Annotated in this window: 39 protein-coding genes, 1 pseudogene and 1 other annotated feature (1 of these 41 running past the window's edge); of the genes and pseudogenes, 37 read left to right on the forward strand and 3 right to left on the reverse strand. The window is 31.4% G+C overall.

Annotated elements, in window-relative coordinates; all coding sequences use genetic code 11:
- The 9 genes from O3801_RS01925 to rplT form a co-directional block, all read left to right on the forward strand.
- On the forward strand, positions 1-733 hold the 3' portion of the coding sequence (locus tag O3801_RS01925; RefSeq protein ID WP_371453887.1) for a MerR family transcriptional regulator. 5 nt of this gene lie to the left of the window's left edge; only the last 733 of its 738 coding nucleotides appear in the window; the start codon falls outside the window, past its left edge; its stop codon occupies positions 731-733.
- 89 nt (positions 734-822) lie between these two features.
- Positions 823-955, forward strand: a sequence feature (ribosomal protein L10 leader region).
- Positions 956-987: 32 nt separating this feature from the next.
- Positions 988-1488, forward strand: coding sequence for a 50S ribosomal protein L10 (rplJ, locus tag O3801_RS01930; protein WP_003146331.1), 501 nt, complete (start codon positions 988-990; stop codon positions 1486-1488).
- 52 nt (positions 1489-1540) lie between these two features.
- Positions 1541-1903, forward strand: coding sequence for a 50S ribosomal protein L7/L12 (rplL, locus tag O3801_RS01935; RefSeq protein ID WP_003146330.1), 363 nt, complete (start codon positions 1541-1543; stop codon positions 1901-1903).
- A 153-nt stretch (positions 1904-2056) separates the two neighbouring features.
- A complete protein-coding gene (locus O3801_RS01940) occupies positions 2057-2653 on the forward strand; it encodes a class I SAM-dependent methyltransferase (RefSeq protein WP_371453889.1) in 597 nt (198 codons plus the stop codon).
- Between the two features lie 150 nt (positions 2654-2803).
- Positions 2804-6610: a DNA-directed RNA polymerase subunit beta gene (gene rpoB / locus O3801_RS01945; protein WP_371453890.1), complete on the forward strand. Its 3807-nt coding sequence runs from the start codon at positions 2804-2806 to the stop codon at positions 6608-6610.
- Positions 6611-6681: 71 nt separating this feature from the next.
- A complete protein-coding gene (gene rpoC, locus O3801_RS01950; protein ID WP_294682174.1) occupies positions 6682-10362 on the forward strand; it encodes a DNA-directed RNA polymerase subunit beta' in 3681 nt (1226 codons plus the stop codon).
- 235 nt (positions 10363-10597) lie between these two features.
- The gene (infC, locus tag O3801_RS01955; protein WP_003145601.1) at positions 10598-11125 is read left to right on the forward strand and encodes a translation initiation factor IF-3; all 528 of its coding nucleotides are present in this window, start codon (positions 10598-10600) and stop codon (positions 11123-11125) included.
- 26 nt (positions 11126-11151) lie between these two features.
- Positions 11152-11346 carry a 50S ribosomal protein L35 gene (gene rpmI / locus O3801_RS01960; protein WP_003145690.1) on the forward strand — a complete coding sequence of 65 codons (195 nt, stop codon included), beginning with the start codon at positions 11152-11154 and terminating at the stop codon, positions 11344-11346.
- Between the two features lie 63 nt (positions 11347-11409).
- Entirely contained in the window at positions 11410-11769 is a 360-nt protein-coding gene (gene rplT / locus O3801_RS01965; RefSeq protein WP_003144917.1) for a 50S ribosomal protein L20, read from the forward strand.
- Positions 11770-11873: 104 nt separating this feature from the next.
- Here the strand turns inward: rplT and O3801_RS01970 are convergent, their stop codons facing one another.
- Positions 11874-12692, reverse strand: coding sequence for a phosphotransferase (locus O3801_RS01970; protein ID WP_371453892.1), 819 nt, complete (start codon positions 12690-12692; stop codon positions 11874-11876).
- 376 nt (positions 12693-13068) lie between these two features.
- On the opposite strand from O3801_RS01970, the gene yaaA reads away from it, so the two are divergent.
- The 5 genes from yaaA (at position 13069) to ppc (ending at position 21907) form a co-directional block, all read left to right on the forward strand.
- Positions 13069-13284, forward strand: coding sequence for a S4 domain-containing protein YaaA (gene yaaA, locus O3801_RS01975; protein ID WP_003144994.1), 216 nt, complete (start codon positions 13069-13071; stop codon positions 13282-13284).
- Positions 13274-14410 (forward strand): DNA replication/repair protein RecF, encoded by a 1137-nt coding sequence (recF, locus tag O3801_RS01980; protein ID WP_371453894.1) that lies wholly within the window; start codon positions 13274-13276, stop codon positions 14408-14410. The genes yaaA and recF overlap by 11 nt, the downstream gene beginning before the upstream one ends.
- A gap of 40 nt (positions 14411-14450) precedes the next feature.
- Complete coding sequence (gene gyrB / locus O3801_RS01985) at positions 14451-16367, forward strand: DNA topoisomerase (ATP-hydrolyzing) subunit B (RefSeq protein WP_294681793.1); 1917 nt, start codon at positions 14451-14453, stop codon at positions 16365-16367.
- A 16-nt stretch (positions 16368-16383) separates the two neighbouring features.
- Positions 16384-18831: a DNA gyrase subunit A gene (gene gyrA / locus O3801_RS01990; protein WP_294681792.1), complete on the forward strand. Its 2448-nt coding sequence runs from the start codon at positions 16384-16386 to the stop codon at positions 18829-18831.
- A 385-nt stretch (positions 18832-19216) separates the two neighbouring features.
- Positions 19217-21907, forward strand: coding sequence for a phosphoenolpyruvate carboxylase (ppc, locus tag O3801_RS01995; protein WP_371453895.1), 2691 nt, complete (start codon positions 19217-19219; stop codon positions 21905-21907).
- 134 nt (positions 21908-22041) lie between these two features.
- On the opposite strand, the gene O3801_RS02000 is transcribed toward ppc, so the two are convergent.
- Positions 22042-23892 (reverse strand): glycoside hydrolase family 13 protein, encoded by a 1851-nt coding sequence (locus O3801_RS02000; RefSeq protein ID WP_371453897.1) that lies wholly within the window; start codon positions 23890-23892, stop codon positions 22042-22044.
- Between the two features lie 340 nt (positions 23893-24232).
- Here O3801_RS02000 and glgB point away from each other — a divergent pair, with 340 nt between their 5' ends.
- The 17 genes from glgB (at position 24233) to O3801_RS02085 (ending at position 45298) form a co-directional block, all read left to right on the forward strand.
- The gene (gene glgB / locus O3801_RS02005; protein WP_371453898.1) at positions 24233-26086 is read left to right on the forward strand and encodes a 1,4-alpha-glucan branching protein GlgB; all 1854 of its coding nucleotides are present in this window, start codon (positions 24233-24235) and stop codon (positions 26084-26086) included.
- Between the two features lie 28 nt (positions 26087-26114).
- On the forward strand, positions 26115-27287 hold the full coding sequence (locus tag O3801_RS02010) for a glucose-1-phosphate adenylyltransferase (protein WP_371452755.1): 1173 nt from the start codon (positions 26115-26117) through the stop codon (positions 27285-27287).
- Position 27288: 1 nt separating this feature from the next.
- Positions 27289-28404, forward strand: coding sequence for a glucose-1-phosphate adenylyltransferase subunit GlgD (gene glgD / locus O3801_RS02015; protein ID WP_371453900.1), 1116 nt, complete (start codon positions 27289-27291; stop codon positions 28402-28404).
- A gap of 142 nt (positions 28405-28546) precedes the next feature.
- Positions 28547-29965 (forward strand): glycogen synthase GlgA, encoded by a 1419-nt coding sequence (gene glgA / locus O3801_RS02020; protein WP_371453902.1) that lies wholly within the window; start codon positions 28547-28549, stop codon positions 29963-29965.
- A 24-nt stretch (positions 29966-29989) separates the two neighbouring features.
- Entirely contained in the window at positions 29990-32383 is a 2394-nt protein-coding gene (locus O3801_RS02025; protein WP_371453903.1) for a glycogen/starch/alpha-glucan phosphorylase, read from the forward strand.
- A 228-nt stretch (positions 32384-32611) separates the two neighbouring features.
- Entirely contained in the window at positions 32612-33421 is an 810-nt protein-coding gene (locus O3801_RS02030) for a TlyA family RNA methyltransferase (RefSeq protein WP_371451458.1), read from the forward strand.
- Positions 33422-33432: 11 nt separating this feature from the next.
- Positions 33433-35133, forward strand: coding sequence for a DNA repair protein RecN (gene recN / locus O3801_RS02035; protein WP_371453905.1), 1701 nt, complete (start codon positions 33433-33435; stop codon positions 35131-35133).
- Positions 35134-35166: 33 nt separating this feature from the next.
- On the forward strand, positions 35167-36048 hold the full coding sequence (rsgA, locus tag O3801_RS02040; RefSeq protein ID WP_371453907.1) for a ribosome small subunit-dependent GTPase A: 882 nt from the start codon (positions 35167-35169) through the stop codon (positions 36046-36048).
- A gap of 1 nt (position 36049) precedes the next feature.
- Positions 36050-36694 (forward strand): ribulose-phosphate 3-epimerase, encoded by a 645-nt coding sequence (gene rpe, locus O3801_RS02045; protein ID WP_003145062.1) that lies wholly within the window; start codon positions 36050-36052, stop codon positions 36692-36694.
- On the forward strand, positions 36694-37326 hold the full coding sequence (locus O3801_RS02050; protein ID WP_003145729.1) for a thiamine diphosphokinase: 633 nt from the start codon (positions 36694-36696) through the stop codon (positions 37324-37326). The genes rpe and O3801_RS02050 overlap by 1 nt, the downstream gene beginning before the upstream one ends.
- An 11-nt stretch (positions 37327-37337) precedes the next feature.
- The gene (locus O3801_RS02055) at positions 37338-38186 is read left to right on the forward strand and encodes a sulfite exporter TauE/SafE family protein (RefSeq protein WP_060914524.1); all 849 of its coding nucleotides are present in this window, start codon (positions 37338-37340) and stop codon (positions 38184-38186) included.
- Between the two features lies 1 nt (position 38187).
- The gene (locus O3801_RS02060; protein ID WP_371453910.1) at positions 38188-38541 is read left to right on the forward strand and encodes a DUF1634 domain-containing protein; all 354 of its coding nucleotides are present in this window, start codon (positions 38188-38190) and stop codon (positions 38539-38541) included.
- Positions 38542-38754: 213 nt separating this feature from the next.
- Positions 38755-40137 (forward strand): cytochrome ubiquinol oxidase subunit I, encoded by a 1383-nt coding sequence (locus tag O3801_RS02065; protein WP_371453912.1) that lies wholly within the window; start codon positions 38755-38757, stop codon positions 40135-40137.
- A 1-nt stretch (position 40138) separates the two neighbouring features.
- The gene (gene cydB, locus O3801_RS02070) at positions 40139-41167 is read left to right on the forward strand and encodes a cytochrome d ubiquinol oxidase subunit II (RefSeq protein ID WP_274459055.1); all 1029 of its coding nucleotides are present in this window, start codon (positions 40139-40141) and stop codon (positions 41165-41167) included.
- A 3-nt stretch (positions 41168-41170) separates the two neighbouring features.
- Positions 41171-42883, forward strand: coding sequence for a thiol reductant ABC exporter subunit CydD (gene cydD, locus O3801_RS02075; protein ID WP_371453914.1), 1713 nt, complete (start codon positions 41171-41173; stop codon positions 42881-42883).
- Positions 42876-44609 carry a thiol reductant ABC exporter subunit CydC gene (cydC, locus tag O3801_RS02080; protein WP_371453915.1) on the forward strand — a complete coding sequence of 578 codons (1734 nt, stop codon included), beginning with the start codon at positions 42876-42878 and terminating at the stop codon, positions 44607-44609. The genes cydD and cydC overlap by 8 nt, the downstream gene beginning before the upstream one ends.
- 155 nt (positions 44610-44764) lie before the next feature.
- Positions 44765-45298: a DUF1697 domain-containing protein gene (locus O3801_RS02085; RefSeq protein WP_314397697.1), complete on the forward strand. Its 534-nt coding sequence runs from the start codon at positions 44765-44767 to the stop codon at positions 45296-45298.
- A 509-nt stretch (positions 45299-45807) separates the two neighbouring features.
- On the opposite strand, the gene O3801_RS02090 is transcribed toward O3801_RS02085, so the two are convergent.
- Positions 45808-46062 (reverse strand): transposase, encoded by a 255-nt coding sequence (locus O3801_RS02090; RefSeq protein ID WP_156438975.1) that lies wholly within the window; start codon positions 46060-46062, stop codon positions 45808-45810.
- Between O3801_RS02090 and O3801_RS02095 the strand changes: the two genes are divergently transcribed.
- From O3801_RS02095 to O3801_RS02120, 6 genes and pseudogenes are all read left to right on the forward strand, one after another.
- A complete protein-coding gene (locus O3801_RS02095; protein WP_224207482.1) occupies positions 46031-46201 on the forward strand; it encodes a helix-turn-helix domain-containing protein in 171 nt (56 codons plus the stop codon). The genes O3801_RS02090 and O3801_RS02095 overlap by 32 nt on opposite strands.
- A gap of 255 nt (positions 46202-46456) precedes the next feature.
- Entirely contained in the window at positions 46457-46918 is a 462-nt protein-coding gene (locus O3801_RS02100) for a DNA-methyltransferase (RefSeq protein WP_371453916.1), read from the forward strand.
- Positions 46899-47333: a DNA cytosine methyltransferase gene (locus O3801_RS02105; RefSeq protein WP_314091004.1), complete on the forward strand. Its 435-nt coding sequence runs from the start codon at positions 46899-46901 to the stop codon at positions 47331-47333. Before O3801_RS02100 ends, O3801_RS02105 begins: the two co-directional genes overlap by 20 nt.
- A 264-nt stretch (positions 47334-47597) precedes the next feature.
- Positions 47598-47729, forward strand: a complete 132-nt coding sequence (locus tag O3801_RS02110; protein WP_428829628.1) for a DUF1413 domain-containing protein — start codon at positions 47598-47600, stop codon at positions 47727-47729.
- Between the two features lie 132 nt (positions 47730-47861).
- Complete coding sequence (locus O3801_RS02115; protein WP_314091001.1) at positions 47862-48230, forward strand: ArsR/SmtB family transcription factor; 369 nt, start codon at positions 47862-47864, stop codon at positions 48228-48230.
- Positions 48231-48375: 145 nt separating this feature from the next.
- Positions 48376-50457: pseudogene (locus O3801_RS02120) on the forward strand (heavy metal translocating P-type ATPase).
- Positions 50458-50592: the final 135 nt, after the last annotated feature.

Below are 50592 nucleotides of genomic sequence, written 5' to 3' on the forward strand. Positions count from 1 at the left end.
GATAAATGAGGTTGTGAAGCTCACAGGTGTGAGTGCAAGAACACTACAATATTATGATGAGATTGGATTATTAATTCCAAAGAAACTAGATAATGGTTATAGAGATTATACTAATGAAAATCTAGAAAAACTTCAAAAAATACTATTTTATAGATGTTTAAAGTTTAAGTTAAATGATATTAAAGAACTGTTAGATGGAGAAACTGAAAATTTAAAAATACTTGAACAACAACGGGAGTTAATTTTAAAAGAGAAAGAAAAGTTTGAAATAATCTTACATAATATAGAAAAAACAATAAAAACATATAAAGGAGAAGAAACAATGACTATAGAAGAAAAATTTAATGGATTTAAAAAAGAAGACTTAAATAAGTATGAAGACCAAGCTATAGAAAAGTATGGTAAAGAAACAATAGAAGAATCTAAGAAAAGACAGAGTGGTAAGGAGGATATAGTAACAGAGAAATTTAACAGTGTTTTCCGTTCTATGGCAGAATTTAAAAAAAATGGAATTAGTGTAGAAGAAAAAGAAGTTCAATCTAGAGTAGAAGATCTTTATAATTATATGAATGACTATGCTTTTGATTGTAGTATAGAAGTTTTTTCATATATAGGAAAAGGTTATGTACATAATCCTGAATTCAAAAGCAATATAGATAAATTTGGAGAAGGTGTGGCTGAATATACATCTAAGGCTATAGATGTATTTTGTAACAGTAGATTAAATAAGTAATTTTATAGTAGGAATAATAAATTTATAATTCATTTTAAATTTTTTTAAAAAAACTATTGACAAATAAAAATTAATATATTAGAATAAATAAGTCAGTTGAAAATGTACCGTAGACAGTAGGGGGAGAAATCCTTAATTAACCTACCGAGGACAAAATTCGAAAAGAAACTTATGTGCCTTTTTGTATGTTCTCGCATGCAAGAAGGTTTTTTTAATGGTACTGAAATTGATAAATCTACTTAGGAGGAAGTTCAATGTCAAAAGCTATTGAGAGAAAACAAGAGTTAGTAAATCAAATCGCAGAAGAAATTAAAGCAAGTTCTTCAGTTGTTATCGCTGACTACCGTGGATTAAACGTTGCGGAAGTAACAGAATTACGTAACAACATGCGTAACGAAGGTTTAACTTTTAAAGTTTATAAAAACTCATTAGTTCGTCGTGCGATGGAGCAAGCAGGAATTGAAGGATTAGACGAAGTTCTAACTGGACCAAATGCTTTTGCTTTCTCAACAGACGATGCTGTAGCTCCTGCTAGAGTTTTAAACGATTTCGCTAAAGAACACGAAAACTTAGAACTAAAAGCTGGTGTTATAGAAGGAAAAGTTGCAGATCAAGCTGAAATTAAAGCTATCGCTACATTACCAAGTCGCGAAGGATTACTTTCAATGTTACTATCTGTATTAACAGCGCCAATGCGCAATACTGCTTTAGCTGTTAAAGCTGTTGCAGACCAAAAAGCTGAACAAGAAGCTTAATAAATAAAAAAATATTAAAAACATATAATTTAAAAATCGGAGGAAATTTATAATGACTAAAGAACAAATTTTAGACGCTATCAAAGAAATGTCAGTTTTAGAATTAAACGACTTAGTAAAAGCAATTGAAGAAGAATTCGGAGTAACTGCTGCTGCACCTGTAGCTGTAGTTGGTGGAGCTGCTGCTGGAGCTGCTGAAGAAAAAACTGAATTTGACGTAGTTTTAGCTAACGCTGGAGACTCAAAAATTAAAGTAATCAAAGTTGTTCGTGAAATCACTGGAGACGGACTAAAAGAAGCTAAAGAAAAAGTTGATGGTGCGCCAGCAACACTTAAAGAAGGAGTTTCTAAAGAAGAAGCTGAAGAAATTAAAGCTAAATTAGAAGAAGTTGGAGCAACTGTAGAAGTTAAATAATTTCTATTCTAAGTAGATAAAAAGATAGATGTAAATAAACAATAATATTCTATTTGAGAATATTTGATACGATGATAATAACAAAAATAGTATATCTCAAGTGTCTAGCTATGGGATATACTATTTTCTTTCATTTTAAGAGGTGTCTTTATTATGGAACATTATTATACAAATAATCCGACGACAGAAAGTCGAGAAAAAATTATCAACTCAACAATAGCAAATGAGAATTTGAAATTTTATACAGATAATGGAGTATTTTCTAAAGAGAGTGTAGATTTTGGAACTAAAACAATGTTAGAAAGTTTCACTACAGATAAAGAAAATGCTAAAGTTGCGGATATTGGATGCGGTTATGGGGTTATATCTATATTCCTCGCTAAAAAATATCCAACATACAAGTTTACTATGGTAGATGTAAACAATAGAGTATTAGAATTATCTAAAAAAAATATTGAACTTAATAATATAGAAAATGAAGTAGAAGTACTAGAAAGTAGTTCCTTTGATAATGTTGAAGGAAACTTTGATATAGTTTTAACAAACCCACCGATAAGAGCTGGGAAAAAAATTGTACATAAAATAATGATAGACAGTTATGAACATCTAAATGCTCAAGGTGAGCTTTGGGTAGTTATACAAAAAAAACAAGGAATGGCTAGTTGTAAAAAATTATTAGAAGATACTTTTTCAATAGTAGAAGTAGTTTCGAAAAATAAGGGTTACTATATCCTAAAAGCCGTAAAATAATTGACAACTTGCTATGACTATGATAAAATGATATATTGCAAGTAATTCTATTTTCTTTTAGATAGAATTGCCAAAATTATATAAGTAAGTAAGAGAAAATGTATATATTTTCTTTTTAGTTTTTAAGAGAAAAGCTGAGAGGTGACACAGTTGCAAAAAGTTAAATTTGGTAAGCACAGAGAAAGACGTAGCTATGCTAGAATATCAGAGGTAATTGATTTACCGGACTTAATTGAAATTCAAACCTTATCTTATGATAAATTTTTAGAAACTGGTCTAAAAGATGTTTTTAAAGATGTATCACCAATAGAAGGTAATAATGATAAATTAAGTTTAGAATTTATCGACTATAAATTAGGAACTCCTAAATATGATGTTGATGAGTCTAAAGAACGTGACGCTACATATTCAGCACCTTTAAGAGTGCGCGTACGTTTAATTAATAAAGAACGTGACGAAATTAAAGAACAAGAAGTATTTATGGGTGAATTACCGTTGATGACTGAAACTGGAACGTTTATCATCAATGGTGCAGAACGTGTAATTGTATCTCAATTAGTACGTTCGCCTTCTGTATATTTTACAGAAGATGACAAACTTAAAGTTAAAAATATTCCAAATGCCTATAAAACAACTGTTATTCCTAACAGAGGAGCTTGGTTGGAATTTGAAAAAGATATTAAAGGATTAGTTTATGCTCGTATTGACAGAACTAGAAAAATTCCTTTAACAACGCTTATTAGAGCGTTAGGTTTTGAATCTGATGAATCAATTATTAAATTATTCGGAGAAGATACAGAACTATTAAACACATTAGAAAAAGATGAAAACCTAGACACAGGAACTGCGTTAAAAGTAATTTATGATAAATTACGTCCTGGAGAGCCAGCTAACGTAGAAACTGCAAAAGCAACTTTACATGGTAGATTCTTCGATCCAAGAAGATATGACCTTGCTAAAGTGGGACGTTATAAATTAAATAACAAACTTCACGTTGGTGAACGTCTAGAAAACCAAATTCTAGTTGAACCAATTGTTGATACAGAGACAGGAGAAATCTTAGTAGAAAAAGGTACTAAGTTAACACGTGAAATCATTGATGGAATTTATGAAGAATTAGGAACTACAGCTAACGTAGTAGAATTCGACATGAATGAAAGTCTTGATGGAAGCGACAGTCTTAAATTACAATTATTCAAGATTGTAAACCAAGTAAAAGTAGGTAATGACTTCGATATCGATGAATTAACTGATGATCAAGTATTACATGTAATTGGTAATGGAGCACCTAATAAAGATGTTCTAACATTAACAATTGCTGATATCGTGGCAAGTATTAACTACTACCTATTATTAATCAGAACTCGTAGAAATAACGATGGATTTGAATTTGAATTAATCGGACGTGTAGATGATATCGACCACCTTGGTAACCGTCGTCTACGTTGTATCGGAGAACTATTACAAAACCAAATTCGTGTAGGTATTTCACGTATGGAACGTGTTGTGCGTGAACGTATGAGTATTCAAGATACAAATGAAATCACTCCACAACAACTAATTAACGTAAGACCAGTTACAGCAATTATTAAAGAGTTCTTTGGAAGTTCTCAACTTTCACAATTCATGGACCAAGTAAACCCACTAAGTGAGCTTACTCACAAACGTCGTTTATCTGCACTTGGACCTGGTGGTTTAACAAGGGAACGTGCAGGGATGGAAGTTCGTGACGTTCACTACTCACACTATGGTCGTATGTGTCCGATTGAAACACCAGAGGGACCAAACATCGGTCTTATAAACTCACTTTCATCATTTGCTCGTATAAATGAATTTGGATTCATTATGACTCCATATAGAAAAGTTGAATTTGATGGAGAAGGTCGTCCATACGTAACTGAAAACGTACAATATTTAACAGCTGATCAAGAAGATAAATACGTTGTAGCACAATCAACTGCTAATGTTGATGAAAAAGGTTACTTCGTAGATGAAGAAGTAGTATGTCGTTTCAGAGGGGATAACACAGTTAAACCTCGTGAAATGATGAACTTCATGGACGTATCACCTAAACAGGTAGTTTCTGCTGCCACAGCATGTATTCCGTTCTTAGAGAATGACGACTCTAACCGTGCCCTAATGGGAGCGAACATGCAACGTCAAGCAGTACCTCTAATGATTACAGAAGCACCATTCGTTGGTACAGGTATGGAGCACCTTGCAGCACGTGACTCAGGAGCGGCTGTTATCGCTAAATACCCTGGTATCGTTGAATATGTTGATGGAGCGAAAATTAAAGTACGTCGTATTGAAACTCTAGAAGGTAAAGAAATTAAAGGTGATTTAGATACATACGTAATTCACAAATTCGTACGTTCTAACCACTCTACAGCTTACAACCAAAAACCAATCGTTAAAGTTGGTGATAGAGTAGAACCTAAAGATATCCTTGCAGATGGACCATCTATGGATAAAGGAGAATTAGCTTTAGGTAAAAACCTTGTAGTAGCATTCGTAAACTGGGATGGATATAACTATGAGGATGCTGTTATCATGAGCGAACGTCTTGTAAAAGATGATGTTTATACTTCTATCCACGTAGAAGAATATGAAACAGATGCTCGTGACACTAAACTTGGGCCAGAAGAAATTACTCGTGAAATTCCAAACGTAGGTGAAAATGCACTTAGAAACCTAGATGCACGTGGAATTATCCGTATTGGGGCTGAAGTTAAAGATGGAGATATCTTAGTAGGTAAAGTTACACCGAAAGGATTAACTGAACAAACTCCAGAAGAAAAATTATTATATGCTATCTTTGGAGCTAAATCTAAAGAAGTACGTGATACTTCATTACGTGTACCTCACGGTGCTGATGGAGTAGTTGCTGATGTTAAAATCTTTAAACGTGAAGATGGCGCTGAATTACCTAACGGTGTAAATGAACTTGTACGTGTATTCATCGTTCAAAAACGTAAAATCCGCGTAGGGGATAAAATGGCCGGTCGTCACGGTAACAAAGGGGTTATCTCAAATATCTTACCAGAAGAAGATATGCCTTACCTACCAGACGGTACACCAGTTGACGTAATGTTAAACCCACTAGGGGTTCCATCTCGTATGAACATTGGACAAGTATTAGAGCTACACTTAGGTATGGCTGCTAAACAATTAGGAATCCACGTAGCGACACCAGTATTCGATGGTGCTACTGATGAAGATGTTTGGTCTACAGTTGCTGAAGCTGGAATGGCTAAAGATGCTAAGACAGTTCTTTATGATGGACGTACAGGTGAACCATTCGACAGCCGTGTATCTGTAGGGGTAATGTACATGATTAAACTTGCACACATGGTTGATGATAAACTTCACGCTCGTTCAATTGGACCATACTCATTAGTAACACAACAACCACTTGGAGGTAAAGCTCAATTTGGTGGACAAAGATTTGGTGAGATGGAGGTATGGGCACTTGAAGCTTATGGTGCTGCATATACTCTTCAAGAAATCTTAACGTACAAATCAGATGATACTAATGGTCGTGTTAAAACATACGAAGCTATCGTTAAAGGTGAAAACATTCCACGTCCAGGAGTTCCTGAATCATTCCGAGTACTTATGAAAGAACTTCAAGCACTAGGTATGGACTTCAGAGTAATGGATAATGAAGATAACGAAGTAGACATGGGTGATATTGATCTAGGAGATACAATTGATTTCCACGAATCACACCATCACAACCACAATGAAGAAGAAGCTAAAGAAACAGAAAAAGCTTCAAAAGAAAATACTGAAAATGGATATCAAAGTTTAGCTAACTTAATTCTATCTGATTCAGAAGAAGAAGTTGAAGAAGAATCAAGTGAAGAAACTTCAGGATATCAAGCATTAGCTAATCTTTTAATGTCAGATACAGATGAGTATGAAGACGTTGAAGATGATACTGATGAAGAATAATATAAATTTTACAATTAATCACAAAGAACTATTCAAGGCATTTATACAAAAAAATAAAGGAGGTATGCTCCTTGATAGACGTAAATAATTTTGCATATATGAAAATTAGTTTAGCTTCTCCAGAAAAAATCAGAAGTTGGTCTTACGGAGAGGTTAAAAAACCTGAAACAATTAACTATAGAACTTTAAAACCAGAAAACGATGGGCTATTCTGTGAAAGAATTTTTGGTCCAACAAAAGACTGGGAATGTGCTTGTGGAAAGTACAAAAGAGTTAGATATAAAAACATTAAATGTGATAAATGTGGAGTTGACGTAACTTTAGCTAAAGTTCGTCGTGAAAGAATGGGGCACTTAGAATTAGCTGCCCCAGTCAGCCACATTTGGTATTTCAAAGGTATTCCAAGTAGAATGGGTCTTCTACTTGACCTTAGCCCAAGACAATTGGAAGAAGTAATTTACTTTGCTTCTTACATTGTTATTGATCCAGGTGAAACTGACTTCATGAAGAAACAAATTGTTTCTGAGCGTGAAGTGCGTGAAGCACGTAGCACATTTGGAGCAAACTCTTTCGTAGCTAAAATGGGAGCTGAAGCAATTCGCGATCTATTAGCTGAGTTAGATATCGAAAAAGAACTTAAAGACCTTAAAAATGAACTTAAAGAATTAAGTGAAAGCAACTATAAATCTGGTCAAAAAGTTGTAAAAATCATCAAACGTGTTGAAGTATTCGAAGCGTTTAAACACTCTGGAAATAAACCAGAATGGATGATTATGACTGTATTACCAGTTATTCCACCTGAATTAAGACCTATGGTTCAATTAGACGGTGGACGTTTCGCAACAAGTGACTTAAACGATTTATATAGACGTGTAATTAACCGTAACAATCGTCTGAAAAAACTTATCGAACTTAAGGCACCAGGGCTAATTGTACAAAACGAAAAACGTATGTTACAAGAAGCAGTAGATGCATTAATCGATAACGGACGTCGTGGTCGTCCTGTAACAGGTCCTGGTAACAGAACATTAAAATCATTATCTAATATGCTAAAAGGTAAACACGGTCGTTTCCGTCAAAACTTATTAGGTAAACGTGTTGACTACTCTGGACGTTCAGTAATCGTAGTTGGTCCAAACCTAAAAATGTACCAATGTGGATTACCTAAAGAAATGGCACTTGAATTATTCAAACCATTTGTAATGCGTGAATTAGTTAAACGTGAGTTAGCTAATAACATTAAAAATGCTAAAAACCAAATCGAAAGAATGGAAGATCATGTATGGGATATCTTAGAAGATATTATTCGTGAGCACCCAGTATTACTTAACCGTGCCCCGACTCTTCACAGACTAGGTATCCAAGCATTCGAACCAATCTTAGTAGAAGGACGTGCAATTCGTCTTCACCCTCTTGTTACAACAGCGTTTAACGCCGACTTCGATGGTGACCAAATGGCCGTTCACGTACCTTTATCAAAAGAAGCACAAGCAGAAGCACGTATGCTAATGCTAGCTGCTCAAAACATCCTTAACCCTAAAGATGGTAAACCAGTAGTTACACCATCTCAGGATATGGTATTAGGTAACTACTACCTAACACTTGAAAGACCTGGAGCAGTAGGGGAAGGTATGATTTTCAAAGATGCCGATGAAGCAAGAATAGCATATCAAAATGGATATATTCACCTTCACACACGTGTTGGTATCGCGGCTAAATCATTTGAAAACCCAACGTTCACAGAAGAACAAAACAAAAAATTACTTGTTACTACAATCGGTAAAGTAATCTTTAACGATATATTACCAGAAGGATTCCCTTATCTAAATGAACCTACAAAAGATAATTTAGAATCAGCGACTCCTGACAAATATTTCGTTTCACCATCTGATCTTGCAGAAGGTGGATTAAAAGCATATATTGCTGAACAAGAAGCTGTAACACCATTCAAAAAAGGTTTCTTATCAAAAATCATTTCTGAAATCTTTAACAGATTCCACATTACTGAAACATCTATGATGTTAGACAGAATGAAAGATTTAGGATTCAAATACTCTTCAAGAGCTGGTATTACAGTAGGGGTAAGTGACGTATTCGTCTTACCTAATAAATACGAAATTTTAGCAGACTCACAAGCTAATGTTGATAAAATCACAACATTATACAGACGTGGTCTATTAACTGAAGAAGAAAGATATCAAAACGTTATTGCTCAATGGGCAAAAGCAAAAGATATCATCCAAGATCAACTTATGGACTCTCTTCCAGCTACTAACCCAATCTATATGATGAGTGACTCTGGAGCCCGTGGTAACGCGTCTAACTTTACTCAGTTAGCCGGAATGCGTGGTCTGATGGCATCTCCATCAGGACGTATCATGGAAATGCCTGTACGTTCATCATTTAAAGAAGGATTAACAGTATTAGAGTTCTTCATCTCTTCTCACGGTGCGCGTAAAGGTCTTGCCGATACAGCGCTTAAGACAGCCGACTCAGGTTACTTAACTCGTCGTCTTGTAGACGTTGCACAAGATGTTATTGTTCGTGAAAACGACTGTGGTACATCTCGTGGATTAAGAGTTGCTGCACTTAAAAATGGAACAGATGAAATCGAAAGCTTACAAGAACGTCTTGAAGGTAGATACAGTAAAGAAACTGTTGTTCACCCGGAGACAGGAAAAGTTATCGTTGAAGATGGTCAATTAATCACTCTAGATACAGCTAAAGAAATTGAAGCAGCTGGAATCGAAAGTGTTGTTATCAGATCAGCATTTACATGTAACTCTCGTCATGGAGTTTGTGAGAAATGTTATGGTAAAAACTTAGCTACAGGTGAAAAAGTAGAAGTTGGGGAAGCAGTTGGTACAATTGCCGCTCAATCTATCGGAGAACCTGGTACACAGCTTACAATGCGTACGTTCCACACAGGTGGGGTTGCCGGTGCCGATATCACTCAAGGTTTACCTCGTATTCAAGAGTTATTTGAAGCGCGTAATCCAAAAGGTAAGGCATTAATCTCAGAAGTAGATGGAACAGTTACAAAAGTTGAAATCGATAATAATCACGTACGTAGAATTTACGTATTAAGTGAAATCGGTGAAGAAAGAGAATACCAAGACTATGGTGCAAGCCGTATGTTAGTTAAAGAAGATGACAAAGTTAAACGTGGTCAAGCTTTAACTGAAGGTTCTATTGAACCAAAAGAATTACTATCAATTGCTGGTTTAGAAGCAGTACAAAGTTACTTATTAACTGAGGTACAAAAAGTTTACCGTATGCAAGGGGTAGAAATCAGTGATAAACACGTTGAGGTTATGGTACGTCAAATGTTAAGAAAAGTACGTGTAATCAATGCTGGAGACACTGACTTACTTCCAGGTTCATTAGTTGATATTCACAAATTCACAGATGAAAACAAAAAAATCCTTGCGGTACGTGGAAACATGGCTACAGCTAAGCCTGTAATTCTAGGTATCACTAAAGCTTCATTAGAGACTGAAAGTTTCTTATCTGCAGCTTCATTCCAAGAAACTACTCGTGTTCTTACAGACGCAGCAGTTAAAGGAAAAGTTGATAGACTTATGGGACTTAAAGAGAACGTTATTATTGGTAAGCTAATTCCAGCAGGAACAGGAATGCCAAGATACAATGACGTAGATATCAAAGTTGAAAATGAACTTGAATTAGAAATGGATAACGAATTAAGTAGACCAATTGAAGAAGAATTACACGAAGAATTAGGATCTATTTAATTTAGAACATAGAAAAGTTAATAGGAATATAAAAAAATCTTATATTCCTATTGACAAATCTATAAAAAGTATGTAAAATAGATAATGTTGAATACAAAAGTAGAAGCACCCGTTTCTCACCTGCCAATATTGATTGTTCAGGTTTATGTAGATGAAATGTAGAATTTTATGCTGGGTGTTTTGCACTCAGTTTTTTTTAATGCTTTTAGTATTTAATGAAATTTATAAATAGGAGGTGCTGATCATTAGTAAAGATACTGCACAAGTAAATGAAGGTATTAAAGCGAAAGAGTTTCTTTTAATTAGTCAAAATGGAGAACAATTAGGAGTTAAAACTAAGGCAGAAGCAATGCAAATTGCAGAGCGTATGAACTTAGATGTTGTTCTAGTAGCTCCAAATGCTAAAACACCAGTTGCTAAAATTATGAACTACGGTAAGTTCAAATTTGAACAACAAAAGAAAGAAAAAGAAGCACGTAAGAAACAAAAAATCGTAACAACAAAAGAGATAAGATTATCTCCAACAATTGAAAAACACGATTTCGAAACTAAGTTGAAAAATGCACGTAAATTCTTAGCAAAAGAAGACAAAGTTAAAGTTTCTATTCGTTTTAAAGGGAGAGCAATCACCCACAAAGAAATTGGACAGAAAGTTTTAGAAAACTTTTCTAACGAAGCTAGCGATATAGCTACTGTCGAACAAAAACCTAAAATGGAAGGTCGCAGTATGTTCTTAGTTCTAGCACCAAAAAAAGAGAAATAAAGGTTTAATATAGGAGGAATTTGATAATGCCAAAAATGAAATCTCACCGTGGTTTAGCAAAACGTGTGAAAAAAACAGCTAGCGGTAAATTAAAACGTAGCCGTGCTTATACTTCTCACTGGTTTTCAAGAAAAACTACTAAACAAAAACGTCACTTACGTAAAGCTTCATTAGTATCTCGTGGTGATTACAAACGTATTAGAACTTTATTAGTTAAATAATATTAAAGAAGATTAATTATAGCGTAAATACTTATTTAAGTTATACATAAGGAGGAATTAGATATGCCACGTGTTAAAGGTGGAACTGTGACTCGTCGTCGCCGTAAAAAAGTTTTAAAACTAGCTAAAGGATATTTTGGTTCAAAACATACATTATTCAAAGTTGCTAAGCAACAAGTAATGAAATCAGGAATGTATGCTTTCAGAGACCGTCGTCAAACAAAACGTAACTTCAGAAGATTATGGATCGTTCGTATTAATGCAGCTGCAAGATTAAATGGATTATCTTACAGCCGTCTAATGAACGGACTTAAAGTTGCTGGAATCGATATTAACAGAAAAATGTTATCAGAAATCGCTATCCACGACGCAGCAGCATTCACAAGCATTTGTGAACAAGCTAAAGCAGCTTTAGCTAAATAATTAAAGAAAATTTAAAGAATACTTGCATAATTTTGTAAGTATTCTTTTTTTATAATTAAACACCTTAGAGAGTCATTTTTCGGCTCTTTAAGGTGTTTTATTCATTAATAGACTATTTTTCTAGGGTTATTTAATCTATGGAGTTTTGCTTGAGCAATTTCATTGTACACTTCTTCATTTCTTTTTTCGTATAATAAAATAGCCCATGTGTACCATAATAAATCACAAAACTGTAAGAATACATCTAATTTATCATAACGGCACTCTTTATCGCTAAAATAGGCTTTCAAGAAGGTGATTGTTTCTTCATAGTTTAAATCATTTTCAGATATAAAACTCGCAATATCGAAGTAATAATCATTGTATCCTGCGTACTCAAAATCTATTAAGTATAATTTATCTTTTGTAAATAAGAAATTACCTTCAACTAAGTCATTGTGACATAGTCTGTCAGGCTCATAGAACTCTTTAAAATTAGCTATGATGTACAAATATTGTTCAAGAATATTCTGTTTTTCATCAATTTGGTTATAATAATTATAAAATTGCTTAACAGGATCAAACATATGCTCAGCTTGAAATTTTTTCGAATGAAAGCTATTGAGAAGTTTTCCTATTCTTATAATACTTGATAATTTTCTTTGTGAAATAAATGTTTTTGGATTAGGTTGAAATTCTGTAATTAGGTTATCATTATTGAAGAATATTGGTTTAAGAAAGTAATCTTCATCGGCAAGAAGACTAATAGCTTCTTTTTCGTTATTTTTATTTACAATACTTGTAGAATCTTTAGATGTTCTATAGAAATATTTATTATTATCCGTTGTAATAATATAATTTTTATTAGTAATTCCATAACTTGTTTCTTCTAGTGAGATTACTTTTTCATTTAAGATTTTTTCTAATTTATCTAAATTGTACATATCAATATCCTCCTTAATTTCTGAAATATAAAATCCTTTTTCACTATAATTATATAATAAACTAACTAAAGTTAAAAGAAAAACGATTACATTGTTTATAAATTTAATTTTTAAATTTTTATTAAAATACTATTTTTTTTCATAATATATTTCCATTAGTTTTGAAATAAATTAATAAATATACACTATATTATTTATGTGAACTTAAATTGATACTAATCTTTAAAAATACCTGGTATATATAGATATTTTAAATTAAAAATTTATAAAAAAATGGTCGTTGTTGAAAAAAAACAAGAAATTTGATATAATTATAATGTATAAAATATATTTATATACACAGAGTTTCATTTTTAAATATCATAGGAGGTGTGAAATGAAAGAAGTTTTTATTAATAGTGAGTATATTACATTAGCTCAATTCTTAAAATTAGAAGGGTTTATTGGTTCAGGTGGAGAAGCTAAATACTTTTTACAAGAAGTAGAAGTCGAGCTTAATGGAGAGCTAGAAAACAGACGAGGGAAAAAATTATATTCAAATGATGTAATAAAATTAGAAGGAAACGAATTTATAATAATTAATGAAAATTAAAAGTTTAAAATTACTGTACTTTCGAAATTATTTATCTACGAATATAGATGCACATCCCTCGCTTAATGTTTTAGTAGGAAACAATGCGAATGGAAAAACTAATATTATAGAGTCTATTTTTTGTTTGGCGCTTGGGAAAAGCTACAGAACAAAGAGTGATAGCGAGTGTATTATGTTTGGAGAAACAGCAACAGCTATGTCTTGTATCGTGAATAAGAATGATAAAGATCTAGACATAATGTTAGGAATTAATAATAAAGGGAAAAGTGCAAAGATTGCTGGAATAAAGAAAACTAAGCTAACTGATTTTGTCGGTGAACTTAATGTTGTTCTTTTCTCTCCAGAAGATTTGCAGATTGTTAAAGGTTCTCCATCATTACGTAGAGAATTTATGAATCGTGAATTCTATCAATTTTCACGTATTTATCACAAATACTACTTAATGTATCAACATCTTTTAAAACAACGCAATTCATATTTAAAAGATATGAGAAAGAATCCGAAGGATGAGATGTCTCTAGCGTATTTAGAAACTCTTACATCTCAACTCGCGAAAGTAGCACTATACATTACAAAAGAGAGAGTGTCATTTGTTCAAGATATTTCTAAGTTAACATATAAAAATATGTTAAATATATCGAATGGACAAGAAACTTTAAAAATTAAATATAAAAGTTCAGTATTAGATGCATTGAATATTTCAGAAATAAACGATGAGTCCTTTACTGAAGAGAACTTGACTAAAGTTATGATGAATAAATCTTTTGATGATATTATGCGAGGAAGTACAAAAATTGGACCACAGCATGATGATTTAGAATTTTATATAAATGATCTTGATGCGAAAATGTATGCATCCCAAGGTCAACAGAGAAGTATAGTATTATCACTTAAACTCGCTGAAATAAACTATCTAAAAGAAAAAACAGGAACATATCCTGTATTACTATTGGATGATGTACTAAGCGAGCTGGATAAAAATAGACAATTGAAATTATTAGATGCAATTAATGAAAATGTGCAAACATTCATTACGACACCTTCAATATCAGATATTAAAGAAGATTTATTAAGAAAAGCTAAAGTTTTCAAAATAGAAAATGGAAACATTAGTGAAATAGTCTAGAAAATTTATTTATGAATTTACTAAAATGAAAGGAAAAATCATGGTAGAAAATAAAAAAACACAAGAATATAATGCCGATCAGATTCAGGTCCTTGAAGGATTAGAAGCTGTTAGGGTAAGACCAGGTATGTATATCGGTTCTACATCTAGTAAAGGTCTACACCACCTTGTTTGGGAAATAGTAGATAACTCAATAGATGAAGCCTTAGCTGGATATTGTAATACGATAACAGTAGCAATTGAAGAAGGAAATTGGATAAGAGTAGAGGATAATGGTCGTGGGATTCCTGTAGATATTCAAGAACAAACAGGTAAACCTGCACTTGAAGTAATCCTTACAGTACTACATGCCGGTGGTAAATTCGGAGGCGGCGGATATAAAGTATCTGGTGGTCTTCACGGGGTTGGTGCCAGTGTAGTTAATGCTTTGTCAACTAACTTAGAAGCCTCTGTTCATCGTGATGGAAAAATTCACAGTATGAAATTTGAGCGAGGAGATGTAGTTCAAGGTATTACTGTAGTTGGAGATACTGATAGAACTGGAACAACTATTCGTTTTAAAGCAGATCCAGAAATCTTCCAAGAAACGACAGTATATGAATACGATATTTTAAGAACACGTATTAGAGAACTTGCTTTCTTAAACAAAGGAATAACAATTATTCTTAAAGATGAAAGAGCAGGACAAGAAAAAGAGGAAACTTTCTGTTATGAAGGTGGACTATTAGAATATGTAGAGATGTTAAATGAGAATAAAGATGCTTTACATGAAGCTATCTATGTTCACGGTGAGATGGATGGTAAAGAAGTAGAAATCTCAATGCAATATAACACTGGATATTCAAATAATGTCTTAAGTTATGCGAATAACATTAATACACATGAGGGTGGTACTCATGAAAGTGGATTTAAAACGGCACTTACAAGAATAATTAACTCTTATGGTAAAAAGAATAAACTTATTAAAGATAAGGAATCTTTAACAGGTGACGACGTTCGTGAAGGACTTGTTGCGATTATCTCTATTAAACACCCAAATCCACAGTTCGAAGGACAAACAAAAACTAAATTAGGTAACTCAGAAATGAGTACTATTACTAACAAACTATTCTCTGAAGAATTAGATAGATTCTTATTAGAAAATCCAAAAACAGCGAAAATAATCGTTGAAAAAGGACTTCAAGCATCTCGCGCGAGAATCGCAGCGAAGAAAGCTCGTGAATCTACACGTCGTAAAAATGCTTTAGAGTTTACTAATCTACCAGGGAAACTTGCTGACTGTTCAAGTAAAGATGCAGCTGAATGTGAATTATTCCTAGTCGAAGGGGACTCTGCGGGAGGAAGTGCAAAACTTGGACGTAATAGTAAATTCCAAGCTATTTTACCGCTTAAAGGTAAAATTCTGAACGTAGAGAAAGTTAGAATTGATAAGGTATTAGCTAACGATGAAGTTCGTTCATTAATTACAGCTATTGGTATGGGTATTGGTGAAACATTAAACATCGATAAACTTCGTTATCACAAAATCGTTATTATGACCGATGCCGATGTCGATGGAAGTCACATTAGAACATTATTATTAACATTCTTCTTCAGATATATGAGAGAATTAATCGACGCAGGATATGTATATATCGCTAGACCACCTCTATATGGATTAAAAGTAGGTAAGAAAGAATTTTACTGCCACACAGAAGAAGAACTGAAACAAAATATTGAAGAACATGCTGGAGATAAAAAGTACACTGTTCAACGATACAAAGGTCTTGGAGAGATGAATGCAGAAGAACTATGGGATACTACAATGGATCCAGAACACCGTTTAATGTACCAAGTAAGTGTTGATGATGCTCAAAGAGCAGATGCTGCTTTTGATACACTAATGGGTGAAAAAGTAGAACCAAGACGTAAATTTATCGAAGATAATGCGCTAAATGTTATAAACTTAGACATTTAGAAAGAAAGGATAGAACATGGAAGATAATAAAAATAATATTACCTTAAGAAACATAACAACTGAAATTGAAAATTCATTCTTAGATTATTCAATGAGTGTTATTGTATCGCGTGCATTACCAGATGTTCGTGACGGGTTAAAACCAGTTCATAGAAGAATACTTTATGCTTTTAATGATTTAGGGTTAACATATGATAAACCTTACAAAAAAAGTGCCTTCGTTGTAGGGGAAGTAATGGCGAAGTATCACCCTCATGGTGACTTTGCAACATATGGAACAATTGTACGTTTAGCACAAGATTTCAATAGTAGATATCCTTTAGTAGATGGTCAAGGGAACTTCGGTTCTATTGATGGAGACGGTGCTGCTGCGATGCGTTATACTGAAGCTAGAATGAGTAAAATAGCTTCTGAATTACTACGTGATATTAACAAAGATACTGTTGATATGCAAGATAACTACGATGGAACAAAACAAGAACCAAAAGTATTACCAGCAAGAATTCCAAACTTATTAGTTAACGGAAGTAGCGGTATTGCCGTAGGTATGGCGACTAATATTCCACCTCATAACTTAGGTGAGGTTATCGATGGGGTAATCGCATTAGCTGATAACTCTGAAATAACAATTGCTGAATTAATGTCTAAAATTAAAGGACCTGACTTCCCAACAGGATCATTCTTATTAGGACGTAGTGGGATAGTTAAGGCATATACAACAGGACGTGGTTCTGTAATTATGCGTGGTAAAACTGAAATTGAGCAAATGAAAAATGGTAAGGAAAGAATTGTTATTACAGAAATTCCTTATCAAGTAAATAAAGCGAAATTAGTTGAAAAAATTGCTGAACTAGCTCGTGATAAGAAAATTGAAGGTGTTACAGACCTTCGTGATGAAAGTAACTTAAAAGGTATTAGAATTGTAATTGAATTACGCCGAGATGTTAATAGTAACGTAATTTTAAACAATTTATACAAATTAACACCATTACAAAGTTCATTCGGTGTTAACATGATTGCTCTTGTAAATGGAGTACCTAAGTTATTAAATCTTAAAGAAGTACTTTACTACTACTTAGAGCACCAAAAAGAAGTAGTAGTTAGAAGAACTAAATTCGATCTTAAAAAAGCACAAGCACGTGCTCACATATTAGAAGGGTTACGAATTGCTCTAGATAATATCGATAGAATTATTAGTTTAATTCGTGGATCTCAAACTGCAGAAGAAGCAAAAGCAGGATTAATTGATCAATTTGGATTAACTGAAATTCAAGCCCAAGCTATACTAGATATGCGTCTTCAAAGACTTACAGGTTTAGAACGTGATAAGATTGAAGAAGAGTATAGTAAACTTATGGAACTTATCGCTGACTTAGAAGACATTCTAGCTAAACCAGAACGTGTAATTCAAATCGTTAAAGATGAGTTATTAGAAGTTAAGGAAAAATTTGGAGACAAACGTCGTAGTGTAATTATTGAAGGACAAGTAGATCAAATTGAGAACGAAGATTTAATTGAAAAAGAACAAATCATTATTACTCTATCTCATAACCAATATATTAAACGTCTTGCTGCAAGTACATATAAATCACAAGGACGTGGTGGACGTGGAGTAAACGGTATGACTACAAATGATGAGGATAACGTAGCTTATATGCTAAGTTGTTCAACTCACGATCATATCCTATTCTTCACAGATAAAGGTAAAGTTTATACTCTTAAAGGTTATGAAATTAACCAAATGAGTAGACAATCTAAAGGAATACCAATTATTAACCTATTAGAGATTGAAAAAGAAGAAAAAGTAAACTCTATTATTGCAATTTCTGATTTACAAGAAGAAGATACAAACTTAATCTTCTCAACTAAATATGGTATCATTAAGAAATCTAAATTAGGAGATTACGCAAGTATTCTTAAGAAAGGTAAGATCGCCCTTAAACTTGATGAAGATGATGCATTAATCGATGTTCAAAGAATTACAGATGATCAAGATATTATGATCGTTACAGCAAATGGACAAGCAATTAGAATTAATGCTGAAAAAGTTCGTACAATGGGACGTGTAAGTCGTGGAGTTAAAGGTATTACACTTTCTCCAGATGACTACGTTGTAGGTATGGAAGTAGTCGATGAATCTAAGAAAATTTTAACAGTAACAGAAAATGGTATTGGAAAAATTTCTAAATCTACGGAATTCAATGTAATTAACCGTGGAGGAAAAGGTGTTAAAGTAGCAAAAGTTACGAAGAAAACAGGTAAGATTGTAGCGGTTAAATCTATCGCAGGAAATGAAGACCTAATGATAATGACTGATCAAGGAATTATTATTAGAATAGATGTTTCTACAATCAGTACATTAGGAAGAACAGCGACTGGAGTTAAAGTTATTAACCTAGTTGATGATCAAAAAGTAGCGACTGTGACTTTAGCAGCTAAAGAAGAAAGCTACGAAGACGAATAGGAATATTTAGATAAAAAATAAGGATAACTTTATAAGTAGTACTTCACTATTTATAAAGTTACCTTTTTTTATTATGAAAATAAAGTATTAAATAGGGAGTGACTCAAAGTTGTGATTTCGAAGAAATCGATTTTGTCGAGTTAGTCCCCTGATGTAAAAATTATAATATAATAAAGGTTTGTAAGTGGTTTAAAATAAATAATTAAACATAGTGAAATAAGAACAATAAAAAGAGATTTCTAAAAAAAGTTAGTAAAATAATTAAGAATATAAAAAAAATAGCCAAAATTCATTGTTTTATTAGAAAAAAAGTTTTATAATGGAATATGTAGTTAAAACTGATAAATATACTTTATTAGTAAAAAACTTATCAAGGAGTAACTAAATGCAAAACACAAGATTAGAAAGCAATGTGAATGAGAATATTATACAAGAAGAGATTCAAATTCTTACAGAAATGCTGTTAAAAGCAACACAAAAATTGATTTCTGAAGATACATTTGAAAAAATTGTAGAATTAAAAGCATTAGCAGATGAAAAAAATTACGAAAAATTAAATCTTATTATTAAAGATTTAACTCAAGAAGAAATGGAAATTGTTGCAAATTTCTTTTCAATTTTACCATTATTAATTAATATAGCTGAAGATGTCGATTTAGCATATGAAGTTAACTATAAAAATAATATAGGTGAATCATATGTTGGGAAATTATCTGAGTCTATTAAAAATATTAAAGATAAAAATATCTTAGAAAATATTAATGTAGTACCAGTATTAACAGCTCACCCAACACAAGTTCAACGTAAAACAGTTCTTGATTTAACAGAAAAACTTCACAGGTTATTAAGAAAACATCGTGATGTAAAAAATGGTTTAATCAATGAAAGAAAATGGAAAAATGCAATCCAAAAACATATAGAAATATTAACACAAAGTGATATTATTCGTGAGAAAAAATTAAAAGTTGCTAACGAAATCACAAACGTATTAGAGTATTATAACTTATCATTTATTAAAGCAATTGCAAAATTAATGACTGAGTATAAATTATTATTAGAAGAAAATAATATAGAATTAAAAAATGAAACTCCGATAACAATGGGAATGTGGATCGGTGGAGACCGTGATGGAAATCCATTTGTAACAGCTGAAACATTAAATTTATCAGCTATGAAGCAATGTGAGCTTATTACAACGTATTATATTGAAAAGTTAAATAGTTTATATAGAACATTCTCAATGTCATCGCATGTTACTAAAGGAAGTAAAGAACTAGAAGAATTAGCGAATCTTTCAAGTGATACTTCTGAGTATAGAGAAAAAGAATCATACAGAAGAGCAATATCACATATTAAAGAAAAACTTGAAAACACTAGAGAATATTTATTACAAGATAAAGAAGTTGAAGATAAATATCTTACAGCTGATGAGTTTATCGCTGATTTAACAATAATTGAAAAATCACTGTTAGAAAACAAGGGTGAAATCCTAGTGACTGGTGAATTTGAAGAATTACTTAATGTTGTTAAAATCTTTGGATTCTATTTAGCAAGTATTGATATGCGTCAAGATTCAAGTGTCTATGAAGCGTCAGTTGCTGAATTATTAAGTAGTGCTAATATCGAAAAAGATTATAGTTCACTTAGTGAAGAAGAAAAATGTGAACTTCTATTAAAACAATTAAAAGAAGATCCACGACCACTAAGTATAAATGATGAAAACAAACAATCAGAAGAATTACGAAAAGAACTAGCAATATTTAGAACAGCTAGAAAATTAAAAGATAAACTAGGTGATAATGTTATTAAACAAAACATTATTTCACACACAACAAGTGTTTCTGACTTATTAGAACTTGCCATTATGCTAAAAGAAGTTGGTTTAGTGGGAAGTGACTTTGCAAGATTACAACTTGTACCATTATTTGAAACAATCGAAGACTTAGAAAATTCATATGAAGTAATGGATAAATACTTAAGTCTAGATATCGTGAAAAAATGGGTAAGTGATAATAGAAGTTATCAAGAGATTATGTTAGGATACTCTGATAGTAATAAAGATGGTGGATACCTATCATCTGGATGGTCGCTTTATAAAGCACAACAAGAGCTATCATCACTAGGAGAAAAACATAATATTAAAGTTACATTCTTCCACGGTCGAGGTGGTACTGTTGGTCGTGGTGGTGGACCAAGTTATGATGCGATTATCTCTCAACCTTTAGGAAGTGTACAAGATAGAATTCGTCTAACAGAACAAGGTGAAATTATCGCAGCCAAATATGGGAACAGTGACGCGGCATACTACAACTTAGAAGCCTTATTCTCTGCCGTTATTCAAAGAATGAATGCTGATAAAGTTAATACAGATATCAGAGATATACCTGAAATCCAAGTTATTATGGATGAAATAGTAGAAGATAGTTATAACAAATATCGAGAACTAGTATTTGAAAATCCTAACTTTTATAATTACTTCTTCGAAGCAACACCAATTAAAGAAATTTCAAGTCTAAACATTGGTTCACGTCCAGCATCACGTAAGAAGATCACTGATATTGGTGGCTTAAGAGCAATTCCATGGGTATTTTCATGGTCGCAAAGTAGAATTATGCTTCCTGGTTGGTACGGAGTAGGAACAGCATTTTCAAACTTTATAAATAAAGATAAAGGAAATATTGAAAAACTTCGCAAAATGTATAAAGAATGGCCATTCTTTACATCATTACTTTCAAATGTAGATATGGTTATGTCAAAATCTGACATGGATATTGCAAAAGAGTACGCAAATCTATGTAAAGAAGAGGAAACTAAAAAGGTATATGAAGAAATCTTAAGAGAATGGAATTTAACAAAACAAGTAGTTTTAGAAATTTCAGAACATAAAGAATTCTTAGAAGATAATACTTATTTAACTCGAAGTTTAGAAAATAGGTTACAGTACTTTAATACGCTGAACCTAATTCAATTAGAGTTAATTAAACGTTCAAGAGAAGGTAAATTACCTGAATCACAAATTAATACTATTCACATAACTATTAACGGAGTTGCTACAGGACTTAGAAACTCAGGATAATAAAAACGAGAGGATTCACCATGAGTCCTCTATTTTTTTAGGAATTTAATACCGAATTACTTGATATTTAGATATAAATTTTATTTAGATAAATAAACACACAATCCTTATTTTTAAGAATTGTGTGTTTTTAATTATTTAATTTTTATAGCTATGTAGCTCATAGGTGGAACAACAGTTCCGAAAGGTGTTGAATATACTTCGTTGTTTCCAAATAGTTTTTCACCAGAGTAATTTTCTACAAAATGTGCTTTAGAATCAAGATTTATAATACAAAGAACATTATTTCGTCTATATGCAACACAATTATTATTTGTATATACAAATTCAAAGTTTGTAATAAAATCATCTTTATTTTCATTTCTAAAGTTTGATAATCCAATATAGTGATTTAATAAATCTTCATCCTTATCATTATGTGTAAATCCTAAACGATTATAAGGATCTCTAAAACCATACATTCCAATTTCATCACCGTAGTAAATACATGGGACACCAGGTAGAGTAAATTGAATAAAACTAGCATATTTAAGGAGTTCTTTCGCTTTAGAATATTGTTCATTTGACATTTTATATGTTGGTCTTTCATGAACAGGAATATCCTCGGGATTATCAAAGGCAAGCATGGTTAATACTCGCTCTGTGTCATGACTTCCAAGTAAATTCATAACAACATCAAGAGCTGGGCGAGGATAATTTTCTACTAGTTTTAAGATTTCAAGTGTAAAGTCTTCTGCATTTTTATTTTTTACAAAATTAATAATTGCATTTTTCCAAGGATAATTCATAACACAATCAAGTTGATCACCTAAGAAATAACGACGACGAGTATTGTATGAAATCTTATTAGTTGCATCTTCCCAAACTTCACCAATAATTAGAGCATCTTTGTCGTAGTATTTCGCACTCTCACGAATTCTATCTAAAAATTCATCAGGAAACTCATCAGCAACATCAAGTCTCCATCCAGCAATTCCAAGTTTTTGCCAAAAGTTGACAACCCCCGTATCCTTATTATTAATAAAGTCACTGTACTCTTTATTCTCTTTAACTACAGTTGGTAAGTTATCAAATCCCCACCAAGAATGGTATTCGTTAGGGAAATTTATGAAATTAAACCAAGAATAATATGGTGAACTTTGTGAATTATAAGCTCCGATACTGTCATAATTATTATATCTATTGAAATAGATACTATCTGAACCAGTATGGCTAAATACACCATCTAGTATGATTCTAATATTATCATCTTTAAAATCTTTACAGAACTTTTCAAATTGTTCATTAGTTCCAAAATATGGATCCACATTAAAATAATCAGATGTTGAATAGCGATGATTTTCAGGACTTTCAACAATTGGATTAAGATAAATACTTTCAATATTTAACTTTTTGAAATATTCTTTTTCTTCTTCAATACCTAGTAGATTCCCCATTAGAAAATCTTTAGCACCATAATTTTCATGAGTAATAGAAGAGTGAGGAATACTATTCCAATTTTCATGTCGAATTCTTACATTTTCATTCTTTGCGACTTTTGCTGTAAATTTATTACTACGCTTAAATCTATCCGGGAAAATTTGATACATTATAGAACCTTTATACCAATCTGGTGTTGTGAAGTTCTTGTCATAAACTGTTAATTGCCAATCAGGTAATTCGTCATTATTATTTACTAATTTAGCATTGAAATTATCATTTTTTAGAAAAACATTAAAACTATCAAAGTGAACTTCAAAATGATAAAAATAAAGACCGGTATTAAATGGTTCAAAAGTTACATGATAAGTAGAGTAGTTATCGTTAGTTTTCTCTTTGAACTCTAAACTCTTTGATATAAGTTCACCTGTATATTCATTTTTTATAATTATTTTAAAATCATTAAAATAAAAATCATCTTTAATAAATACTTCAAAATAGAAGTTGTCATCATTTTTTAATGCCCCCTGGGGGAATTTATTTTTTATTGGATTAAATTTAATCATATTTTTCATCTCCAAAATATAAAATTTTCATTATTAATTTATTTTCCAAAATCAATCAAGTTAATTTTAATATAAAAGTTTTTAAAAGTAAATATCATAATTATAAAATAACAAAAAATAATTAATATAAAAGCAATGAAAAGGCTATAAAAAATTATAGAAAACAACTATAGAAAACATTTACATCAAGGCTTCATTATGTTATACTATATGTATAAAAATAAAGAAATAATTAGTGATATTATAAACTATTTTTTATTGATATTTTTTATTTCTTTATTGCTAAAAATTTTTACCCGCTAAAGTAAACGTTTACTTTTAGTGAAAAGGGGGTTATTAAGTGAAGAATAATATGGCCGAATATTTATTCCATGAAGGAACTAATTACCATAGCCATAAATTTTTAGGATCATTTTTGGATGGAGATAAATGTACATTTAGAGTCTGGGCACCGAATGCTGGAAGAGTGTTTGTAACTGGTGAGTTTTGCTCTTGGCATCCGCATGCACATGAGATGAAATTAGTTAACGATAAGGGAATATTTGAAATTGAACTTTTTGGAATAAAACAATATGATGCATATAAATATGTTATTGTTACAAAAAGTGGTAATGAATTGTGGAAAGCAGATCCTTATGCAAAACATGCAGAAACTAGACCTTTAACTGCATCGAAAGTTTATTCATTACCTAGCTATGAGTGGAAGGATAGTAAATGGATGAAATCTAGGGAGGTTCCATATCATGGCCCAATGAACATTTACGAAGTACACTTGGGTTCATGGAAACATCACGAAGATGGTAAGGAATTAAGCTACAGAGAGTTAGCCCATACTTTAGTAGACTATGTTAAAGACATGAACTATACTCATATAGAATTGTTACCTGTGACTGAATACCCATATGACAAATCTTGGGGATATCAGGCAACGGGATATTTTTCACCGACTTCGAGATATGGTACACCAGAAGATTTTATGTATTTTGTTGATTGCTGTCATCAAAATAATATTGGAGTAATTTTGGACTGGGTACCAGGACATTTTACTAAAGATGCACATGGATTATACGAATTTGATGGGACCCATTGTTATGAGTACTCAGATACAAGAAAGATGGAGCACGAAGGTTGGGGAACTAGAGTCTTCGACTATGGACGAAATGAAGTAAGATCATTTTTAACATCAAGTGCAGTTTCTTGGATAGAAGATTATCATATTGATGGAATACGAGTAGACGCGGTTAGTTCGATGATATTTTTAAACTACTGCCGAGACGAAGATAAATCTGCAAGAAATATCTATGGTGGTTTTGAGAACTTAGAAGCAATTGACTTTTTAAAGAATTTAAATCTTTATATAAAAGAAAACTATCCTGGAGTTAGTATGATTGCGGAAGAATCGACGAGTTACCCAAAAGTAACAGCCGCTGTTGAACATGGTGGTTTAGGATTTGACTTTAAGTGGAACATGGGATGGATGAATGATAGTCTTGATTATTTAGAAACAGATCCTTTCTTCAGAAAAGGAGTACATAACAAATTTACTTTCTCAATGCATTATGCATTTTCAGAAAACTTTATCCTACCAATTTCACATGATGAAGTAGTACATGGTAAAAAATCGCTATTAGATAAAAGTCCGGTTCCTTATGAAGATAAGTTTGGTAACTTTAAGGCATTTTTAGGATATATGTATGCACATCCTGGTAAAAAACTAACATTTATGGGAATTGATATTGCACAATTTATTGAATGGGATGAAGAAAGAGAATTAGATTGGTTATTAATGCTGTATCCTAAACATGTACATACTCATAGATATGTTAAAGAGCTTAACAAATACTATAAATCTACACCTGCATTATGGGAAAATGATAGTGACTGGGATGGATTTAAATGGCATGTTGTAGACGATAATAACAATAATGTTTTTGCTTTCTCTCGTAAAGATAGATCTGGTAAAGAAGTATTGGTAGTAACTAACTTTTCTAATCAAGTATTAAAACATTACGAAATAGGAGTAAATACTTGGGGAAGTTATAAAATAGCATTAAACTCTGATGCCAAGAAATATGACGGATTAGCAATCTCGAATAGAAATTTAAAAACTATAAATAAAGAGAAAAATGAATTTAAATATACTTTGAGTATAAACATACCACCTTATACAACGATGTATATAGAAAAGAAATAATAAGTTTTAGAAGAAGGGGGTCAAATTTATGGCACGAAAAAAAGAAGTAGTAGCTATGCTACTAGCAGGAGGACAAGGTACGAGGCTTCAAGTATTAACTAAAGATATGGCAAAACCAGCCGTACCTTTTGGTGGAAAATATAGAATTATCGATTTTCCATTATCAAACTGTGCGAACTCTGGAATTTCAACAGTGGGTGTATTAACGCAGTTTATGCCACTTGAGCTTAACTCATACATGGGTAATGGTCAACCATGGGATTTAGATAGAATGGATGGTGGATTATCAATTCTACCTCCGTATACTGCAGGTAAAACGGGAGAATGGTATAAAGGAACAGCTAATGCTATTTATCAAAATATTAAATACATAGAGCAATACAATCCAGAATACGTACTTATTTTATCTGGAGATCACATTTACAAAATGAATTACAAAGAAATGTTAGATTTCCATAAACAAAAAGGTGCTGACTTAACAATAGCTCATATTAATGTTCCTCTTGAAGAAGCGAGCCGTTTTGGTATTTTAAATACTAATACAGATTTAAAAGTTACAGAGTTTTTAGAAAAACCAGAAAATCCTATATCTACAAAAGCATCAATGGGTATTTATATCTTTAGTTGGAAAGAACTTAGAGAATACCTGATTCGTGATGAAGAAAATTCTGATAGTGAAAAAGACTTCGGTAAAAATATTATTCCAATGATGTTAAATGAAGGTAAAAACATTTATGCATATCCATTTTACGGATATTGGAAAGATGTAGGTACAATAGAAAGCTTATGGGAAGCTAATATGGACCTTATTAAAAATAAAGAGAACTTCAACATTGATGATAGATTATGGAGAATTTATTATCGTCACGATGGAGCAATGCCACAATACTTAGGACACAGTGCAAATGTGAAAAATTCTATGATTTCTGATGGTACTGCAGTTTATGGTACTGTTTCTGAATCAATTATCTCTTCAGGTGTTAGAATCGAAGAAGGTGCAGAAGTTGTAGGAAGTATAATAATGAAAGATGTACTAATAGAAAAAGGTGCTAAAGTATATAATTCAATTATTGCTGAAGGTTCTGTAATTAAGGAAAATGTAGAAGTTGGTAACAGAGAAATAGTTCTAGGAAAAGAACAAATAACAGTAATCGGTAGGGATGAAGTAGTAAATGAGAATAGGAAAGTAGAGGGAAAATAATATGGTAAATGCGTTTTGTGTATTATTTGCAGATAACTATCGTAATGATGATTTGCAAGGATTAGTAAGAAATAGAACACTAGCATCTTTAGCGGTTGCATCAAGATATAGAATGATTGATTTCATGTTATCTTCTTTAGTAAAAGCTGAAGTATCAAATATTGCAGTAGTAACGAATTATCACTATAAATCGTTAATGGATCACCTGAGTTGGGGGAAAGACTGGGATCTAAATAGAAAAAATAGTGGACTTAAATTTATAACTCCAATGTCAAACCATCACTCAAACCGTGTATCTCAAAACAAGATTGAGGCATTAGGGGATGCTTCTAAATATTCAGATACATTATTAGAAGAATATTGTATTTTAGCTGATGGAAATATTGTAGGTAATATTGATTTTAGAGATATGGTAAATTACCATAAGTCAACAAATGCAGATATAACGTTAGCTTATACTTATAGAAAACCGCAACAACGTGAATCGCAAATAATTTTTGATGATAAGAATAGAGTTTATGACAGTTTATATCATTATGACGGATTTGATCAAGTGTGCCCGACACAGGTTAAAATTTATATAATGTCTAAACAAATGTTTAAAGAATTAGTTAAAAAAGGGACTACATTAGGATGGCAGGATCTCCTATTAGACTTTATTACTAAGAACTTCCATCGTTTAAATGTTTATGGATATGAAATCAAGAATTACAATAGAACAATTAATAGTGTTCAAGAATACTATAATTTCAACCGTGATTTATTAAACCCAGACAAGTTAAATGAATTGTTCTTATCAGGAACAGATATTCTAACAAGAGTAGCAGATAGTGTACCAACTACATATGGAGACGGAGCGATTGTTAAGAATTCTATCTTAGGTGATGGTTGTGAAATTAACGGAATTATAGAAAACAGTATTCTATTTAGAGATGTTGTAGTTGAAGAAGGAGCAGTAATTAAAAACTCAATAGTACTGCCAAATTGTGTGATTAAAAAATCAGCATACTTAGATTGTGTAATTCTAGATAAATATGCAGTAGTTTCAGAAAAAGTTGAATTAAAAGGAACAGAAAACTGCCAAGTTATCGTAGAAAAAGGTAAAATAGTAGAATAATAAAAAAGGGTTAGATTAAAATGTATGAGAAATTTGTAAAACTTTCGATTTTCAAAAGAAAAAAGAGTATAATATACAGATAGACTACATCTAAAACTAACCCTTTTAGTATGAAAGTAAATTACGAATAAGGAGAAATGTAATGAAAATTTTATTCGTGGCAGCTGAAGCGGCACCATTTGTTAAAGTTGGAGGTCTAGGTGATGTAATAGGTTCATTACCAAAAGCCCTTCAAGACGAAAATGTAGAAGCAAGGGTAGTACTACCGTTGTATTCTTCAATAGATAGAGATAAGTACGATTTAAAATACAGACAACATATTTTTATTAATTTAGGATGGAGAACAGTATACTGTGGAATCTTTGAGACTGTAGTAAACGGAGTAACTTACTACTTTATTGATAATGAACAGTATTTCAATAGAGATAGTGTCTATGGACAAGATGATGATGGTGAACGATTCGCGTTCTTCTCGAAAGCAGCATTAGAGATACTTCCTCATGTCGATTATAGACCTGATATAGTTAATGCAAATGATTGGCATGCTGCATTATCTATTATTTACCTAGATGATCTTAAGTCAAGAGGAGAATGGTTCTATCAAAATATTAAGAGTGTAATATCAATTCATAATATAGAATTCCAAGGGAAATTCAATCCTTATGAAATGGGAAATCTATTTGGATTAGATAATAAGTATTTTGATGCCTTAATCTACAAAGGAGATTTAAATCTATTAAAAGGAGCTATCCAATTAGCCGATAGAATAAATACTGTAAGTGAAACATATGCTCATGAAATATTAGACCCGTACTTCTCGTATGGATTAGATGATATTCTAAGAGTAGAACAAGGCAAACTTCACGGTATTATTAATGGATTAGATATAGATAAGTTCAATTCGAAAACAGATAAACAAATTTTCAAAAACTTCGATGTGAAAACTTTAAAAAACAAAGTAGAAAACAAATTAAAATTCCAAGAAGAATTAGCTTTGGAAGTAAATGAAAATATCCCTATGATTGGAATGGTAACTAGATTAACTCATCAAAAAGGAATTGATTTAGTTTTACATGTTGCTGATGAAATTTTAAAAACTGGTGCACAGTTGGTAATTTTAGGAACAGGTGACAGACATTATGAAGATGCATTGCGTTCATTAGAATATCGTCGTCATGATAAAGTAAGAAGCTTAATAATGTTCTCATCAGAAGTATCTTCAAAAGTATATAGTTCATGTGATATGTTCTTAATGCCTTCTAAAACTGAACCATGTGGTCTATCTCAATTAATTTCAATGAGATATGCTACAGTGCCGATTGTACACAGAGTAGGTGGATTAAGAGATACGGTAGAACCATTTGACGGTAAATCTGGAACAGGATTTACATTTGAAAGTTTCGATGCGTATGATATGCTAGATGCTGTTTACAGAGCGACATACTGCTATTACCAAGAACGTCATATTTGGAATAAAATTATGAAGAATGCAATTAAACAAGATGTAAGTTGGAAAAAATCAGCTTTACAATATATAGATATGTACAATGAAATAGTCTAGTGAACTAGATTATAGGAGAGAATAATGAAAAATCAAGAATTTGAACAAAGAATAGAGAAGTATTTAAAAAGACAATTTGGGATTACTATAACTTCAGCAAGTAAACGTCAAGTTTATGAAGCGTTAATGAGTACGGTAAGAGAAAAATTATCTGAAAAGAAATTTGCTTACGAACAAGAATTAAAGAAAACTAAGCAAAAACGAGCTTACTACATGTCAATGGAGTTTCTAGTAGGTAGAACTCTAAGAAATAACTTATTCAATCTAGGATTAGCGAAAGAAACTAAAGAGTATTTAGAAAAAAATAATTTTAATCTAGATGAAATTTATGATATAGAACCAGATCCAGGTTTAGGTAATGGTGGGCTTGGAAGACTTGCTTCATGTTATCTAGATGCCTTAACTAGTAGTGATTATCCAGTAACAGGTTTTTCTATTCTTTATGAATATGGAATCTTCAAACAAGTTATAAACAATGGTTGGCAACAAGAATTTCCAGACTATTGGTTAGACTTAGGAAAATATGGTCTTGTTTATAGAAATGATGAAGAAATAGAAGTGAGATTCTACGGTCATGTAGAAGAAAAAATGACTGAAGATGGATTTAAAGTTGAGCATAAAGATTATACTTCAATCCAAGCGGAACCTTATGATTTATTAATATCTGGATATAAAACTAAAACAGTTAACACATTACGTCTTTGGGAAGCAAAAGCTAAAACAGGATTTAATATGAAACTATTTGAACGAGGAGAATATTCTAAGTCTTCAGAAGCAGAAGCAATCGCCTCATCAATTTCTAAATTATTATATCCAGCAGACAGCACAAATGAAGGTAAAGAATTACGTATAAAACAACAGTACTTCTTTATTAGTGCATCACTACAACAACTAGTAAAAAATCACTATAATGAATTTGGTACATTAGAAAACTTAAGTGAGCATGTAGCGTTACATATTAACGACACTCATCCAGCTATGGGAGTTCCAGAGTTAATGAGATTATTACTTGATGAATACGGATATTCTTGGGACAAAGCCTGGGAAATTACAACTAAGACATTTGCCTACACAAACCATACAATTATGGCAGAAGCTTTAGAAAAATGGTCTGTAGATTTATTCAAGCCATTATTACCGCGTATTTACTCAATTATTGAAGAAATTAACAAACGATTCTGTCAGTGGGTAATCGATCAAGGTAAAGATTATACTTTAGCAGAAACTGCGATAATTTATGATAATCAAATCAGAATGGCTAACTTATCTATCGTAGGAAGTCATAATGTTAACGGAGTATCTAAATTACACAGTGACATCCTTGTTGAGTCAACATTTAGAGCGTTTAACGAATTGTATCCAACTAAATTTGGTAATGTTACGAATGGTATAGCTCACCGTAGATGGCTAGGACAAGCAAACCCTGAGTTAGCAACTTATCTTAAAGATTTAATTGGTGATGATTTTGTTAAAGATTTATCTAAAATTAGTAAATTAAATGACTATAAAAACGATAAGAAAGTTGTAGCAAAACTTCAAGAAATTAAAAAAGTAAAAAAAGAACAACTTGCTACATATATTCAAAATACTACAGGTATAACTGTAAATCCAGACTCTATCTTTGATGTTCAAGTTAAGAGACTACATGAATATAAACGTCAATTACTTAATGCTTTACACATTGTATACTTATACCGAGAAATTAAGTACAATGGATTACGTCCAGTGCCAAGAACATTTATCTTCGCAGCAAAAGCTTCATCTGGATATCAAATGGCTAAAAATATCATCAAATTTATTCACTCAATCTCACAAATGATTGAATGTGATGAATTAGTTCGTCAGTACATTAAAGTTGTATTCTTACCAGATTACAAAGTTACCCTTGCTGAAAAAATTATTCCTGCCGCTGATATTAGTGAACAAATTTCACAAGCCGGTAAGGAAGCAAGTGGAACAGGTAATATGAAACTAATGCTAAACGGGGCGTTAACGTTAGGAACACTTGATGGAGCTAATGTGGAAATTCATGAAGCGGTAGGAGATGATAATATCTTTATCTTCGGTTTAGAAACACCAGAAGTAGACGCACTAAATGCGCAAGGATATAAACCATGGGAATACTACAATAGTTCAGTTAAGATTAAAGAGACACTAGATTTCATTAGAACTATGACTGTAGGTGGAATGAACTTCAACTTTATCGTAGATTATCTACTAACTCAAGATAATTACATGTGTCTAGCGGACTTTGAAAGCTATGTTGAAGCTCAAGAAAAAGTAGCCCAAACATATCAAGATAAAGAAAAATGGGGACAAATGAGCTTAGTTAATACGGCTAATGCTGGAATCTTCTCTGCAGACAGATCAGTAGAAGAATACGCAAAAGACATTTGGAACATAAAAAAAGTAAAATAGAATAAAATTTATTAGAGCAATTTAGAAGATTTATTTTTATAAGTTGCTCTAATTTTATTTTTATTATGGGTGAAAAATAAATATCTTTGTTATTAATCATAAAGTGTATATAAACACACCGTTCTCATAGATAAAAAGTTATTATTATGGTAAAATTAAAAGGAAAGACTGTTTGAAATTGAAAAAATTTTCAAAGGAAAACAATTAGTAAATATTAAAGAGGTAATTATGGCAAAAGAGAGAGCTGATGTCCTTTGTGTGAGTCAAGGATTATTCGAATCACGTGAAAAAGCAAAACGAGCGATAATGGCTGGTATTGTTTATAATGATAATATAAGAATCGACAAAGCAGGTGAAAAGGTTGAATCAACTGCTGAACTTAGAATTAAAGGTAAACAGATGCCTTACGTAAGTCGTGGAGGGCTTAAATTAGAAAAAGCAATTAACGAACTAAATTTTGATGTTAAAGATAAGGTAATGATTGATATTGGTTCTTCAACGGGTGGATTTACGGACTGTGCTCTACAAAATGGAGCGAAGTTTGTCTATGCATTAGATGTTGGGACAAATCAACTTGTTTGGAAATTACGTAATGATGAACGTGTAAAAGTAATGGAACAAACTAACTTCAGACATTCAGTAAAAGAAGATTTTGATGTATATGAAATAGATATAGCATCAATTGATGTTTCATTTATTTCATTATCATTAATACTACCAAATCTTGCAGAAATTATAAAAGATGGCGGAGAAGTTTGTGCTCTTGTAAAACCACAATTCGAAGCTGGAAAAGATAAGGTAGGAAAAGGTGGAATCGTTCGAGATAAAAAAGTTCAACTTGAAGTAGTAGAAAAAGTATTACTTTTAGCCAATAGTGTTGGTTTTAGTATGACGAATCTGTCTTATTCTCCAATAACAGGTGGAGAAGGGAATATCGAATTCCTAATGACATTAAAATATAATGCAACTAAAGAAGTAGAAAATAAAAAAATAAATATTGAGCATATCGTAAACAATGCTCATAATCACTTTAAATAGAGGAGGAGCCAATGTTAATTCAGTTAAATATTAAGCAATTTGGAATAATTGAAAAAGCTACTATTGAACTTAAAAATGGTTTAACTGTCTTAAGTGGAGAAACTGGTGCCGGAAAATCGATGATTCTAGCGGCAATTTCGCAATTGTCAGGTCAAAGAACCTCAACTTCTTATATTCGATATGGTGAAGATAAGGCTAGTGTAGAAGGTGTATTCGATTTTCCTAAAAGCAAAGAAGTTAAGGAAATTTTTAATGAATTAGACTTAGATTTAGAGGATGAAGTTATTGTAATTCGTCGTGATATCTATAGTAGTGGAAAAAGTGTTTGCAGAATAAATGGAACTATTGTTAACTTATCTACATTAAAAAAAGTAGCTGCTCATTTATTAGATATTCATGAACAACATGATAATCAAGTTCTATTAGTAGAAAAAAATCACCTTAATTTAGTTGATTCATTCAATAAAGAAAAAATACAACCTGTGTATGTAAAATACAAGGAAAAGTATAAAGAATACCAAATTATTAAAGAAAAGATTGATCACTTAAAACAACAAGAAAGTGATGTTCTTCAAAAAGTAGATTTCTTGAAATTCCAATATAAAGAATTAAGTCAGATGAAACTAAAAAAAGATGAAGACCTAGAACTAGAAAAAGATATTGACTATCTGGAAAACTTTGAGAAGGTGAATAATCTTGCTCATAGTATTACCGAAGGAATCGATGGAGAATATGGTGTAATTTCTAAACTAGCAGAAATCAGATCTAATCTGGGAGAATTAACTAGATATAACTCAAACTTTGAAGAAAAGTATGAAGAAATTACAAATTTATACTATATCTTAGACGATTTGAAATATGAAGTATCTAGTTATACTGATGTTATCGAATATGATGAAGAAAAATTAGATAGATTAATCTATAGATTAGATAAGATAAAAACTTTAGAGAAAAAATATTCAAAACCATTAAATGAGCTAATAGTTTTCACAGAAACTATAAAAGAAGAATTAGATGAGCTGGAAAATTATGAAGAAAACTTCGAAAATTATCTAGAAGAAAGTAAAAAAATTGAGGAAGAATTAACAGTTTTAGCTGAAGAGTTAAGTTTTTTAAGAAAAGATACAGCTTTAAAATTAGAAAAACTTATTCAAGATGAGTTGAAATTCTTATATATGGAAAAAAGCACAATTAAAGTTGACTTTAAAGAAAAAGAATTCTCATCAACAGGAAAAGACGATGTTAAGATTCTGATTAGCGCTAACTTAGGAGAACCATTAAAATCATTATCTAAAGTTGCCTCAGGTGGAGAACTTTCTAGGGTAATGTTAGCATTAAAAATAATTTTTTCTAGAAGTATAGAAGCTACTTCAATTATCTTTGATGAAATCGATACTGGAGTAAGTGGAAGAGTGTCACAACGAATGGCTGAAAAGATGTATCAACTAGGAGTAGGATCACAAGTATTATGTATCTCGCATCTACCTCAAACAACAGCTTTGGCGGATACCAACTTACTAATTAGTAAAGAAATCATTGATAAGAGAACATTAACTGTTATTAGAGAGTTGACTGAAGAACAAAAGATTGCAGAGGTAGCAAGAATGGTATCTGGAGATACTATGACAAAACTTTCAGAAGAACACTCTATTGAAATGTTAAGATTAGCTGAAAAAATTAAAGAAGAGATAAAAGAAAAACTAAATAAGTAGTTAGTAAAAATACCGTAAAGGTAAAGGAGGACTATGACTAAAGAAGGAAAAATTTTAAAAGCACTTAGTGGATTTTATTATGTAGACTGTTCTGGAGAGTTGATTACTTGTCGTGCACGAGGAAACTTCAGAAATGAAAACATCACGCCGTTAGTAGGAGATGATGTAAAAATTCAATTAAGTGATAATAATACAGGATATGTAGTAGAAATATTAGAAAGAAAAAATGAGTTACTACGACCTAAGGTAGCAAATATTGATTACAGTATAATTGTAGTATCTGTGAAAGATCCTGAGTTTTCTAGTAAGTTATTAAATAAAACAATATGTTTAAATGAAAATAGCAATGTAGATATTATTATTGTCTTTACAAAGCTTGATTTATTAAATGACGAAGAGCTTAAGAAAATGAAAGAAATAATGAATTATTATTATGAAATAGGATATCAAGTATTTACAAACTCTGATAAAGATATTGAAAAATTAAAACAAGTCATTTCAGAGAAGTATGTAGCTATTTCAGGACAATCTGGAGCAGGAAAGTCGACGTTTATTAATAAGCTTGCAGAACATTTAGATATTGAAACTGGAGAAATCTCTAAACATCTAGGACGAGGACGTCATACTACTAGACATACGGAATTTTATCAAATCGATGATTTCTATATCGCAGATACTCCAGGATTCTCTTCATTAGATATTACATTTATTGAAAAAGAAGATTTACAATATTTATTTAGAGAGTTTAACGATTATGATTGTAAATTTAAACCGTGTAATCACATGGAAGAGATTCAATGTGGAGTTAAAGAAGCGGTAGAAAGTAAAGAAATATTAGAAAGTCGTTATGAAGACTATAAAGTATTATTTACGGAAAAACAAAATCAAAAGAGAAAATATATAAAGGAGAGATAAGATGAAGAAAATATTACCTTCAATTTTATCAGCAGATTTTGCTAACTTAGAAAGAGATATTAAAGAATTAGAAAGTATTGGTATTGATATGTTTCACATCGATGTAATGGATGGAAACTTTGTTCCAAATATTTCATTTGGATTCCCAATAATTGAATCAATCCGCCCTAAGACAGATAAAGTTTTTGATTGTCATCTTATGATTGCAAATCCAGAAAACTACGTTGAACAATTTTGTAAAGTAGGTTGTGATATGGTATCGTTCCACATCGAAGCTACTAACCATGCAGATAGAGTTATACAAGTAATTAAAAATAATGGAAAAAAAGCTGGTATTGTACTAAACCCTCAAACACCAATCGAGAGTATTAAATATCTGTTGCCAAAATTGAATTATGTTTTAATTATGACTGTAAATCCAGGATTCGGTGGACAAAAATTCATTCCTGAAATGTTAGAAAAAATTGAAGAACTGGCAAAACTTAGAGAAGAAAAAAATTATAACTTCTTAATAGAAGTAGACGGTGGAATAAATATAGAAACGTCAAAAGCTTGTCGAGATAAAGGTGCGGACTTATTAGTTTGTGGTTCATTCTTATTTGGAGCAAGTGATAAAGAAAAAACATTAGGTGAGTTGTTAAAATAATGAATAAAAAAAATATAAACATAATGTTAGGTGGAGTATTTCCAAAAGAATTCCCTTCTTCTAAATTATGGTGTGGAGTAGATAAAGGCGCGTTGTACTTGCTTAATAATGGAATTATTCCAATATTAAGTTGTGGGGATTTTGATTCGATAACACTTGAACAAAGAAAGGAAGTTGAAGAAAAATCTAAGTACTTTAAAGTGAAAAGTAGTGAAGATTTAACAGATGCAGAATTTGCGTTAGAACATATTTTAGAATTATTTGAAGAGGTTGAAGTAATAGATATTTACGGAGCTACTGGAAGAAGACTTGATCACTTTTTTGGTAACATACTTTTACTTAATAATAAGAAATATCAACATATTAAAATTAGAATAATAGATGATAATAATATTATTACAGTAGCTAAAAAAGGTCTGAATATCTTTGAAAGCATAGAAGGGTATAAGTATTTCTCAATAGTACCTATTTATGAAGATACTTTAATGACAATAAAAAATTCTAAATATGAAGTAAAAAATCTAATGCTGACATTAAATCGGCCTAACGCTACTAGTAACGAATTTAAAAGTAATGAGGAAATAAAATTAGAAGTTAGTAATAATGTACTAGTACTATACTCAAAAGATTAAAAGGAGAAACAATGGTAGAAATATTACAATTTATGTTGATAGCTGTTTTTGCAGGTTTCTTAGGCTCTTTAGTAGGGTTAGGCGGTGGAATTATTATTACACCTGCATTAACAATACTATTTGGATTTGATATTAAATATGCTATTGGGGCAAGTATTGTCGCGGTTATTGCAACAAGTAGTGGTTCAGCAATAGCATTTGTAAAAGATCATGTTAGTAACATGCGAGTAGGTATGCTTTTAGAGGTATTTACTACAGCAGGAGGAGTAGTAGGTGCGCTTATGGCTGGAGTATTTTCATCTAAATTATTATATATTTTCTTCTCTTTAATACTGTTAAATTCTTTTTATGGAATGTTGAAAAAAACAGGTTTAATAACTAAATTGAAAAAAGAAGAAGAAAAAGTAGAAAATGATAAGTACGCTGATAAATATAAATTAAATTCAACATACTATGACAAGGCTACAGGCGAAACTGTAAAGTATAATGTTACTAATGTCCCTCAAGGCTCACTTGTTATGTTTGGTGCTGGATTTGCTAGTGGATTACTAGGAATCGGTAGTGGTGCATTTAAGGTTGTAGCTTTAGATACTTATATGAAACTTCCGATAAAAGTAAGTACTGCAACAAGTAACTTTATGATGGGAGTTACTGCAACAGCTAGTGCATTAATATATTTCTTTAATGGGACTATTAATCCAGCAGTAGCAGCACCAATAGCGATTGGAACGCTGATTGGATCAAGAACTGGCGCGAAAGTAATGCAAAGATTAGATGCAAAGTATATTCGTTATATTTTCCTTCCAATCTTATTATTTACTATCATCAATATGTTACTGAAAGGGCTGGGGGTACTTTAATATGAATGAAAAAAGAGATATAAATATAGTAATAGCAAATATTATAAAAACAGGGGTTTTTGTAAGTTCATTCTTTATTATAACAGGTATTATACTTAGTTTTATACAAGGAGCAGATGGAGTATTAACTTTAGAAAGATATACTTTTAATGAAATGCTAAGAGGTTTAGTATCATTTAATTATTATTCGTACTTAATGTTTGGTATATTTCTTTTAATATTAACACCTGTTCTACGTATATTAGGCTTACTGTATGTCTATATTGAAGAAAAAGATTACAACTTTGTAAGAATTTGTATTTTAGTACTAGTGATACTAATTGTGAGTTTATTATTGGGAGTAACACATAGCTAAAATAAAAAAAAAATTAAAAAATAAAATGTTCAACTACGTGATAATATAGAAATTATCGCTAATTGTGAACAAATTGTGAACGAAAAATGGTAAAATGTAGGAAAAATACTACTTTTTATCATTTTTGTTTTGCCATAATAAAAACTATGTTATACAATAATAATATAATATTTACAATTAAATATAAATTAACACATATAAGGAGGTATATCTATGTTGGATCCACTTATTCTTGCAAGGATACAATTCGCAGCAACTACAGTGTTCCACTTCTTCTTTGTACCTATTACAATAGGTATGGTGTTCTTAATCGCAATTTTTGAAAGTATTTATGTTAAAACTGGCGATGAGCATTACAAAAGAATTACGAAGTTCTTTGGGCACTTATTCCTAATTAACTTCGCTGTTGGGGTTGTTACAGGTATTCTTCAAGAGTTCCAATTTGGTATGAACTGGTCTGAATATTCTTCATTCGTAGGGGATGTTTTTGGACCATCGCTTGCAGTAGAAGCATTACTTGCATTCTATCTTGAGTCTACATTTATCGGTATTTGGATTTTCTCTTGGGAGAAAATCAACAAAAAATTACACGCAATGTGTATTTGGTTAGTAAGTATAGGAACACTTATGTCTGCGTTCTGGATTTTATCAGCTAACTCATTTATGCAACACCCAGTAGGTGTTAAATATGTTGAGAATAGCGTAATTGGTAAAAAAGCAGAAATGATTGACTTCTTTGCAATCATTAAAAACCCATATTTATGGAACCAATTCCCTCACGTAGTAACAATGGCGTTAACAGTTGGGGCATTCACAATTGCAGGTATTGCATCTTGGAAAATGGTTCGTAATCAATCAGTTCCAATGTTCAGAAAAGCATTTAGAGTTTCTATCGTAGCTGCTTTAATCGGTTCATTAGGATTATTTTGGACAGGACACTCTCAAATGCAATATTTAGTAAGAGAATACCCTATGAAAGTTGCAGCTGCTGAAGCTCTATATGAAGATACTGGAAATTCAGCACCATTCTCAGTTTTAGCAACAATCGATCAAAAACAACAAAAAGCAGAACATTACCTTGAAGTTCCTGGTATGTTGAGTTTCTTAGCATACGACAAGTTTGAAGGAAGCCTAAAAGGTATGAAATCTCTTCAAAAAGAAATGGATGAAAAATACTATCCAGTAGTTGGAAAACACATCGATTATACACCGCATGTACCAACAATTTATTACTCATTCAGAGTTATGTCTGGTTCTGTAGGTATCTTAATCTTAATGGCATTACTTGGAACAATATATTCATTCAAGGGAACAGAAACTAAGAAACGTTGGTTCTTACAACTTATGCCATGGACTTTATTAGTAGCTGAAGTTGCCACTGCTTGTGGTTGGATTATGGCTGAGATGGGACGTCAACCGTTCTTAATCTTCGGAGTAATGGCTACTGAGTCAGGAGTTTCACCAAACTCTGGAGCATCAGTATTATTCTCACTATTAGTATTCTGTGTATTATATACTATCTTAGGTATTGCACAATTTATCGCATTTAGATATACAATGAATAAAAAAGAAACAACTGTGAAGGAGGTAGCATAGTATGGATTGGTCAGTAGCTTTACCAAATATTTGGTTCTTACTTATTACAATACTATTTACAGGATTCTTCGTATTAGAAGGATATGACTTCGGAGTTGGAGTACTAGCTCAAGTATTAGGTAAAAACGATGAAGAAAAACGTGTTTACTTTAATACAATCGGTCCTTTCTGGGATGCAAACGAAGTTTGGCTATTAACTGGTGGTGGAGCGATGTTCGCAGCTTTCCCTATCTGGTATGGTAAATTATTCAGTGGTTACTATATCGCATTTGTATTAATGTTAGTAGCGTTAATCTTACGAGGCGTATCATTTGAATTTAGAGGTAAATTAGGTGATAATAGAGCTTGGATTAAATCATTCGATATAGCAATGTTTGTTGGTAGCTTACTTCCGCCAGTATTATGGGGAGTTGCAGTAGCTAACTTCATGACAGGAGCAAACCTTGACGCTAAGAAAAACTTAGTTGATGGTTTCTTAGGATTATTATCTCCATTTACTATCCTTGGAGGAATAATGATGTTACTTCTAATGTTAGTTCACGGAGCTCAATTCTTAGCTCTTAAAACTACAGGAGAATTAAGAAATGCAGCTCGTGCAACATCTGCATTATTATTCCCATTTGCTGCAGTAGTAACATTAGTATTTGCTATTTGGGCATTATTTAAAACAGATATCTTTACGACAAACTACTATGTTGGTTTAGTACTAGCAGTAATTGCGGTAGTATTCTTCGTATTATCATTTGTTTTAAACTACAAAGGTCGTGACTTAGGTGCATTCTTAAGTACATCAGGAACTTTAGCGTTCCTAACTCTAAGTGTTTTCGCAGGTATGTTCCCACGTGCTATAATAAACAGTAATGATGTTAATCAATCACTATTTATTTACGATGCTGCGAGTGGAGTATACACTCTAAGACTTATGACAATAGTTGCTTTATTCCTATTGCCATTCGTTTTAGGATACCAAGTTTGGTCATATTCTATTTTTAGAAAACGACTAACTAAAGAAGATGAATTGGAGTATTAGTCAATGAAAAAAAAGGAAGCAAAATTAAAACTTCCTGTTAAAAAAAGTCTTACATTGACACTATTAATATTATCAATATTCGAAGCAGCTTGTATTATTATACAAGCTGCTTTTTTAGCAAAAGCCGTAGTGGGACTTTTTGATAAAAATTTTGATAATGTAGCAAGAGATAGTGTTCTTTTTTTAATAGGTTTTATTTTTAGAATAGTGTTCTTACACTTACAACAATATTTTACAGAAAATCATGCTATTAAGTTCGAAACTGAACTTAGAAGAAAATTACTTCAGAGTTACTTTGACTTAGGACCTGATTTCACATCAAGAGAAGGATCAGGAAAACTAGTAACTTTAGCGATAGATGGAATAGGAAAAGTAAAACAATATTTTGAACTAAACGTATCAAAACAAATCCGTGGAGCTATTATCCCAACCTTAGTAGTTATATTTATATTTTATACAGATTATGTATCAGCCTTAATGATAATATCTGTAATACCAGTAATTGTTATTTTTATGATATTACTTGGTATTAATGCTAGAGATATGGCGAATAGACAGTATAAAAAATATAGAGCATTATCTAATAACTTTATTGATACAATTCGAGGAGTAGAGACTCTAAAATTCTTAGGAGTAAGTAAAAACTACTTACCGATCATGGAAAAGAAAAACAGAGAATATCGTCAGAGTACTATGAAGACACTTAGTGTAGCTTTTTTAAACAGCTTTGCACTTGATTTCTTAACAACAATCGCAATTGCACTTTTAGCAGTTAGATTAGGAATCTTATTATTAGATGGAAGTACTGTGTTGTTACCTTCACTTACGGTATTATTAATCGCACCAGAGTTTTTCCTTCCAATGAAACAAGCTGCGACAGACTACCATGCAACACTTGATGGTCAAATGGCTTATGAAGATATTAATCGAATGATAGTGGATAACGAGAAGAATAAATCGCAGAAATCTTCTATCAATAGTGTAGAAAGTATAAAACTACAGAATGTAGGATTAATAAAAGATGACAAAAAAATTCTTGATAACATTACTTTATCAATAAACAAAGGTGAAAAGATTTGTCTTGTAGGACAAAGCGGAAGTGGAAAAACCTCATTAATCTCATTATTATCTGGTTTTAATGAACAGAGTGAAGGTGAGATATTAATTAATGATGAAGTTACAAACTTAAAAAATGTCCACTGGTCAAATAATATCTCATATATTTCTCAATTCCCTTATATTTTCCCAGATACTATTCGAAACAATATATTATTCTATTCTAATGAGAATATAAGTGAAGATCACTTAAAAGAAATTAGTAAGTTAGTAGGTTTAGATAAATTCATCTCTACATTACCACAGGGGTATGACACTAATATTGGAGAAGGTGGTCAAGAATTAAGTGGTGGTCAAGCACAACGTATTGCTATCGCTAGAGCATTAATTAGTAATAGAGAAGTAATTATTTTAGATGAACCTACAAGTCACCTGGATATAGAAACAGAGTTTGAGATTAAAGAAAAACTACTAGAATTATTTAAAGGTAGAACTGTAATTATAGCTACACATAGACTACATTGGTTGAATAATGTAGATTATGTGTTAAATCTAGAACAAGGAAAGGTTAGCGATTTTGAGAAAGTTGCCGAATTTAAAAATTCACCACGTTTCGAAGAATTGAAAGCTAATCTAGTAGGAGGTAGCTATAGTGAATAATAATTCAATAATAAGAAAAGAACTTAAAAAGAATAAAGGTGTAATGAGCGGAGTAGTCTTTTTAGGATTAATGTCTGTTATTAGTGGAGCAGCGTTAATGTACGTATCAGGTTACTTAATAAGTAAAGCATCATTACAAATAGGAAATATCCTAATGCTACAGGTACCTACAGTATTAACAAGAACATTCTCGTTAGCACAATCTACATTTGCTTATATTCAAAGGCTAGTGAGTCACAATTTAGTTTTAGGGATAATAGAAAAAATGCGTAGTAGAGTATATAAAATATTAGAACCTAAAGCATTGAAATTGAAAAAAGAATATAAATCTGGAGATTTACTAGGTATTATTTCTGAAGATATAGAAAATATGCAAAATATCTATCTAAAAACAATATTCCCAAGTATTATTTCATTAGTATTATATGTAATTTTCATTACAGTAATGTTTGGCTATGATATGAATTATGCACTATTAGCAACACTATTTGGAATTTTTATAATTTTTGTAGTACCATTCGCTTCACTTACAATTACTAGAAAGAACTTCCAAATTATGAAAGAAGCTAAATATAACCTATATAGTGATTTTACTAGTGCTATTTTTGGATTAAGTGATTGGATTTCTTCTAATAAAGTAAATGAATTTATGGATGACTACCAAGTTAAAGAACAAAAACTTTTAAAACGTGAAAGAAAAATTAAAACATTCGTTCACTTAAGAGAAAACTTTGTTAACCTACTTGCAGGTGCCACAGCTTTCTTAATGATATATAGTTGTTGGAATATGACAGTTAACAATGTAATCGAAAATGTCTACATTGCATCATTCTGTATGATGGTATTATCTGTTCTTAGTGTTGCTGTAATGACGAGTGAAGCTGTTGCTCATATACCAGGTTACGAAGTATCAATCAATCGTGTTAAAGAATTTTATGCTCAAGAAGATGATGAAAAAGTTGAAGTAGTTAATGAAAAAAATTCTGAAGGAAATATTATTGACGTTAAAAACTTATCTTTTGAATATGAAAAAGGTAAAACTATTTTAAATAACTTATCACTTTCTATTAAAAAAGGTGAGAAAGTAGCAATATTAGGAAGAAGTGGTGTAGGTAAATCTACATTAGTAAAACTATTAACTGGGACATATACTGACTATAAAGGAGAAATAGTTGTACTAGATAAAAAACCAACAGAAAAAATGTTAGGTACAGAAATTTCACTATTAAACCAGAAACCATATTTATTCGATATGACTATTAGAGAAAATTTAAAACTTGCTCTTTTAGATGCAGGTATAGAAGATTCTGAAATTGAAAATAAAATTAATGAGAGTTTAGAAAAAGCACAATTATCTAAATTGCTTCAAAGTTTACCAGACGGAATAGATACTAATGTATTCGAAACTGGAAGTAGATTTTCAGGTGGAGAACGTCAACGTATCGCTTTTGCTAGAAGTATAATTCAAAATAATGAATTACTACTATTAGATGAGCCAACTGTTGGGTTAGATCCAAAAACTGAACATGAATTATTAACTACAATTTTTGAATCTAGTAAAGATAAAACAATCGTATGGATTACCCATCATTTAAACTCTATCGAATATATGGATAGAATAATCTTCATTAAAGATGGAGAAATAGAAATGGATGGAACTCATAGTGAGCTATACGCAACAAATGATAAGTATAGAAAACTGTACGATATGGATAACATAGCGTAATAGTATTTGCAAAACTTTACAAATATAGAGCAGTTACAGGAACAAGAAAAACGACTAACACAGGTAAAGAGAAACGAGTTAGACTTATAAATTTTGATTGAAAAATGCTATAATATAACTTGTATAAAAGTTTAAAGTATTTGGAGGTTTAGAATATGCAAGTAATTGCACTATTGAGAGGAGTAACACCGACAGGAAAAAATAGAATACCCAAAATGTCATTTTTGGTAGAGATACTTGAAAAAGTAGGATTAAAAAAAGTAAAGACTTATATTCAAAGTGGTAATGTTATTTTGGAAACAGAGTTGTCAAAAGGGGAAACAGCAAAGTTAATTCATGACACAATAGCTAAAGAAATAGGAGCAGATTTAAGTGTCATTATAAAAGAAAAAAATCAATTACAGATAGCTATTGAGGAAAATCCGTTTAATGAAAATTATGATTTTTCAAGAATACATTTAGTATTCACTAACGATAGTATGGGAGAAGATGAACTAAAAAAACTGGAAAATAAAGACTTTGGAGATGAAAAGTTTATTATTGGTTCTGAATGTTTATATATGTATCTTCCAAGAGATGCAAGTCCCAAAAGATTGAATACTAATTATCTTGAAAAACAGCTTTCAATAACCATGACAATGAGGAAATTAAATGTTGTTGAACATTTAGTCGAATTATGTAAGAAATAGGAATAAACACCAGCTTATTGAAGTAACAATTAAACATAACTAATACAAGAACAGTAAATCAAAAAAAGGTTTACTGTTTTTTCTGGGTCTATAATAAATACGGTTGATAATAAATATCAGCCGTATTTATTATAGACCCAGAACCTTTGTGAGTGTGACTCGACAAAACTGATTTCTCAGAAATCACGATTTTTGAGTCACTCTATTTTTTCTTAATATTTAGTAAAAGTTTAAAATATGTATATAAACAAATAAGGATGCATGTTAGAATAATATGTAATAGTAATTATATCGACGTAGGAAGGATAAGGCAGTGTCAAGATTTTTGTGTAAACACAATCTGATGTTTTAAATAAAGTTAACTATTTATAATTTTATTAGTTCTTATGGCTTTTATTTCTTAGAGTTTAATAAGATTTTTCGAGAGATTTTGTCAAGAATTCAAAGAAGGTTTGCCCTTGTTCTTGACAAAATCATAGAAAAATCTAAACTCTAGAAGGGAATAAAAGCTAGTATATATATATTTCTTCTATCATATTCTCTAATTCTTCTTTCGCCATACTAAAGCCATAGTGCGATATACCTACATATTTTACGTTATATTCACATGCTGATACACAAACATATCTGTTTAGAGATTGTTCATTAGGGAATTGCTCTTTTTTCTTTATCCCTTTTTTTAAATGTTTATTATAATTTTCTATTATATTTGTTGTATAAATACTTCTTCTTATTGATTTAGATATGCAACATAATGAGCTTATGGAAAAAGCAAATGTAAGTAGGAGTACATTTTATAAATTAAAGAATGGTGAGAATGTAACTACCGATATTTTGCTCAGAATTTGTGATGCATTGGATTGCGACATATCAGAAATTATGGAGTGTATTAAAAATGATTGAAATAATAAATGGAGAATGCATAGAAGAATTGAGGAAGTTAGACTCATCTACGGTTGATTTAATTATTACAGATCCTCCATATAATATTGCGAATTTCATGAACGGGAGAGATACAAATTTATAAAAAATGCGTTCTAATTTTTTTGGTGCTTCTGGTTGGGATGATTTAGATTTTAATGATTGGAAAGACCATATGAGATTGTTTTTAAAGAATCAAGTAGGATACTTAAGAATGGTGCTTCCATGATAGTTTTTATGTCAATATTAAGGGTTGAAACTCTTGTTGAAATAGCAAATAAATTTGGTTTTTATTATAAAACCACTGGAATTTGGCACAAAACAAATCCAATGCCAAGAAATATGAATTTACATTTTGTTAATTCAAATGAGTGCTGGATATATTTTACTTATAAAACAAAAACAAGAACATTCAATAATAAAGGTAAATTGGTTCTAGACTATATTGAAACATCTGTCACGACTGCTAGGGAAAAGAAATTAGGTAAACATCCAACACAAAAGCCAATTATATTATTCGAACATTTTATAAGATTGCTTTCAAATAAGGGCGATTTAGTAGTAGATCCATTTCTAGGAAGCGGTTCTTCTGCAATTGCAAGCTATAGATTAAATAGAAATTTTATCAGTGTTGAATTAGAAGAAAAATATGCTAAATTAGCGAATATGAGGGTAGAAGATGAAAAGACAAGTTATTGATTTGTTTTCTGGAGTTGGTGGACTATCTAAAGGATTTTTCGACTCAGGATTTGAAATTGTTTTAGCAAATGAAGTTGACTATTCTATAGCTAATTCTTATAAAAAAAATTATCCTAAAGTGAAAATGATTAATGAAGATATTTCAAAATTAGATATTGATGATGTTTTTAATGAGTATAAAAATATAGATGTAATTGTTGGGGGACCACCTTGTCAAGGACTTTCTCAAAAAGGGAAAAGAAAAATAATGGATGATCCACGTAATTATTTATTTAAATATTTTTTTGAGGTAGTTAGTGTTGTTAGACCGAAGTATTTTGTGCTAGAAAATGTACCCAACATATTAACTGCAAATAACGGACATTTTAAAGACGAAATTTATAGCTTATGTTCCAGTAATGGTTACACGTTATGATGATACCCTAGTAAGGAAGATTATCCAGAATGTTAGTGTTTATGATGACCACTTTGTAATATACTTTAAAACTGGAATTGAAATGGAAGTATGATTTAATACTAATATAAACCGTCAATTAAGAGTTAGGTTCTCTTGATTGGCGGTTTTTGCATTGACTTTTACATGATTTATACATGTGATATTATCAAAAATGTTGTTTTTATAATGTTATTGATAAGGAGTTGACCACATGAGTGATGTAATAAGCTGTTAGATGAAGCTATTAAAGAAACCGAAAACTTGTACGAAGGAGAAGTCTTTATTTTTAAGGAATTGTTTAAAGGATATGTATGGAACAGGATACCGAGAAAGGACTGTACTAATGTCTTAGTAGATGTTTTAGAGATATTTTAAATAATATAAAAACACTTGAATAAATGCTCATATAATTATTGACACAAGAGAAAAATAATAATATAATAAATATACAACGCATGAATATTTGTTCAAGTAATCAGATGGAATAATTTAAAAAGAGGTGATAATATGACTAAAAAATTTAATTCAATTGAAAGATGTGACTGCAATGTAATTCATGAGGATATTGTAAATCAAGTTAGAGATAAAATGCCTCAAGAAGAAAGCCTTTATGATCTAGCAGAATTATTTAAAGTATTTGGAGATTCAACACGAATCAGGATATTATGGGCTTTACATGAAGTTGAAATGTGTGTTTGTGATATCGCTGTATTACTTAACATGACACAATCAGCAATTTCCCATCAGCTGAGAGTCTTAAAACAAGCTAATTTAGTGAAAAACAGAAAAGAAGGCAAAGTAGTATATTATTCATTAGTTGATGATCATGTAAGAGAAATATTTGACCAAGGTCTAATTCATATCAACGAGAAGTAGTAATGCGGTAGAATAGAATATTTTTTGAAGATATTTGGGCATATATTTAAGTCTTCATTTCAAATGAGCAATGCTTCAAGAAAATTTGAAAAAGACTTGTAGTATTCAAAATAAAATTACAAATAATATTTAGGAGGATTTAATAATGAAAAAGAAATTTATACTTGAAGGTTTAGATTGTGCAAATTGCGCGGCAAAAATGGAAAAGGCTATTAATGAGCTTGATGGAGTGAAAGAAGCTACTGTTAACTTTATGACCACAAAACTCGTTATTGATGGTGAGGATGAAAAAATGCCAACAATAATAGCAGAGGCCGAAAAAATAGTTAAAAAAATCGAACCCGATACAACTATGAAAAAGGCTTAAAGGAGGCTATTTAGTATGACAAAACGACTATGGCGAATAATTATTGGTGCAGCCGTGTTAGCTACAGCAGTATTGCTTAGTTTAAATAACGAATGGTTACAGATTGCTCTCTTTATAATAAGTTACATTATTGTAGGTGGAGATGTTGTAAAAAGAGCTGTAAAAAATATTTTTAAAGGTCAAGTTTTCGATGAAAATTTTTTAATGAGTATTGCAACAATTGGTGCATTTTTTATTGGTGAGTATCCTGAAGGTGTTGCAGTTATGCTGTTTTATCAAGTTGGAGAACTGTTTCAAAGCTATGCAGTTGGCAAGTCGAGAAAGTCAATTGCAAGCCTTATGGATATTCGACCAGATTATGCAAATGTTAAAAAAGGTGATGAACTTGTCAAAGTTGACCCAGATGAAGTACAAATTGGAGATATTATTTTAATTAAAGCAGGAGAAAAAATTCCTCTTGATGGCAAGGTAATTGAGGGAAGTTCAATGATTGATACATCGGCGCTAACAGGCGAATCTGTTCCTCGTGAAGTAGAAGTTGGAAGTGATATCCTAAGTGGGTGCATCAACATTAATGGGGTTATTACAGCAGAGGTTACCAAGGAATTTGGAGAATCTACTGTAAGTAAAATTCTTGATTTAGTTGAAAATGCAAGTAGTAAAAAATCCAATTCAGAACAATTTATTACGAAGTTTGCGAGATATTATACACCGGTTGTGGTTATAATTGCAGTTTTTCTAGCTATTATACCACCTCTTGTTATAGACGGGGCGACTTTTAGTGATTGGATATATAGAGCACTAGCATTCCTTGTGGTATCCTGTCCATGTGCTTTAGTTATTTCAATTCCTTTGAGTTTCTTCGGTGGAATAGGTGGAGCCTCAAAAAAAGGTGTTTTAGTCAAGGGTAGTAATTATTTAGAGGCATTAGCAGAAACTGAAATTGTTGTTTTTGATAAAACTGGAACACTAACGAAAGGTGTATTTAATGTACAGGAAATTCATCCAGAAGGAGTTTCCAAAGAAGAGGTATTAGAATTAACTGCACATGCGGAAAGCTATTCCAATCATCCGATTTCACTTTCACTGAAACGTGCATATAGCAAAGAAATAGACAATGGACGTATTTCAGATGTAGAAGAGATATCAGGTCATGGTGTTATTGCAACTGTAGATGGCAAAAAGGTTATGGTAGGAAATATCAAACTTATGAAAATGATGGATATCCCTTATTTCAAGGGAGAGCTGATCGGTACTATTGTACATGTTGCTGTTAATAACAAATATATAGGTTACATTGTAATTGCCGATGAGGTAAAGGAAGATTCAGCACAAGCAATCAAGGAACTTAAGGCAGCTAATATTAAACAAACAGTTATGTTGACAGGTGATAATAAAAGTATTGGTTCAAAAGTTGCTAAAGAGCTTGGTCTTGATAAGGTTTATGCAGAACTGTTGCCAGCAGACAAAGTTGAAAAACTAGAAGAATTATTTTCGCAAAAATCTAAAAAAGGTAAACTTGCCTTTGTTGGTGACGGAATCAATGATGCACCTGTATTAGCTCGTGCAGACATTGGAATAGCAATGGGTGGTTTAGGTTCTGATGCGGCCATTGAAGCTGCTGATGTTGTAATTATGACTGATGAGCCATCGAAAATTGCTACTACAATGAAGATTTCTAAAAAGACACTAAAAATTGCACATCAAAACATAGTATTTGCAATTGGAATAAAAATAATTGTTCTTATTTTGAGTGCTTTTGGAATAACTACTATGTGGGCAGCTATATTTGCAGATGTAGGTGTAACTATCATCGCAGTATTAAATGCTTTTAGAGCTTTGAATGTAAAGAATCTATAAACTATTTTTCCTATTCACCCCTTGAATGATACCGATAATTGACGATACAATCAAGGGGTATTTTTTCATATAAACAAAGTATAAATTTCTAATTATCTTTTTATATTTTCTTAAATGCTCGTAAAGCCTTATTCT

Origin of the sequence: Gemella sp. 27098_8_149 (genome assembly GCF_041433745.1) — a bacterium.
In the GTDB taxonomy this organism is placed as follows: Bacteria; Bacillota; Bacilli; order Staphylococcales; family Gemellaceae; genus Gemella.

Coding starts and splice junctions, on each gene's coding strand:
- O3801_RS02100 (WP_371453916.1), top strand. CDS start 46,457: ATGTCAATATTAAGGGTTGAAACTCTTGTTGAAATAGCAAATAAATTT.
- rpmI (WP_003145690.1), top strand. CDS start 11,152: ATGCCAAAAATGAAATCTCACCGTGGTTTAGCAAAACGTGTGAAAAAA.
- rsgA (WP_371453907.1), top strand. CDS start 35,167: ATGACTAAAGAAGGAAAAATTTTAAAAGCACTTAGTGGATTTTATTAT.
- O3801_RS01970 (WP_371453892.1), bottom strand. CDS start 12,692: ATGTACAATTTAGATAAATTAGAAAAAATCTTAAATGAAAAAGTAATC.
- gyrB (WP_294681793.1), top strand. CDS start 14,451: ATGGTAGAAAATAAAAAAACACAAGAATATAATGCCGATCAGATTCAG.
- cydB (WP_274459055.1), top strand. CDS start 40,139: ATGGATTGGTCAGTAGCTTTACCAAATATTTGGTTCTTACTTATTACA.
- gyrA (WP_294681792.1), top strand. CDS start 16,384: ATGGAAGATAATAAAAATAATATTACCTTAAGAAACATAACAACTGAA.
- O3801_RS01940 (WP_371453889.1), top strand. CDS start 2,057: ATGGAACATTATTATACAAATAATCCGACGACAGAAAGTCGAGAAAAA.
- O3801_RS02025 (WP_371453903.1), top strand. CDS start 29,990: ATGAAAAATCAAGAATTTGAACAAAGAATAGAGAAGTATTTAAAAAGA.
- O3801_RS02115 (WP_314091001.1), top strand. CDS start 47,862: ATGACTAAAAAATTTAATTCAATTGAAAGATGTGACTGCAATGTAATT.
- O3801_RS02060 (WP_371453910.1), top strand. CDS start 38,188: ATGAATGAAAAAAGAGATATAAATATAGTAATAGCAAATATTATAAAA.
- O3801_RS02105 (WP_314091004.1), top strand. CDS start 46,899: ATGAAAAGACAAGTTATTGATTTGTTTTCTGGAGTTGGTGGACTATCT.
- O3801_RS02010 (WP_371452755.1), top strand. CDS start 26,115: ATGGCACGAAAAAAAGAAGTAGTAGCTATGCTACTAGCAGGAGGACAA.
- glgD (WP_371453900.1), top strand. CDS start 27,289: ATGGTAAATGCGTTTTGTGTATTATTTGCAGATAACTATCGTAATGAT.
- cydD (WP_371453914.1), top strand. CDS start 41,171: ATGAAAAAAAAGGAAGCAAAATTAAAACTTCCTGTTAAAAAAAGTCTT.
- recF (WP_371453894.1), top strand. CDS start 13,274: ATGAAAATTAAAAGTTTAAAATTACTGTACTTTCGAAATTATTTATCT.
- O3801_RS02000 (WP_371453897.1), bottom strand. CDS start 23,892: ATGATTAAATTTAATCCAATAAAAAATAAATTCCCCCAGGGGGCATTA.
- rplT (WP_003144917.1), top strand. CDS start 11,410: ATGCCACGTGTTAAAGGTGGAACTGTGACTCGTCGTCGCCGTAAAAAA.
- O3801_RS02085 (WP_314397697.1), top strand. CDS start 44,765: ATGCAAGTAATTGCACTATTGAGAGGAGTAACACCGACAGGAAAAAAT.
- O3801_RS02055 (WP_060914524.1), top strand. CDS start 37,338: ATGGTAGAAATATTACAATTTATGTTGATAGCTGTTTTTGCAGGTTTC.
- O3801_RS02030 (WP_371451458.1), top strand. CDS start 32,612: ATGGCAAAAGAGAGAGCTGATGTCCTTTGTGTGAGTCAAGGATTATTC.
- O3801_RS02050 (WP_003145729.1), top strand. CDS start 36,694: ATGAATAAAAAAAATATAAACATAATGTTAGGTGGAGTATTTCCAAAA.
- yaaA (WP_003144994.1), top strand. CDS start 13,069: ATGAAAGAAGTTTTTATTAATAGTGAGTATATTACATTAGCTCAATTC.
- glgA (WP_371453902.1), top strand. CDS start 28,547: ATGAAAATTTTATTCGTGGCAGCTGAAGCGGCACCATTTGTTAAAGTT.
- rpe (WP_003145062.1), top strand. CDS start 36,050: ATGAAGAAAATATTACCTTCAATTTTATCAGCAGATTTTGCTAACTTA.
- O3801_RS02065 (WP_371453912.1), top strand. CDS start 38,755: ATGTTGGATCCACTTATTCTTGCAAGGATACAATTCGCAGCAACTACA.
- ppc (WP_371453895.1), top strand. CDS start 19,217: ATGCAAAACACAAGATTAGAAAGCAATGTGAATGAGAATATTATACAA.
- recN (WP_371453905.1), top strand. CDS start 33,433: ATGTTAATTCAGTTAAATATTAAGCAATTTGGAATAATTGAAAAAGCT.
- rplJ (WP_003146331.1), top strand. CDS start 988: ATGTCAAAAGCTATTGAGAGAAAACAAGAGTTAGTAAATCAAATCGCA.
- rplL (WP_003146330.1), top strand. CDS start 1,541: ATGACTAAAGAACAAATTTTAGACGCTATCAAAGAAATGTCAGTTTTA.